This is a genomic window from Rathayibacter sp. AY1E6 (genome assembly GCF_002931115.1).
In the GTDB taxonomy this organism is placed as follows: Bacteria; Actinomycetota; Actinomycetes; order Actinomycetales; family Microbacteriaceae; genus Rathayibacter.
Genome location: NZ_PSVK01000005.1, coordinates 1 through 54,801 on the forward strand (window position 1 = coordinate 1; position 54,801 = coordinate 54,801).

A 54,801-nucleotide genomic window follows, 5' to 3' on the forward strand; every position below is an offset into this window, starting at 1 on the left:
ACGTGACCGTCCAGGACGTCCACATCCCCGAGGACGACACCCAGGAGTCCGACCCGCGCGTCGTCTGACCCGTTCCCCCGCACCGACGCCCCGGTGCCGTTCGGCCCGGGGCGTCGGTGCGGGGGAACGGGTCAGACGACGCGCGGGTCGGACTCCTGGGTGTCGTCCTCGGGGATGTGGACGTCCTGGACGGTCACGTTGATCTCGGCGACCTCCATGCCGGCGATGTGCTGGATGGCGTCGGCGACGGCGGAGCGCACGTCCTCGGCGACCTTCTGCAGCGGCGCGGGGTACTCGGCGACGATGGTGATGTCGGCGGCGACCTGGCGCTCGCCGACCTCGACCTTGACGCCCTGGCCGCGGTCGTCGTTGCCGATCGCACTGCGGATGGCGCCGATCGCTCGGGCCGCTCCTCCGCCGAGGGCGTGGACGCCCGGGACCTCGCGCGCGGCGATGCCGGCGACCTTGGCGATGACGCCGTCCTCGATCACGGTGCGTCCGGATCCGGTGCTGGTCTGACGGGTGGTGGTCGCGGTGGTCTCGGCCATGGTCTCCTCTTTCGCTCGGGGCCCGATCGCTCGATCAGGCGGGGTATGCAGGTAGGACGCTCCGTCGACGCCGAACGTCACGGTCGGATCCGGCCCGCCCAGGCAACTGCCAGAGAGGAGGGCCGGGCCGGGCCGGTCCTCTCAGGAACGCGGTCGACGCCCGTCGATTCGCCCTCGGCCCGGTGCTGTGGTGGCATGGAGCCGTGACCGACGCGACCGCCCCGCAGGCGCCCCTCCCCGATCGGACGGCCGAGCGCACGCGCCCGCGCGCCCTGCTCGTCCTGGCCCTGATCGGCGCGGTCGGCGGGACCCTGTCGGGCGCGTTCGGCGTCGGCGGCGGGATCGTGATGGTGCCGATGCTGATCGCGTGGGCCGGGATGGACCAGCGCCGCGCCTCCGCCACCTCGCTGCTCGCGATCGCTCCGACCTCGGTCGCCGGAGCGTTCGGCTACGCCCTCGCCGGCCAGGTCGCCTGGGTCCCGGCGGCGGTGATCGCGGCTGCGGCGATGCTCGGGGCGGTGGCCGGATCCTGGCTGCTCGCGCGGCTGCCTCTGGGGGTGCTGCGCTGGATGTTCGTGGCGCTGCTCGTGGCCGCGGCGGTGCGGATGGCCGTGTTCGGCTCGAACGACACCGGCGACGTCGCCGAGGGCTGGGGCGTGTGGCCCGGATTCGCGGGGCTCGGCATCGGGATGGGCGTCGCCTCCGGCCTCTTCGGCATCGGCGGCGGAGCGATCGCCGTGCCGGTCCTGGTCGGCGCCTTCGGGCTCGCGGACCTCCTGGCCAAGGGCACCTCGCTCGCCGCGATGATCCCCACGGCGGTCACCGGCTCGATCGCGAACGCCCGGCGCGGCCTGCTCGACGTGCGCGCGGGCCTCGTGGTCGGGCTCACCGCCACGGCGTTCTCCTTCGCCGGAGTGGCGCTCTCCTTCCTCCTGCCGGCGCGCGTGTCCGGGATCCTCTTCGCGGTCCTCCTCCTGCTCGCGGCGGTGCAGCTCGCCCTTCGCGGGCGGCGCCGCTGAGCCCTGCACGACGCGGACCCCCGCCGTCAACGCCCTGTCCGATCCGTCGCAGACGCTCGTAGCGTCGTCGCGATCGGGCGCGGGCCCGGAGGGGCGGGAGCACGATGGAGCAGCAGCAGCAGCGGGATCAGCAGCACCGGCAGCAGCGGCGAGGGGGCGGCGCGAGCCTGCACCGGGACGTCGCACCCGGGGTGCACCGGCTCGAGCACGCCTGGACGAACCTCTACCTGATCGAGGAGGCGGGCCGGCTGACCGTCGTCGACGCCGGACTCCCGAGGACGTGGCCGCACCTGGTCCGCGCGCTGGAGGTGCTCGGCCGCTCGCTCGGCGACATCGACGCCCTCGTGCTGACCCACGCGCACTTCGACCACCTCGGCGTCGCCCGCAGCCTCGTCCGGCGGGGCGTCCCCGTGCACCTGCACGCGGCCGACCAGCCGCTCGCCGCGCAGCCCTACTCCTACCGCCGCCAGCGCACGCCGTTCGTGTACCCGCTGCTGCACCCCTCCGCGATCCCGGTGCTCGGAGCGATGGCCCGTGCGGGCGCGCTCGCGGTGCCGCCCGTGCACGGGACCCTGCCGCTGACCGCCGGAGCGGTGCTCGACGTGCCCGGATCGCCCCGCGTGCTCGCGACTCCGGGGCACACCGACGGGCACGTCTCGCTGCACCTGCCCGAGCGCGACGCGGTGATCGGCGGAGACGCGCTGGTCACGCTCGACCCCTACTCCGCGCGCACCGGCCCGCACCTGGTCGCGCGCGCCGCCACCGCCGACACGGCGCAGTCCCTCGACTCGCTGCGGGTCCTCGCCGGGACCGGGGCGCGGACACTCCTGCCCGGCCACGGCGCGCCCTGGCGCCTGGGCGTCGCGGCGGCGGCCGAGCTCGCGGCGCGGACGCCGATCGCCTAGGGCAGGCTCCGCAGGCCGCTCGGACGCCGGTGGCCTGCCTCCCCGGCCGACCCGGTCCCGCAGCCGTGACACCATCGGAGGTGATGTCGATCCCCGGTCCCGCATGAGCGCGGTCAGCTACCAGGCCGCGTCGATCCCCCTCCGCCTGGCCAGCGCCGGCATGGTCGTCGCCCTCCCCGTCCTCGCCGTCGAGCGTCTCGGCGACGTCGCGCTCGGCGGCGCCCTGACCGGAGCGGCGCTCTTCCCCGCCGTGATCGCCGCGCCGCTGGTCGGCACGGTGCTCGACCGGGTCCGCCGCCCCCGCCGGCTCCTGGTCGGCGCCGCGCTCACGACCGCCGTCGCCTTCGCGGTCGCCGCCTTCCTCGGCGAGGTGCCGACGCCGCTCATCGTGGTGCTGCTGCTCCTCGCGGGGCTCGCGACGCCCGTCTACATGGGCGGCATGTCGAGCTTCGTCACGAGCGCCATCCCGGAGCCGCGCCGCGCCTACGCGCAGGACTCGCTCTCGTACACGGTCGCCTCGATCAGCGGGCCGGCGATCGTGGGCCTCGCGGTCGGAGTCGGGGGAGCGCGGACCGCGATGCTCGCCATGGCGGTCCTCGCCCTCATCGGCGTCGTCGGATCGCTCGGCCTGGCGATGGAGGCGCGTCCGGCGCCGACCGTCGGCGTGCTGCGGACGATCGTCGCGGGCGTCACCCACCTCGTAAGGCACCGTCCGATCGCGGTGGTCACCTCGGCGGGCACCCTCAGCCAGGTCGCGGGCGGAGCGGCGGGAGTCGCGGCGATCAGCCTCTCGGTGGAGCGGCTGGGCAGCACCGACGCCGCCGCGTGGATCCTGACCGCCTTCGCCGTGGGCGGCCTGCTCGGCGCCCTCGCCGTGGCGGCCCGCCGCTGGACCCGCCGTCCGCCGGCGTGGACCATGGGCGCCGCCTACATCGCGACCGGCGCCGTCCTCCTGGTCGCCGTCCCCGACCTGGGCGTCGTCGTGGCGATCGCCGCCTTCGCGGTCGCGGGCGTCTTCACGGCACCCTCGAACGCGGCGATGCTGCTGCTGCGCGACCAGGAGAGCCCGGCCGCCGTCCGCTCGCAGGTGTTCACGATCGGCGCGGGGCTGCGCTCCGCCGCCGCGGCCGTCGGCGCCGTGCTGGCGGGAGCGGCGTCCGGCCTCGGAGCCTCCTGGCTCGTCGCGGGGATCGCCGTGGTCTGGATCGGCTCCGGCCTGCTGCTGCGCCTGTTCCCCGCGCGCGACCGCGACTGACCCCGGCCGCGCGCGGAGCGCTCGGCGGGACCGGCACCGCCGCGCGCGGAGATCGCGATCAGGCCGCGACGCCCGCCAGCGTGCCCGTGCTCGGCCCGTTCGGGTCGGTGATCATGCAGTTGATCGTCCGGTCGCCCGTGCCCCAGCTCTCGGCGGTCGGGTAGTAGTAGCTGAAGTCGTACGCCGAGTCCTGGTAGCCGATCCCGGTGAACGACTCGAACGCCGTGACGCAGTCGGTCTCGGCCTGCTCCGTCGCGACCGACTCGCCCGGGTACTCGTCGGCGTCGGCCATCGTCAGGTTCTGGAACACCTCGTAGACGTGCGGGTCGGTGCAGGGCACGGTCGGCACGTCGGTGACCTCGGTCGCCTCCTCGCTGAGCTCGCCGTTCAGGCAGTCGCCCACGCGCAGCTGGAAGACGTCGGTCGTCCCGCCCTCGGTGATCTCCCCGGTCTCGTCGTCGCGGGTCTCGCCTCCCATCAAGCCGTTCAGGCCCGAGCAGCCGGTCAGGCCGAGGGCGAGGGCCGCGCCGGCGGCCAGGACGAGGGCGGTTCTGCGGCGGTTCATGGCGACTCCCGGGATCTGCGGCAAGAAGGTGTTCCTGTGACGGCTCCCAGGCTAGGGGTGCAGGGCATCCGTCCCGAGGGGGATGCACCCGATCCGGATCTCCACTTTCCGGAGTAGCGGACGCTCAGCCCCGTCCGGTCGAATGGGGTCATGGCTCAGAAGACGGTCGCAGACCAGCTCATCGCTCAGCTCATCGACGCCGGCGTCTCCCGCATCTACGGGATCGTCGGCGACTCGCTGAATCCGATCGTCGACGCGGTGCGCCGCAGCGGCGGCTCCGAGAAGGGAGGCATCGACTGGATCCACGTGCGCAACGAGGAGGCGGCCGCCTTCGCCGCCGGCGCGGAGGCGCAGCTCACCGGGCGCCTCGCCGTCTGCGCCGGCAGCTGCGGCCCCGGCAACCTGCACCTGATCAACGGCCTCTACGACGCGCACCGCTCCTCCGCCCCGGTGCTCGCCATCGCGAGCCACATCCCGAGCAACGAGATCGGCTCGTCCTACTTCCAGGAGACGCACCCGGACAGGCTCTTCGTCGAGTGCTCGAACTACCGCGAGCTGATCTCGACCGCCGCCCAGGCTCCGCGGGTCGTCAACGCCGCGATGCGCAGCGCGGTGGCGCTCCGCGGAGTCGCCGTGGTCACCCTCCCCGGCGACATCGCCGAGCTGGAAGCGGTGGACGGCTTCCCCGCGTTCGTGCTGCCGTCGACGCCCGTCCTGGTCCCCGCCGACGCCGACGTCCGCGCCCTCGCGGCCGCGATCGACCAGGCGCGGACCGTCGCGATCTTCGCGGGCGCCGGAGTGCAGAACGCGCACGACGAGGTCGTCGCCTTCGCCGAGCTGGTGGGCGCGCCCGTCGGGCACAGCCTGCGCGGCAAGGAGTGGATCCAGTACGACAACCCCTACGACGTCGGCATGACGGGCCTCCTCGGCTACGGAGCGGCGCACGCCGGCATGCACGACGCCGACCTGCTCCTCCTCCTCGGCACCGACTTCCCCTACGAGCAGTTCCTCCCCGACGCCTCGAAGGTCGTGATCGCTCAGGTCGACAGCGACGCCTCGAAGCTCGGGCGCCGCGTCAGCGTCGCGCACCCCGTCCACGGCGACGTGGCGGCGACCCTCACCGCGCTGACCCCGCTCGTGCAGCGGAAGGACCACCGCTTCCTCGACAAGACGCTGAAGAAGCACGAGAAGCTGGTCACCGGAGTCGTCGGGAAGTACACCGAGGTCGGCACGCGCAGCCCGATCCACCCCGAGCTCGTCGCGTCCACGCTCGACGGCCTGCTCTCCGAGGACGCGATCGTCACCGCCGACACCGGCATGGGCAACGTCTGGCAGGCCCGCTACATCACCCCCAACGGGAAGCGGCGCCTGCTCGGCTCGTACATGCACGGCTCGATGGCGAACGCGCTGCCGCAGGCGGTCGGCGCGCAGCTCTCGCACCCGGGGCGCCAGGTCGTCTCGCTGAGCGGCGACGGCGGGCTCTCGATGCTGATGGGCGAGCTGGTCACGGTCGCCGCCTACCGGCTGCCCGTGACGATCGTCGTGTTCAACAACTCCACGCTCGGGCTGGTGAAGGTCGAGATGCTGGTCGACGGCTTCCCGGACTTCGCCGTCGACGTGCCGATGGTCGACTACGCGAAGGTGGCGGAGGCGATCGGCATCCGCGGGATCCGCGTCGAGGACCCGCGCGACGTGGAGGAGGCCCTCCGCTCGGCGCTCGCCGACGGCGGCCCGGTCCTCGTCGACGTGGTGACGGATCCGCTCGCCCTCTCGCTCCCGCCCACGATCACGGGCGCGCAGGTGAAGGGCTTCGCGCTGGCGGTCTCGAAGATCGTGATGAACGGAGGAGCGGGCGAGGCCGTCGCGCTGGCCCGCACCAACATCAAGCACGCCCTCCGATGATCGACGCCCGGGCGCTCGCGAGCGGCACCTGGTTCGTCCGGGGCTCCTCGCTGCCGCTCTGGCGCTCGCGGTCGGGGGTGGCGATCACGTACGCGCCGCTCCCGACCGGCGGGATCGGCGACGTCGTCAGCTGGCGCGGCCGCACGCGCTCGCACTACGTGGTCGGGATCGACACCCCCGACCCGCACGATCCGTCCGGCTTCCGCTGGCGCGGCGTCGAGCCGCTGACCCTCCTCGCCCGCAGCCGCTGGTCGTTCGTCGCCGCCGACGACGAGGCGGGCTGGGCGCTCACCCGCTTCGCCCGGACGCCGTTCACGCCCGCCGGCGTCGACGTGTACGTCCGCGAGCCGCACCCGGCCCGCGGCGTCCTCGCGGCGGCGCTCGCCGCGTGCGCCGCCGACCCGCGCACGTCCGCGCTGCGCCCGCGCCTCTTCGAGGTCGCGCCCTGACTCCTCAGCGCGCGCCCTCCCGTGAGGCGTCACGAACGGTCGTCACCCTGCCCGGATGACGGCCGTTCGCGACCCTTCGGCGGTCGTCGATGCGGAGCCCGGTCGGCGAGTGCTCGTCGCAGGCGCTCGACGGAGCGCTCGGGGTGGGGGACGAACTCGGCGCCGACGATGCGGACGACGCGGACCCCGATCGAGGCGAGGTCGTCGTAGCGGCCGAGGTCGCGCGCGAAGCGCCGGTTGCTGGTGCGATGATCGTCGCCCTCGTACTCCCACGCGACCCGCTCCGCGGGGTACCAGCCGTCCGGCCGCCCGACGAAGACCCCGTCGGAGTCGAGCAGCGGCTCCTGCAGCACCGGCTCCGGGAGCCCCGCCCGCATGGACGCGAGCCGGAACCGCGACTCCTGCCGCGACTCCGCCCCGTCGCGCACCAGAGCGAGCGCGGCGCGGAGCCGCACCGAGCCCCGACCGCGGAAGGCCGACACGCGCTCCCGCAGGTCGGGCAGCGGCACCCAGGGCCGTTGATCCGCCGGATCGCCGACGACCGGCGTGCGCACCAGCGCGTCGCCCACCGCAACGAGGTCGTCCGGCTCGAGGAGCGCGGAGAGATGGCAGAAGAGCGAGGCCGGATCGGTGAGGGGCAGTCCGCGGCGCAGGACGCGGCGGACGTCGGGATCGGCGAGGGCGTGGCCGACGACGTTCCGGTGCCGGGGAGCGCGTCCCGGCCGGCGGACGCTGACGTGCACCGGCTCGTCCGCAGCGGCGGGCGGGAGGTCGAGCGGCCAGAGCCGCGCCGCCGTCACGTGGCTCAGGAGCGCCTCCGGACCGACCAGCGCGAGGAGCGCCTGCGCGCGCAGGCGCAGGTCGGGGTCGGGGTCGGCGGTGCGGACCCCGTGGAAGGGCCGGTGGAGGTCGGAGCTGCGGAGCCGCCCCCGGCTCAGTCCGCTCGCGCGAGCGTCAGCGACGGTGAAGGCGCGGCCGCGGAGTCCGATCGGAAGCGGCGAGGGATCGTGCATCCGGCCACTATCCCGCCTCCCGATCCTCGTGAACCGGTTCTCCACAGGTCGGATCCTGCGCCCTTCCCACTCGACCGCGTCCAGGCGTCACGAACGGCCGTCACCCTGCCCGGATGACGACCGTTCGCGACGCCTCGGCGGGCCCCTGAAGCCCGCCGGGCGCGTCACTCGCCGAGCGTGATCGCCTGCGCCTCGACGAGCTCGGGCTCGGGCTCGTGGGCGTCGGCGCGGGCCAGGGTGCGGCGTCCCAGCAGCACGATCAGCGCGGCGACGGCGACCGCCCCGGCCGCGGCGTACATCGGGAAGGCCGGCGAGATCGCGGCGGCCAGGGCGGAGGCGGCGGGCGGGGCGATCGCGCCGCCGAGGAAGCGGACGCCGGAGTAGGCGGACGAGGCGACGGAGCGGGGCAGGTCGGTCGCCTCCATCACGCACTCGGTGAGCACCGTGTTGACGACTCCGAGCAGCAGGCCGCCGACGATGATGCAGACGATCAGGCCGACGCGCGACGAGATCACGAGGCCGCCGGCGATCAGGTCGAGCGCGAGCAGCAGCAGCACCGAGCGCAGCACGACGGTGCGCGGGAGGCGCCGGGTGAGCAGCGGAGCGACGAACACGGAGGTGATCGCCACGCCCAGGCCCCAGCCGAAGAACGTGAAGCCGAGGCCCATCTCGTCCAGCCCGAGCGGGTAGGGCGTGTAGGCGAGCAGCACGAAGAAGCCGATGTTGTAGAACAGGGCGGCGCCCGCCAGCGTTCGGATGGCCGGGACCTTGAGGGCCGCGAAGGGCGCCGAGAGCGGAGTCGGAGCGGGCTTCGGGCCGTCCTCGCGCAGGAGCGTCGCGATGGCGATGAAGCCGACGGCCATCAGCACGGCGGTCCCGAAGAACGGGCCGCGCCACGAGACGCTGCCGAGGAGCCCGCCGAGCAGCGGGCCGATGGCGATGCCGATGCCCAGCGCGGCCTCGTAGAGCACGATCGCCGCGGAGGAGCCTCCGCTCGCCGCGCCGACGATGGTCGACAGTGCGGTCGAGATGAACAGCGCGTTGCCGAAGCCCCAGCCCGCGCGGAAGCCGATGACGCCCTCGACGCTGCCCGCCGTGCCGGCGAGCGCGGCGAACACCACGATCAGCACCAGGCCGATCATGAGGGTCTTCTTGGCGCCGATGCGGCTGGAGAGCCAGCTGGTGAAGAACATCACGACGCCGGTGATGACGAGGTAGCTCGTGAAGAGCAGCGAGGTCTCGGTCGGAGTCGCCTGCAGGCTCTCGGCGATGGCCGGGAGGATCGGGTCGACCAGGCCGATCCCCATGAAGGCGATCACCGCGGCGAAGGCGACGGCCCAGACGGCCAGCGGCTGCTTCAGGATCGAGCCCTGGGCGGGCGAGTGGGGGGAGGTGGTCACGGCGTGGAGCCTTTCTCGGGGGAGGAGGGGACGGGGGTGCCGGCGATGCGGGCGACGCGGGCCTCGACGAGGGTCGCGGCGCGCTCGAGGGCGAGGCGGTCGTCCTCGTCGAGGTCCTCGAACAGCGGGGCCAGGGCGGCCTCGAGGCGGAGCCTGTGCTCGGCGAGGGCGTCGAAGCCGGCGGGAGTGCCCTCGATCAGCCAGGCGCGGCCGTCGCCGGCGTCGTGGACGCGGCGGATCCAGCCGGCCTCGTCGAGCCGGGCGATGATCCCGGTCATCGTCGGCTGGGTGACGCGGGCCCGCTCGGCGAGCTCGCCGAGGCGGGAGGGGGAGGCGGTGCGCAGCTCGGCGAGCGTCGACCAGACGGCTCCGGACTGCGCGCCGAGCCCGGTCGCGCCGCTCGCCCGCCCCGCGAACCGCGTGAGGGCGGTGGCGGCGGAGGCGAGACGCACGGGGGCACTGGGATCGGGCACGAGAAACAATATAGCACGCCTATGTAGTTCGGTGGAGGGCGCTTCGAGTCCACCCTCCATCGGGCGCACTCACTGATGTTCTCCTCCGCTTCTGTGACAGGATCATCCGTATTCGCGCGTCCACTCCCGCGATCACCGACGGAAAGAGAAGTCATGTCCCCCAGCGAGCACGACGTCGTCGTGATCGGAGCCGGTGCCACCGGACTCACCGCGGCGCTCCGGCTGCAGCAGCACGGCCTCGACGTCGTCGTCGTCGAGGCGCGCGAGCGCGTGGGCGGGCGGCTCGAGACCCGCGTGGTCGACGGGCAGCTCCTCGAGCTCGGCGGCCAGTGGGTCTCGCCGGACCAGACGGCGCTCCTCGAGACCCTCGACGAGCTCGGCCTCGGCACCTACTCCCGCTACCGCGAGGGCGAGAGCGTCTACATCGGCGCCGACGGCTCCGCTCGCCGCTTCACCGGCGACATCTTCCCGGGGAGCGAGCGCACCGAGTCCGAGATCTCCCGCCTGATCGAGGTGCTCGACCGCCTCGTGGCCGAGACCGATCCGGCGGCGCCGTGGACGCATCCGCTCGCCCGCGACTACGACCGCGTCACCTTCGCCGCCTGGCTGGAGCAGCAGAGCGACGACGAGGAGGCGCGGGCCAACATCGCCCTCTTCCTCGCCGACGCCATGCTCACCAAGCCGGCGCACGCCTTCTCCCTCCTCCAGGCGCTCCTCATGGCCGCGAGCGCGGGGAGCTTCAGCAACCTGGTCGACGCCGACTTCATCCTCGACAAGCGCGTGATCGGCGGCCTCCAGCAGGTCCCGGAGCGGCTCGCCGAGCGCCTCGGCGCCGAGCGCGTCCTGCTCGGGCACCCGGTCCGCTCCGTCCGCTACGGCGACGACGGGGTCGAGGTGCGCGCCGACGGCGTCGTCCTCCGCGCCCGCCGCGCGATCGTCGCCGTGCCGCCGAACCTCGTCGGCCGCATCTCGTTCGACCCGCCGCTCCCGCGACTTCGGCAGCAGGCCCTGCAGCACCAGTCGCTCGGCCTCGTGATCAAGGTGCACGCCACGTACGCCACGCCCTTCTGGCGCGCCGACGGCCTCTCCGGCACCGCGTTCAGCCCGCACTCGCTCGTCCACGAGGCCTACGACAACTCGAACCACGGGGAGGAGCGCGGCACCCTGGTCGGCTTCGTCTCGGACGAGAAGGCCGACCGCGTGCTCGCGCTCGACGAGGCGGAGCGGAAGGCCGCGATCCTCGACTCGCTCGCCGCCTACTTCGGCCCGGCCGCACTCGATCCGGTCGTCTACTACGAGAGCGACTGGGCGTCCGAGGAGTGGACGCAGGGCGCGTACGCCGCGAGCTTCGACCTGGGCGGGCTGACCCGGTACGGCGCGCTGCAGCTGGAGCCGGTGGGTCCGCTCCGCTTCGGCACGAGCGACCTCGCCGCCGAGGGCTACCAGCACGTCGACGGCGCCATCCGCGTCGGCAGGCGCCTGGCACAGGAGATCATCGACGAGGACGGCGCGACCGCACCGGCCCCCCACCGCGAAGGAGCACAGCCCGCATGAGCACCCACTACGCCGTGATCGACCCGGCCACGGGGGAGACCCTCCGCGAGTACCCGACCCTCGGCGACGCCGAGCTGACCGCGGCGATCGGCTCGGCGCAGGACGCGTACTCCTCGTGGTCGCGGACCGTGCCCGTCGCGACCCGCGCGGCGCTGATCGCCCGCGTGGCAGAGCTGCACGTCGAGCGCGCCGACGAGCTCGCGGCGATCATCGTCCGCGAGATGGGCAAGCCGCTCGACCAGGCGCAGGGCGAGGTCGGCTTCGCCGCCGACATCTACCGCTACTACGCCGAGAACGGCGAGGCCTTCCTCGCCGACGAGCCGATCGAGCTCGCCGAGGGCACCGGCTCCGCGCTGATCCGCCGCGCCGGGCTGGGCGTGCTCCTGGGCATCATGCCGTGGAACTTCCCCTACTACCAGGTGGCCCGCTTCGCCGGCCCGAACGTGGTCGCGGGCAACACGATCCTGCTCAAGCACGCGCCGCAGTGCCCGGAGTCGGCCGCCGCCATCGCCGACATGTTCCGCACCGCGGCCGAGGAGCTGGGCGCGCCCGCCGGCGTCTACGTGAACCTCTACGCCACGAACGAGCAGGCCGCGACCGTCATCGCCGACCCCCGGGTCCAGGGCGTCTCCGTCACCGGTTCCGAGCGGGCCGGCGCGGCCGTCGCGGAGCTCGCGGGCCGACACCTGAAGAAGGTCGTGCTCGAGCTCGGCGGCTCCGACCCGTTCGTGCTCCTGTCGACCGACGACCTCGACAAGGCGGTCGAGGACGCGGTCGCCGCGCGCCTGGACAACAACGGCCAGTCCTGCAACGCCGCGAAGCGCTTCATCGTGATCGACGAGCTGTACGACGCGTTCGCCGAGAAGTTCACGGAGGCGTTCACCCGCGCCCAGCCGGCCGATCCGTTCGCGGAGGGCACCCTCCTCGGCCCGCTCTCCTCCTCCGCCGCGACGGAGCGCCTCGAGGCGCAGCTGGCGGCCGCGCGCGAGCAGGGGGCCACCGTCCGCGCCAGCGGCGAGGTGACCGGCAACTTCTTCCCGCCCGCCGTGCTCGAGGGCGTCACGCCCGAGATGGACGCCTACCGCGAGGAGTTCTTCGGCCCCGTCGCCGCGCTCTACCGCGTCCGCGACGAGGACGAGGCGATCGCCCTCGCGAACGACACCCCCTACGGCCTCGGCTCCTACCTCTACACGACCGACCAGGAGCAGGCGCTGCGCCTGGCGGACCGGATCGACGCGGGCATGGTCTGGATCAACCTCGTCCTCGGCGACGCGGCCGAGCTGCCCTTCGGCGGTGTGAAGCGCTCGGGCACCGGCCGCGAGATGGGCCGCCCCGCCCTCGAGGAGTTCGTGAACAAGAAGCTCATCCGCATCGCGTGAGACGGGTGCGGGCCGGGCCCCGGAGTCGATCCGGAGCCCGGCCCGCAGCCGCTCGGCGTGCGCCCGCTCACTTCTTCGTCAGCGACGACTCCTTGTGCGCGGCCTTCGCGTCGGTCTTGTCGCTCTGCACGATCCAGTAGGGCTCGTCGTCCGAGGCGTTGAACTTCTGCCCCTCGAACTGGAACTCCTTCGTCTTCTTCTCGACCAGCTCGCCGTGGGTCTCGCCCTGCGAGGTGTTCCAGCTGATCTTGTCGCCCTTCTTCACGAGGCGGCTCCTCTCTCTCGGTCGCGCCGGAGCGCGGTGGTCCCGTCGCGCGGAAGCGCGATGGTGGTGGTGACGTCGACGATCGCCGGAGCGGCGGGCGCCGACGAGAAGCCGAACCGCACGGGCGGCGAGAGCGGGCGCAACGGGCCGAGGTCCTCCTCCGCCAGCACCGCGTGGACGCCCTCGACGCGGCGGATCGCCCGCACGCCGTAGTACTCGCGGCGTCCGTGCCCGGCCGACCCGGCCGTGCTGACCCCGCGGACGAGCAGGGAGGCGATCGGCGAGATCGCGGTCAGCCATGCCGGGTGCTCGGCGAGCGGTCGCGGAACGATCCGCAGCAGCCGGCCGAGCGGAGTGAGACCGCCGAGCTCCAGTCGCACCGCGAGCGGTCCGGCCGCGACGGACAGGCCGCCCGCGATCCTCCGCCACGACACCGGCGCGATCCGCACCTCGTCGAACGCGTACGTCGACCCGATGAAGTCCGCGACCTCGCGGGTCGGTGCGATCAGGAGGCGGTGGCCGTCGCCGTCCTCGACCATCGCGTCGGCGAACGGGCCGAAGGGGGTGTCCTCCCAGAGGCCCAGCACGATCCTCGTGCCCGAGGACGTGCCGAACCCCGCGATGCGCCCGCCGAAGCGGAGGAGCCGCGGGGTCCGGCCGGTCATCAGGAGGCCGAGCGCAGCAGCGTGAACGAGCCGTCGCGGACGATCAGCGTGGTGACCTCGCCCTCGACGACCTGCTCCGGGTCGCTCGAGGCGGCCAGCGTCCATTCGGCGCCGGGCGCCTCGGGAACGGTGAACTCGACGCCGTTCTCCGCCGCGTTCAGCAGCAGGGCGAAGCTCGCGCTGCCCTCGTGCTCGAACACGAAGGTGATCGAGCGGGCGTCGGGGTTGTCCCAGTCCTCGTCGGCGAAGCCCTGCGCGTCGGAGCGGAGGATGTCGACCGTGTCGGGGCCGCCGTCGCCGGGGGCGCGGCGGAACCACTTCGGGCGCAGCGCCGGCTCCGCGGCGCGGAGGGCGATCAGCTCGCGGGTGAAGGCGAGCAGCTCGCGGTCCGCGTTCTCCCAGTCGAACCACGAGATCTCGTCGTCCTGGCAGTAGGCGTTGTTGTTGCCGCCCTGCGTGCGGGCGATCTCGTCGCCGCCCAGGATCATCGGCACGCCGGCCGAGAGCAGCAGCGTCGCGAGGAAGTTGCGGCGCATGCGGTCGCGGCGCTCGTTGACCGCCTCGTTCTCGGTCGGGCCCTCGGCGCCGTTGTTGGAGGAGCGGTTGTCGCTCTCGCCGTCGTTGTTGTCCTCGCCGTTGGCCGCGTTGTGCTTGCGCGAGTAGGCGGTGAGGTCGGCGAGGGTGAAGCCGTCGTGCGCGGTGACGAAGTTGATGCTGGAGACCGGCGAGCGGCGGTCGGCCTCGTACACGTCGGGGGAGCCGAGGACGCGCTGCGCGGTCGTGCCGAGCACCGAGTCGGCGCCGTTCCAGAAGTCGCGCACGTCGTCGCGGAACTTCCCGTTCCACTCCGACCAGTCCGCGGGGAAGCCGCCGACCTGGTAGCCGGCGGTGTCCCACGGCTCGGCGATCATCTTGACGGGCGCGAGCACCGGGTCCTGCGCGATCAGGTCGAGGAAGGCGCTGTGCACCTCGGCCTCGCCGGTCTGGCGGGTGAGGGTGGTGGCGAGGTCGAAGCGGAAGCCGTCGATGTGCATCTCGGTCACCCAGTAGCGCAGCGAGTCCATGATCAGGCCGAGCGCGGCCGGGTGCGCGACGTTGAGGCTGTTGCCGGTGCCGGTGGTGTCGAAGTAGTTCGCGCGGTCCTCCTCCACCAGTCGGTAGTAGGAGCCGTTGTCGATGCCCTTGAACGAGAGGGTGGGGCCCTTGTCGTTGCCCTCGGCGGTGTGGTTGTAGACCACGTCGAGGATGACCTCGAGGCCGGCCTCGTGGAACGCCTTGACCATGGCCTTGAACTCGTCGACCTGCGAGCCGTCGTCGCCGGCGTGCGAGTACTCGTTGTGCGGCGCGAAGAAGCCGAGGGAGTTGTAGCCCCAGTAGTTGCGCAGGCCCTTCTCCTCGAGGTGCGAGTCCTGCACGAACTGGTGCACGGGGAGCAGCTCGACCGAGGTCACGCCCAGGTCGGTGAAGTGCTTGATCGCGGCGGGGTGAGCGAGGCCGCGGTAGGTGCCGCGGATGTCCTCGGGCACGTCGGGGTGCAGCTTCGTGAAGCCCTTCACGTGCACCTCGTAGACGACGGTCTCCTCGAGCGGGATGCGCGGCGCGGTGTCGCCGCTCCAGTCGAAGGAGTCGGGATCGGTGACGACGCAGCGGGGGACCGCGTGCGCGGAGTCGGCGTCGTTGCGGGTGTCGGCGTCCTCGTAGAACTGGCCGAAGACGTCCTCGGACCAGGTGTACGAGCCCTCGATCGCGGTGGCGTGCGGGTCGAGGAGGAGCTTGGCGGCGTTGTAGCGGAGGCCGTTGGCGGGGTCCCAGGGGCCGTCGACGCGCAGTCCGTAGCGGGTGCCGATGCCCATCTCGGGGACGAGGCCGTGGAAGACGTGGCCGGTCCGCTCGGTGAGGGCGACGCGGGTCTCTGCTCCGGACTCGTCGAAGAGGCAGACCTCGACGCTGTCCGCGGTCTCGGAGTAGACGGCGACGTCGGCGCCGGCGTCGCCGCGGAGGGAGACGCCGAGGGGATACGGGAAGGAACGGGGGGATGCGGGCATGCGTCCATCCTGACCGGGCGGCTCCGGGAGCTTCGCGCCCTTGTCGCCGCGCCCGCCTCCCGCTAATCTTCCAGGCCCTCCCTTCGACACGGCGCCCTCCGCGGGCATATAGTCAGCTGGCTTACTAAATCGTCGGAAGAGAGCGTCGTGCGCAACCGCAAGTGGATCGGGCTGGTCGTCATCAGCCTCGGAGTGGCGACGATCATCGTCGACTCGACCATCGTCAACGTCGCCATCCCGTCGATCGTCGCCGATCTCGGGATCACCTCGACCCAGGTGCAGTGGGTGCAGGAGTCGTACACGCTCGTGTTCGCCGCGCTCCTGCTCGTCTTCGGCACCCTCGCGGACCGCTGGGGCCGGCGCCGCATGCTGATCGTCGGCGTCTCGCTCTTCGCGCTCTCCTCCGTCGCGGCGGCCCTCGCTCCGACCGGCGACCTGCTGATCCTCTCCCGGGTCGTTCAAGGCGTCGGAGGAGCGATGGTGCTGCCGACGACCCTCTCGCTGATCAACGCCACCTTCCGCGGGCGCGAGCGCGCCATCGCCTTCGCCGTCTGGGGCTCGACCATCGGCGGCATGACCGCGGTCGGCCCGCTGCTCGGCGGCTGGCTCACCACCGACTTCTCCTGGCGCTGGTCGTTCGGCATCAACATCCCGCTCGGCGTGATCATCGTGGTCGGAGCGCTGCTGTTCGTCGACGAGTCGCGGCAGCCCGACGGGCGGAGGGTCGACCTCGTCGGCGCCGCGCTCTCGATCATCGCCTCCGCCTCCCTGGTGTTCGCCCTCATCGAGGGGCGCACCCTCGGCTGGTGGGGCGTCGACGAGCGCCTGAGCGTCGGCGGCTGGAGCTGGCCGCTTGGTCTCTCGCCGGTCCCGATCGCGTTCGCCGTCGCGGTGCTCGCCGGGGTCGCCTTCGTCCTCTGGGCGCGGGCCCGCGAGCGCGCCGGGCGCTCGGCGATGCTCGCGATCGGGCTCTTCCGCCTCGCCTCGTTCCGCAACGGCAACCTCGCCGCGATGATCGTCTCGCTCGGCGAGTTCGGGATCATCCTGGCGCTGCCGATCTGGCTCCAGAGCGTCCTCGGCTACACGGCCGTGCAGACCGGCCTGGTGCTCCTCGCGCTCGCGCTCGGCTCCTTCGTCGCCTCGGGCTTCGCCGGCGCCTTCGGCAACAGGGTCGCGCCGGTGCTGATCGTGCGGGTGGGTCTCGCGGCCGAGATCGTCGGCGTCGCGGGCATCGGCCTGGTCGTCTCCGACTCCACCCCGTGGTGGGCCCTCGTCCCGTTCCTCGCCGTCTACGGCTTCGGCGTCGGCCTCGCGACGGCGCAGCTGACCGGGGTCGTGCTCCGGGACGTGCCCGTCGAGCTCAGCGGGCAGGGCTCGGGCACGCAGTCGACCGCGCGGCAGATCGGCTCCGCGCTGGGCATCGCCGTGCTCGGGACGATCCTCTACACCTCGACCGCGGGGGTCCTCACGACCTCGCTCGAGCAGCAGGGCCTCCCCGCGGAGCAGGTCGCGAGCACCGTCGACGCGGTGGTCGACTCCTCCGGCGCCGCGATCGCCGGGCTGGCCGCCTCACCGGACACCGCCGACGCGGCCCGGGCGGCGGGCGAGGCGTTCTCGGACGGCACCCGCTACGCGGCCTTCGCCGCCGCCGGGTTCCTCGCCGTCGGCTTCCTGGCCACGCTCTCGCTCGGCCGCCCGGCAGAGGAGGAGGAGCCGGAGGTCAGCTCAGCGGAGCCGAGTCGTCGGCGGTGAAGACGATCTTGCCGATCGTGCGGTCGGCGCCGGTCGCTCGGCGCGACAGCACGTCGACGACGTCGCCCAGCGGATGCACGGCGCCCGGCCGGGGCCGCAGCTCGCCGGAGGCGGCGAGCGAGACCGCGCGTCCGATCCGCTCCGCCGTCGCCACCACGATCATGTTGCGCACCCGCGGGCGGTCGCGGCGGACGAGGCCCGTCGCCTGCGAGACCAGCGCCGGACCGCTCGGCACCAGCGTCGCGATGCGCCCGCCCTCGGCCAGGAGGATCGCCGCGTCGTCGACCGGCAGGTGGCCGGAGACGTCGACGACCACGTCGAAGCGGCCGCCCAGCACCCCGAGGTCGAGCGCGCGGTAGTCGTGCGGCTCGGCGCCGAGCGAGCGGAGCAGGTCGGCGGAGGCGGCCGAGCCGGTGGCCGCGACCGTGCAGCCCGCCCGCACCAGCAGCTGGATCGTCGGATCGCCGATGGCTCCCGAGCCGCCGCTGACGAGGACGCGCTCGCCGGCGCGCACGTGCAGTGCGTCCACCAGGCCCACCGCGGTGCCGCCCGACATCGCGAGCGTGACGGCCTCGACGAAGCCGAGGGAGTCGGGCATCGGGACGAGCGAGCGGCTGCGCGCGATGGACGCGTCGGCGAAGGCGTCGCCGTCGCGGGTCATCCCCACCACGCGGTCGCCGATCGCGACCGAGTGCGACCCCGGGCCGAGCGCCTCGACGGTGCCGGCGATGTCGAGCCCGAACCCGTAGGGACGGGAGCGGCCGACGGCCATGATCCGCGCGGAGCCGGACAGGATCTTCTCGTCGGTCGCGTTGATGCTCGCCGCGCGTGTGCGCACCAGGACCTCGCCGCGACCCGGCATCGGCACCGGCGCCTCCCGCCACGAGAGCAGATCGGGCCCGCCGAACCTGTCGTACCCGAGTCGTCGCATGTCGCTCCCGTCGTCCGTGCCAGCCCCCCGAGCCTAGGGCGTGGCCGCTGAGCGGAGGCGTTGCGGGAGCCCGGCGGAACCCCCTCCGGTGCCCGCGGGCCCGGTGCTACCGTGGCGGCCATGAGCGCAGACGACAGCCCCGAGTTCGCAGGCTTCGAGGCCACCCCCTCCACCGATGCGGAGAAGGCCGACGACGTCCGTCCCGCCGACGCCGAGGTCGAGGAGAACACGACGGCCGACGAGAGCCGCGACCCGGACCACGGCTACGACCCGATGAGCGAGAGCGGCTCCGAGAACGCCCCCGAGGACGAGGTCGGCCCCCGCGAGGACGAGGAGGGCCTGCTTCCCCCCGGCAGCACCGCCGAGGGAGCCGGCACCGCGCTCGGCGCCGACGCGGTCGAGGGCGGCGAGCCCCTGGGCGAGAACGCGAGCGCCGGCACCCCCGGCCAGCTCGCCGACGAGCGCTGGCGCACCAACGGCATCAACCCGCTGGGTTGAGCCGTCTTCCGCGGCGGCCGGCTACCGCCGCGGTAACGACCACCGCCGGAGGCGAACCGACGAAACGCGTTCCAGCGTTTCGGCGTAGCCGGACGCGACACGCTCCACCTGCCCGGCCTTTCCTGGGAGCCGACCGCGCCGCGGCGGGCGGGGACCGCCGCGGGAGTGAACACCGCCGTGAGGCGAACCGTCGAAACGCGTTCCAGCGTTTCGGCGTAGCCGGACGCGACCCGCTCCACCTGCCCGGCCACTCCTGGGAGCCGACCGCGCCGCGGCGGGCGGGGACCGCCGCGCAACAAACACAGCTGGCGTTCCGGTTGCTCGGAGGAGGAGCAGGGGTGGGCGCCGTAGCGTTCCGGGAGCGCGGCACGCCGGTCGCGCGGACGGGGAGTCCCATGTCGTTGTTCCTGAACCGCACTCGTGAGGTCCGATGGACCGAGGACGAGAGGCGGGCGCTGGCCGAGGCGGTGGCGGAGGACCGGGCCGACGCCTGGCGCGGAGTGGGTGCGCTCGATCGCACCGTCGTCGTCTCGACCGAGGATCCCGGCGTCCGCGGCGGCGCGCGCTGGCCCACCGATCACCGTGCGTTCCTGCGCGTCGACCGCGGCGCCTCCGTGGTGCTCGCTACCGACGGGCTGAGCGATCCCTTCGACCGGCTCGCGCATCCCGGCACCGGTCTCGGCCTCGAGCTGTGCCTCGAGACGTCCGCCGTCCGCGGCGTCCCCACCGCCGAGCTCTGGAACCACTGGCACTTCCGCCTGCTGTACGAGGCCGCCCGACGGGCCGCCCTCCAGGGGGTGTGCTGCCGCAGCTCCCTCGACACGGCGAGGCTCGCGAACGTCGCGGCGCCGCCCGCCTGGACCGATGAGCAGGGCACCGTCGGTGTCCTCCTGGGCCTGCACAGCCCCGGCCTGCCCGAGCGGCTCGACCTGGCGACCGGTCACGCCGACCTGGTCACCCTCACGCCGCTGCGGCCGCAGGAGCACGCCCGGGCGTCGGTCGACGCAGGCGCCCGTGCCGAGATCGCCGAGCGCCTCCGGGCCCTGCCGCACGAGGAGCTCGTGCACACGGCCCGGCCGCTCGTGGTCTGAGGAGCGTCGCGGGTCAGGAGCCCTCGGCCGGCTCCGGCACCACGGTCATCTCGCCGGTGTTGTTCGCGCTCGCGATGAACTGCTCGATCCACAGGCGGTTCAGCGACGGCCGCTTGCTGCCGTGGAACCGGAAGTGCAGCGGAGTCGTCGGGTGCACCCAGACGGAGCTGCGGCCGTAGCCGGACGACTCCGGCTCGCTCCAGGAGAGGCTGAACGACTCGTTCCGCCGCATCTTGGTGAACATCGCGACCTTGAGGTGCGCGAGGAGCCGGTCCTCGAAGTCGATCTCGAGTGATTGCGGTCCGTAGATCAGTCGTCCCATTGTCTCCGCCGTGAAGTCGTGCCGACGCGCCGGAGTCCCGGACGGCGTCGCGGGCTCCGTGAGCTCGGGAGCCGCCACGGAGAGGATACCGATCCTGCGACCCGGAGGGGTGACACGGCTCTCGCCTCCGCCGGCCGAGGGCGGGATCACCCCGTCAACGACGGACGCCCCGCCGACCGGATCCGGGGATCCTGGTCGACGGGGCGTCGGAAGTCGGAGATTACTCGCCGACGCCGCGGATGTTCGCGGCCTGCGGGCCCTTGCGGCCCTGCTCGACGTCGTACTCGACGTGCTGGTTCTCGACGAGCTCGCGGTAGCCCTGCTTCGCGATGGCGGAGAAGTGCGCGAACACGTCGGCGCCTCCGTCGTCGGGAGCGATGAAGCCGAAGCCCTTTTCGGAGTTGAACCACTTAACGGTGCCAGTAGGCATTTCTTTTCCTTATGTGTTAATGACGCCGACCGAGGCCGGCGTCGTCAGAGTCCGCACGAGTGTGCGGTACCCGCTCGACTCGGCCTCCGCGGGTGAAACACGCGTCTGCCGGAGTCGTCCGGGTCGTCTAGGGGCTGAGCTCGCGCCTCCGGGGGAGGGCGGCTCTGCGGGGGAGAACGTCCCGCGGACCGGGCGAGCCGGTGGAGCGGGGGTCGAACGAGGAACGGCGCGGCTTCCGCGGCGTCCTGTGAAGGGCGGTACCCGCGTGCGAGGCGGGCGTTCGAACCGGACGACCGAGGACGATGCTCTCGGTCGGTGCGGTCTCTATCAGGGGCTGAGTCTCTTCGTCGTCGTGCAACTTCTCAGCCGTGGAATTCGGGCGATCGCCCAGGAGATGTCTCGACTCTACGGGATCACGGCCCCCGAGCGCGACCGCCCGCGTCATACGGCGCGCCGATCCGCGTGCGCGAGGCGGCCGGAACCGCTGTCCGGGCGGGTCGCGTTGTGCCACGATACGACTCGGATCGCGCCGTTCCCCGCCGCCGTTCCCCGCCACAGCCTCCCCGCCACCGTCGCCCCGGAACGAGCCCGGAGCCCGTCCTCCCGAGGTCACCGTGCCCCTGCCTCCCCGGCCCGCCGACGCCGCGGTGCTGCTGCGCGAGCAGCGCGAGGTCGGCGTGCTCTGCGCCCGGCGGGCGGGCGGGGTGCTGACCGCCGCCTCCGCGCTGCACCTGCTCGCCCTGACGCCCGCGCAGCTGACCACGGTGCTGCCGAGCCTGGCGCTGCTGGTCGTCTCGGCGCTCGTGCAGCTCGCGCCCGGCCGATCGGTCGCGACCGGAACGAGGGCCGTGATCCTGGGATCCGCGCTGGACGTCGCGGCACTCGCCGCCTTCCTCTCGCCGGGCGTCGACGCCTCCCTCCGCGCCGTTCTGGGCGGGATCACGATGCTCGCCTCGATGGCGCTGCCGTGCGCGCTGCTCGCCGTCGGCTCCTGGCGGGGCATGCCGTGGGCCGCGGTCCTCGCGCTGCTCCCGGTCCTCGCCCTCGGCGCGGCGGCGACGGGCGCGTCCGGGCGCGCTCCCTTCGTCCTGATCTCGGTCGTCGTCTGCTGGGCGCTGCTGCTGACCGCCGCGCGGTGGCTCGCGGGCAGCGTCGCGCGTGCGCACGTCGGCACCGCCCGCCTCCGGACCGCCCACGACGCCGAGCGCCGCTCGAGCGAGAGCGAGTCCCGGCACCGCGCCGACGCGCGGCTGATGCACGACACGATCCTGGCGACGCTGACGCTGGTGGCGCACCGGGGGGAGGGCGTGCCCGCTCCCGTGCTGCGCGACCGGGCCGCCGCCGACCTGGCCCTCCTGCGCGGTGTGGAGACGGTGGAGGAGCCGGACCCGGACGGGGCGGCCGGGGTGCCGGAGGCGCTCCTCGCGCTCGGTCGGCGGTCGGCGGCGGTGGGCGTGGAGGTGCGCTGGCACGGCGGAGCGCAGCCGCGGATCCGACCGGAGGTGCTCGACGCCGTGGTGCGCGCGACCGGGGAGTGCCTCGAGAACGTGCGGCGCCACTCCGGAGCGGCCCTGGCCCACGTGAGCGTGGCGGAGGAGGCGGGCTCGCTCCGCGTCGTCGTCTCGGACGAGGGGCGCGGTTTCGACCCGGCCGCGGTGGCGGCCGGACGCCTGGGCCTCGCGGAGTCGGTCGTCGGCCGGATCGAGGCGGTGGGCGGCGAGGTCCGGGTCTTCTCGGCGCCCGGGTCCGGCGCGACCGTGCTGCTGAGCGTGCCGCTGTGAGCGGGTCGCGGCAGGAGGAGGGGACGCTCCTGGAGCTGGTCCGGGCGGCGGACAGGAGCCCGGGCGCGCTGTGGAGCATCCGCGAGCGCCTCACCCGGCCGAACCGCCTGAGCGGGAGCTACCTCGGGCTGGGCTTCCTCACGATGGCGGTGCTGCTAGACATCCGCGGAGTGATCTCGTACCTCTGGTCCCTCGACGCGCGGTCCGCGACCTGGCTGAGCGGACTCTCCTGGCTGCTGGTCGTCGCCGCGAGCGCGGTGGGGGTCTCGATCGCCCTCCGCCGCCACGGCGAGCTGCCGCGCCGGGCCTTCGCGGGCGTCCTCGCCGTGGACGTGGCCGCGCTGCTGCTCGAGTTCGCCGACCACGCCCTGCCGACACCGGCTCCGATGTACTACCCGTCGGTCTGCGTGGGAGTGGGCGCGGGCGTGATCGCGCTGATCACCTTCCAGCCGCTCTCGCGCTCGTTCCTCGCTCTGGCGGTCCTGGTCGGGCTCACGGCGCTCGGCCTCGTCGGCCAGGCGCTCCTCGGCGACGGAGGCGCCGCCCTCGCGGTGAGCAACGTCCTCCTCGCCGTCGCGCCCGCGGCCGTGTGCGTCGTCGTGCTCACCTCGCTCGACCAGTACGTGCGGCGCACGCTCGACCGCAGCCTGGCCGACGGCACCGTCCACACCGCGGACGACGAGTTCTCGCAGGTGGACGCCCGCATCGAGGAGCTCCTCGAGCGGGTCCGGACGCCGGTGCCGCTGGACGAGGAGCTGGGCGAGCGGGCGCGGGTGCTCGGAGACGAGCTCCGCGAGGCGCTCGCCCGCAGCCACGACCGCACCTGGCTGAGGATCGCGGTGGAGGAGTCGGCGCTGCTGTCCTCCGCTGTCGCGCTCGACGATCCGAGCGGGGCCGCGGCGCTGCTGGCCCCGCTCGACCGCTCGCGGCTGCTCTCGGTGCTCTGGCTGCTCACCGCCCCCGCGGGGAGGATTCCGCTCGCCGTCCGCCTGGAGCCGGGCCAGGGCGGCGGGGTGGAGCTCGCCCTGGTCGCCGCGGGCATCCGCACCCGCGACCTCGACCGCTCGGTCTGGGGCATCCTCAGCGAGCTCGGCGAGTACCGCACGACGACCGACCACGGCGCGACGAGGATCCTCGTCGCCCACCGGCCCCGGAGGAGGACGACGACATGAGCGACGAGCCCGCGATCACGCTGGCCATCCTCGACGACCACCCGATCCTGCTGGCGGCGCTGGCGGAGTGGATCCGCCGCTCGGGCACGGACATCCGCGTGGCGGCGACGGTCGGCACCTGGACGGACCTGCTCGCGCATCCGGCCTTCCCGACCGACGTGGTGCTGCTCGACATCGACCTCGGCGACGAGCTCGACCTCGCCATGAAGATCCGGATCATCGCGGCCGCCGGCGCCGCCACGATCATCATCAGCACGCACTCCGAGCCGGGCACGATCAGCCGGGCGCTCGAGGCCGGGGCGCACGGCTACGTGGTCAAGAACGAGCGGACCGAGACGATCCTCGCGGCGATCCGCGCGGCGGCGCGCGACGAGCGCTTCCTGACGGCGCAGACGCGGGAGCTGCTCGGGGCCGACCGCCCGGGCACCCTGACGCACCGCGAGCGGGAGATCGTCCGCCTCTTCGTCGACGGGATGCCGCTGAAGCAGGTCGCCACGCTCCTCGGCATCACCCAGGACGCCGCGCGGAGCTCGCTGCGCAGCGCCCGGGGCAAGTACCGGGCGGAGGGGCTGGCCGTCGGCACGAAGATCTCGCTCCGCCGGCAGGCGCTGCGCGACGGGATCGTCGAGCGCTAGGCGCGCGCTCGACGATCCCGGGGGCCTAGACCGTCTCGGCGCGCTTCTGCCGCGCGGGCTCGGCGGGGTCGGAGGGCCCGTTCCAGATCGAGACGATGCCCCAGACGACGGCCGCGATCGGCACGGCCAGCACGGCGCCGACGATGCCGGCGAGGACGGTGCCCACGGTCAGGGCGATCAGGACGATCAGCGGGTGCAGCTTCAGCGAGCGCGCCATCACGACCGGCTGGAGGAAGTTGCCCTCGAGCTGGTTGACCCCGATGACGACCAGGATCACGATCAGCGCGGCGACCGGGCCGTTGGCGACCAGGGCGACGAGAGCGGCGAGGATGCCGGCGGCCGTGGCTCCGACGATCGGGATGAACGCGGTGAGGAAGACGATGACGGCCAGCGGGATCGCCAGCGGCACCTGGATGATCGCCAGTGCGACTCCGATGCCGATCGCGTCGACCGCCGCGACGGTCGCCGTTCCGCGGACGTATCCGCCCAGCACGTCGACCGTCTTGTGCCCGACGCGCTTGGCGCGCTCGTAGCCCGAGCCGGTGAAGGGGCGCAGGAGGAACTCCCAGATCTTCGGGCCGTCCTTCATGAAGAAGAAGAGCACCACGATCATCAGCACGAGGCCGGTGATGAAATTCGCCGCTGCGGAGACGCCCGCGAGCGCGCCGTTGCCGAACGAGCTGGAGGTGAGGAAGTCGACGACCGACTGGCGGGCGGACTCGATCTGCTCGTCGGTGATCTGGAAAGGCAGGTGCTGCACGTAGTCCTGCAGCGAGGTGATGCCGTCGGAGGCGCTGCTGACCAGCTCGTCCCACTGGTTGCGGACCGCGACCGTGATCAGCCAGCCGACCGCGCCGAGGATCGCGAGCAGCCCGATCAGCGCCAGCCAGGTCGCGAGGATCGACGGCACGCCCTTGCGCCGCATCCACGCCAGGACCGGGTGGATCGCGGCGGCGAGGATGAGCGCGATCATCACGGGGATGAGCACCAGCGTGAGCTGCGTCATCGCGAAGACGAGCACCGAGGCCAGCAGGAGGACGATGACCACCTGGAGGCAGCGGGTGGCGAACCGGCCGAGGCCGTCGCTCCAGACCCGCCGCTGCGGATCGGGTGCGCTCGGCTGCGGCGCGGCGGCGCTGGTCGAGGAGTCGTTGCGGTCGAAGAAGCCCATGGAGGGACGGTATCGGCTCGGGCCGACCTGCCGTCCCTCCTTGACACCCCGGCCGCGCCGCGGCGATCCGGGGGTCAGAGACCGGCGGGCTTCTCCGGCGTGCGCAGCCAGGTGTCGAAGAAGTCCGCCAGGTCGGAGCCGGAGACGTTCTCGGCCAGGGCCTGGAAGTCGGCGGTCGTCGCGTTCGAGTAGCGGTTCTCGGAGGCCCAGCGCTTCAGCAGCACGCCGAACGTGTCCGCGCCGATCCGGTCGCGGAGGGCGACGAGGGTCAGGCCGCCGCGGGCGTAGACGGGCGCGTCGAAGAGGCCCGCGGCTCCGGGGTCGGCGACGGCGGTCGACCAGAACGGGTCGTCGGCGGGAGCGGCGGCGACCCGGGCGGCGGACTCGGTGACGCTCGCGCCGCCGGTGTGCTCCTCCCAGAGCCACTCGGCGTAGGTCGCGAAGCCCTCGTTCAGCCAGATGTCGGACCAGGTCTCCGGCGTGACGCTGTCGCCGTACCACTGGTGCGCGGTCTCGTGCGCGACGGTCGACTCGTCCGCGCCGCCGGAGTAGAACGAGCGGCCCTGGGTCTCGAGGGCGTAGCCGATCCGCTCGTCGTCGACCACGGCTCCGGCCGAGCGGAACGGGTACGGGCCGAAGACGGAGGAGAAGTAGTCGATGATCGCGCCCTGCTTCGCGAGGGCCGCCTCGGTGCGGGCGCGGGAGTCGCCGGTGATGTCCCGGTCGATCGCGTCGATGGTCGTCACGCCGCCCTGGGTGGAGCGGACCAGGTCGTAGTCGCCGATGTTCACCATGGCGAGGTAGCTCGCCATCGGGCTGGTCTCGACCCAGCGGGAGGTCGTCCACCCCTTCGACGTGGTGGGGGAGCCGACCGGCAGGCCGTTCGCGACGACCGTCCGGCCCTCCGGGACCGTGATGCTGAAGGTGTAGCGCGCCTTGTCGGCGGGCGAGTCGTTGACGGGGTACCAGGTCGAGGCGCCGTCCGGCTCGCTGGCGACCAGGGCGCCGTCGTCCGTCGACCACCAGCCGAAGGGGGCCCCGGTGCCGTCGACGGGGTTCCCGGTGGTCCCGGCGTAGTCGATGCTCACCAGCGCGGGCAGGCCCTTCCGGAGGGTCCGGGCGGGCGTGACGGTCAGCTCGTCCCCCGACTGCGAGAACCGGGCGACCCCGGCGTTGACGGTGACCTTCGAGACGGTGAGGCCGGTCAGGTCGAAGGAGAGCGAGCGCAGGTCCTTCTGGGGCGCGAGGGTGACCACGGCCCTGCCGCCGAGGGCCCGGGTCGCCGGATCGTACTTCAGGACGAGGCTGTAGGTGAGGGCGTCGAAGCCGCTGCTGCCGAGGCCGGGGAAGTAGGGATCGCCGGCGCTGGTGCCCCCGTCGACGGCGCCCGCGCGGGCGGCGGGGGAGGCGATGGCGGCGGGTGCGAGGAGGAGGGAGGAGGCCACGAGCGCGCTGAGCGCGGCTGACGCACGGAATGTCATGTCCGCACGCTAGCGGGCGGGCGTTTCGTGCGCGTGTCGGCACCGTGCCGAGGAGAAGCCCCGTCGATCGACGGACGGGCGATCACGTTCCTGCCGGGGCGAGTCAGCTGCGGAATCCGTCGCGGTCACGGAGCATCGCACGGTGGAATTACCCATTCGAGCCGCCGGAGCCCCGCGGATCGTTGCGGCGGCGACGGATTCCGCACTACAGTCGCCGTGTTCATGCAGGTGCATGGGGTGCGGTACCCGAAGCCGCACTGCACCGCCCTGCTCGGAGCAGACGCCTCCGCCGGGAGGGATGACGATCCTCTCTCCCGGCGGGAGGCGGACCGGGCGGATCCGCCCGGCCGCCGCCGGCGCTACGCCGGGACGCGCACCGTCAGCCCGCCGGGCTCGATCCAGGTGCGGAACGCCGAGGTCGAGCCGAACGGATCGCCGTCGAGCTCGATCTCCTGCGCGTGCTCGAGGCGGACCGTGAGGTCGCGGCCCTTCACGTACCGCAGGGCCGACACCTCCTTGGTCAGGCCCATCAGCTTCTTGCCGACGATGCCGCTGCGGCGGAGCACGCCGTTCTCCCACACCACCTTGAAGATGATCTGCACCCAGCCGAAGAAGCCCTCGGGGCGCAGCAGGACGATGTCGAACTCGCCGTCGTCGACGGCCGCGTCCGGCAGTAGGAGGATGTTCGCCGGCAGGGCGCCGCAGTTGCCCACGATGATCGTGTGCGCGCGCACCTTGCGGGTCTTCGAGCCGTCGAGGCGGTAGCGGAACTCGAGCTGGTTCTTGTCGAGCAGGGCCTTCCGCAGCGCGTCCACGTAGGCGAGCCAGCCGGCCCGCTTCTTGAGGTCGTCGTCGGTGTTGGCGAGCATCTTCGCGTCGATCCCGAGGCCCGCCATCACGACGTAGGCGTGGCGGTCGCGGCCCGTGGAGGTCTCGATGTCGATCATCCCGACGTCGATCGCCCGGTCCTGTCCGGAGAACGCGACGGTCAGGGAGTTGTCGATGTCGTCGAGCGTGAGGTTCAGGTTGCGCGCGAGCAGGTTGCCGGTGCCGGAGGGCAGCAGCGCGAGCGAGGCGTCGGAGCCTCGGAGGGCCTCCGCCACGACGCGGACCGTCCCGTCGCCGCCGGCCGCGATCACGACGTCGGCGCCCGCGGCGAGGGCCTCCTTCGTCTGACCGGCCCCGGGGTCCTCGACGGAGGTCTCGTACCAGAGCGTCTCCTCCCAGCCGGCGGCCTCCTCGGCGCGCTTCACAGCGGCCTTCACCGACTCCAGGTCGACCTTGACGGGGTTGTAGACGAGCGCGGCACGGCGGCGCTCAGGCATCGTCGCGGCTCTCGTCGAGCTCGTCGCCGTTCTCGTCGACACGGCCCGGTCGCACGGCGGCGTCCTCGCGGATGTCGATGCGGGTGTCGCCGGCCTCGGTGGTGGAGACCTCGATGCGCGGGGCCGCGTCGGCCTCCGTCGCCTTCGGGGCGCTGGTCAGCTGGTCGTGGCGGTCGTCCGCGCTCTGGTCGGTCATGCCTGGACGGTAGCAGCGGGCGATCCGCGCACGCGCGGGCTTGCGTCAGCGGCTGCGTGCCGCCTGAAGACCCCAGAGCACGAGCGGGATCTGGAGCGGGAGGCGCAGCAGCGTGATCACCCGGGTCCGAGGCCGACGGGCGTCCCGCGCCATCTGCACGTTGCCGGGGAGGACGGCGGCCATCAGGGCGGCGGAGGCGAGACCGCCGGCCGCGCGGGTCCGCGGGTGCAGCGTCGCGGCCGCGCAGACCAGCTCCGCCGCTCCCGAGACGAGGACCCATCCGCGCGCCGAGCCGGGCATCCCTCGCGGGACGACCGCGTCGAAGGTCCGCGGGTGCACCAGGTGCACGACTCCCGAGACCGCCATCGCCGACACGAGCACGAGCGGGCCCGCGCCCAGGCGGCTCATCGGCCCTCCGCCCCGCGCTCGAGCGGAGCGACGTGGTCGAGGATCCGGCGCCACTCGCGCACCAGCGCCAGCCGGCCGGCCCCGTCGACCGTCACGGTGCGCGCCCGCGCGAGGCGGCCGCGGTACCAGCGGCCGTCCTCGGCGCTCGCCACCGGGTCCGCGTCGCCGTGGACCAGGAGCGTCTCGGCGGTCACCCGGTCGAGGTCGTCGGCCCAGGAGCCGTCGCGGAGCGCCGCGAGGTCGGTCGCGGCGCCGCTCGAGCCCTGCCGCCAGCCCTCGGCGAGCATCCGCTCCAGCCGGTTGCGCAGTCCGCCGTGGGTGGCGAGCACCGGGTCGTCGGAGTCGATCCCGAGCGCGTCCAGGCCCGGCTGCGTCTGCGGGAGGGCGGCGGCGATCGCGTCGGCGTCCTCTCCGCGGAGGGTCTCGCGCCGCTCCCACGCGCTGGTGGGGTGCACGATCACGCCGGCCTGCAGGGGCGCGGGGGTGCCGACCAGCGCGAGGCGGTCCACGAGGTCGGGGTGCCGGGCCGCGAGCGAGAGCGCGAACGCGCCGCCGGAGCCCCAGCCGACCACGCCGACGCTGCCGAAGCGGGCGCCCTCGACCATGCGGGCGGTGCGCTCGGAGCGGCGCAGGTACTCGGCGAGGTCGTCCGCGCGGTCCTCGACGCGGCCGTGAGCGGCGTCGACCGGGTCCGAGGCGCCGTAGCCGGGGCGGTCGAGGATCAGCAGGTGCAGACCCCACGGACCGGTGACGGTCGGGTCGGGGTCGAAGCCGCCCGCTCCGGGAGTGGGGTGGCAGAACACCACCAGCCGGTCGGCGACGGGATCGCCCGCCGCCGAGACGCCCATCCCGCGGCCGGACCGCAGCTCGAAACGGTGGTTCGCCATGTCGCCTCCCGGGTGCGCCGAGGGTCGGCGCGTCGCCCCCAGTCAAGCGGAGACGGCGGCCCGCGCGCTGGGCCTTGTGCCGGAGCGGGAGCAGTCGGACGCGTCCGGAGCGGGCGTGCTCGATGCGGGTGGTGCGACCGTCGTCAACCCCGGTGACGCGCCCTCCGCCGTCCGGTGGACTGGACGGTCCCTCGAGGAAGGACCACCCGTGATCCGCACAGCACTGCCCGCGACCGTCGACGACGTGGAGCTCGACCCGGTCGGCGACGACGGCTGGCGGGTCCGCGCCCGCACTGAGGACCCGCGGGAGCCGGAGGCCGTGCTCGGCTTCATCACGCCGGTCGACGGCGGCTTCGAGGCGCACCGCCTCGGGCTGCCGCAGGAGGACGTGACCTGCCCGTCGCTCGAGGACGCGCTCTCGAGGTACGTCGCCGAGGAGCCCCTGCCCGCGTGGATCCGCACCGCCCGGACGGAACCGCGCACCGGCTTCCTCGGCGAGCGGGAGGTCGTGGTCGGCACCCCCGAGGCCGAGGGGGCGGGCCTCCTGGTCGTGCACGTCGACGGCGAGCTCGCCGGGCACGTCGTCGCGACCACCCCGATCGCCTTCGTCGCCGAGCGCGGCGACCTCCCGCCCCTCGTCGTCGAGTCGATGGACGGGCTCCTCGCGCTCGTCTCGGGACTGCGCCGGTAACCCCTGACCCCCGCGGAGGTCGACCCCCGTGGCAGGCGGTCGGCCGCCGCCTAGCGTGCTGGGAGCGGGCCGGCACCGCCGCCGCCCCGCACCACGGACGACGAAGGGAATCACCATGACCGACTTCACCGACCGCACCGCGATCATCACCGGCGGCGCCGGAGGCATCGGCCTCGCGACCGCCCGCGCGCTCCTGGACGCCGGAGCCCGCGTCGTGCTGGTCGACATCGACCAGTCGGCGCTCGACGAGGCGGCCGCGGGCCTCGAGGCGGAGGGGCGCGTCCTCACCGTCCGCGCCGACGTCTCCGACCCCGACGACGTCGACCGCTACGTGAGCGCGACCGTCGACGCCTTCGGCGGGATCGACGTCTTCTTCAACAACGCCGGCATCGAGGGGAGGGTGGCGTCGATCGTCGACACGGCCCCCGAGGACTTCGACCGCGTCATCGGCATCAACCTGCGCGGTGCCTTCCTCGGGCTCCGCTCCGTGCTGCCGCGGATGATCGAGCAGGGGCGGGGCAGCGTGATCAACACCTCCTCCGTCGCCGGGCTCGACGGCGCCCCGGGCCTCAGCCCCTACGTCGCCTCGAAGCACGGGGTCGCCGGGCTCACCAAGAGCGCGGCCCTCGAGGTCGCGGGCACCGGCGTCCGGGTCAACTCGATCCACCCGTCGCCCGTGAACACGCGGATGATGCGCTCGATCGAGGCGGGCGGCGGCGACGCTGAGAAGCAGCGTGCCGCCTACGAGGCCGGGATCCCGCTCGGACGCTACGCCGAGGCCTCGGACATCGCCGCGCTGGTGCTCTTCCTCGCCTCGGACGAGAGCTCGTTCATCACGGGCGCCCAGTACCGGATCGACGGCGGGATGGGCGCCGGGCAGTAGCGGCGCGGGCCGGGCCGCGGGCGGGAGCCGTCGTCGCCGACGCACCGTCCGTTCACCCGATGTCCACGTGACGCCGCGGAGGAGGGGAGCGAGGATGGGGGCGTGTCCCGTCGCCTCCTCCTCCCCGTCGCCGGCGTCCTCGCCGCGGCCCTCGCCGCCGGCGGGCTGACGCTCCTCGTCTGGACGATCGACGAGACGCCGTTCGCACGGCCCGACGCCGGCTTCGACCGTCTGACGAGCGAGGTCGCCGCGGTGCCCGGAGTCTCCCTCGACGGCGCCGAGCGCTGGGTCGAGGCGCCGGCGTTCGGCCCGCCGACCTCGTGGGTCGGGGTCGCGGTCGAGGAGCCGGCGCTCGCCGACGCCCTCGCGACGGCCTGTGCGACCGAGTACGGGGATCCGGTGCTGTGGTCGTTCCGGGCGACGTCCGCAGGCGGGAACACCCTCTCCTTCGCGGGCGCGGAGGAGCCGACCGCCGCGTGCCCCGCTCCCGCTGTCGACGCGTCGGCCCTGCTCGAGCGGATCGACGGCCTCGGCCGCGGCCTGGAGCTGCACGCGTCGCTCCGCGAGGGGGCCTTCGCCCTCGACTCCTTCGAGGACGTCTCCGGCGGGCTGCCCGCGCTGCTCCCGATCGTCCGGGCGGCGGAGGACCTGCGGGACGCTGCGGGCGCGGAGCGGGGCGCCCCGGTCGAGATCTCCGGTCCCTGGGCCGCGATCACCGTCGGTCCCGGCGAGCAGGAGCGGACCGCCGCGCTGCTCACGACCCTCGTCGAGGAGCACGGCGTCACCGCCTACTGGGCGACCGAGGACGGCCTGCGGATCGTCGCGCCCGACGGCGGGCACGCCGCGATCGAGGCCGCCGTGCGCGACTCCGGGCTGCCGGTGGCCGACCGGTCCCTGCGCTTCGAGGCCGACGAGTCCTGACGCCGGGCGGCCGTGAACGGGTGCGGCCTGGCTCAGACCTCGGTGGCGGGTGCTCGACGGGCTCCCCGGCTCACGACGGGAGGCACCTCCAAGACGGGGACTGCACGCTTCATGAACCGGTCGAAGTCCGGAACAGTGAACGCGGCGTACCCGTGCTCGGGAGTGAACAGGAGCCACATCCCGATCAGCTCCACGCGGACCGATCCGAGCTGAGTGGACGCGCGCTCCAGAAGCGCCGCGACGTCGCCCGCTTTCTGGGGCTCTGGTCCGAGCTCCGCCATGGCTCGCATGTACGCGGTCTGAAGTGGACTCGCCCGATCGAGTCGCACGCGGAAGAAGGAGCTGTTCAGCTTCGCCTCCTAGGCCTCCCTCGCCAGTTCGACGTCCTCCCGGTGGATGCGATCGTTCTCAGCCACCGTCCAGACCTGGTAGCCCCGTTCCTGGATGAAAGAGGGGTATCCGGTCGTGATCTCGACTACGAGTTCAACAGCGTCGTCGTCGTAGACCGCGCCCTCGGCCGCTGCCGGCTCTCGGAGAGCCGCTACCGCTTCGTCGTGATCGAGCGAGTCGATCCGCGGAAAGGTGAAGAGCCGCTCGGCGTACGATCTCGCATCGCCCACCAGCTCGGCGATCTGCGGAAGACCGGCACCGACGAACGTGACGGGGAGGCTCCGCTGCACGGTCTTGTGGATGGCTTGGATGAGCGCTTCGAGCTGCGGTGAGTCGAGGAACTGGACCTCGTCGATGAGCAGGACGATCCCCTCGCCCTGCTCGGCCGCCGCTTCACCCACGGCGACGAGGACGTCCGTCAGGTCCAGTCCGAGATCCCGATGATCGGCCACTCCCTCTGCCGGCGGTACATCCCATCCGATGGACCACTCGCCGTCCGCTCCGACAGACACCGCGAAGGCGCTCAAGACCGCGGCGGCGTGCCTCCCGCGGTCGGTCCATCTCGCGCGGGGGGACAGGCGGAGGAGTGCCGCCTTGAGCTGGGATGCCAGCACCTGGCGGAACCGGCCCTCGTCGTGCTTGACCGCCTCGAACTCGATCACTTCCCCGTTCTCCTCCTGGGCGATCGTCCGGAAGCCGTAGAGAAGGACCGTCTTTCCGACGCCCCGCAGCCCCGTGATGATCATCGACTGGTTCGTGCGGCCCCGTCGCAGGCGCGTCAGCAGGGTGCGGAACGCCTGGGTCTGCTCGTCTCTGCCGATGAGGATCTCCGGTCGCGCTCCCGCGTTCGGCGTGTAGGGATTGTCGACGGCATCCATACGGGCCGGTTCAGGAGTCTTACTGTGCTTTATCCAGATCGAGTGAAGCGCAGTAAAGCCATCGAACGGCGCCCGTCACGCGCGCCAGGCCGCCAGCTCCTCCGCAGCCGCCAGGACGCGGTGGGTCGGCGAGAGGTCGAGGACGCGCGCGCCTGAGCGCCTGCGAGGCCCGGATCCCGCCTCCTGGACCCGCGACCCAGGGAACGCTGGCAGGATGTACGGGACGGTCGGTGCGCGAGAGCGCGCCGCACGGACGGCACCGCCCGCTGAGAGCGGCCCGCCCGGCCCCGTCCCGCACACCTCCACCCGCTCCCGACAGCGCTCACAGCGCCGGAGCGACACATCACCGCGGCCCGACCGGGCGCGCGGTCGGACCCTGCGCCGCGCGCCCGCGTCCAGCCACTCCCTCCTGGAAGAACCGCATGAGAAACGCCAGAACCGCCAAGCCCGCCCGCCACCACCTCGAGCTCCCCAAGCCCAAGCCCCTCGAGAAGGGCGCCATGCGGATCACCCCGCTCGGCGGCCTCGGCGAGATCGGCCGCAACATGACCGTCTTCGAGCACAAGGGCAAGCTGCTCATCGTCGACTGCGGCGTCCTCTTCCCCGAGGAGAACCAGCCCGGCATCGACGTGATCCTCCCCGACTTCGCCGCGATCCGCTCGCGCCTGAAGGACATCGAGGCCATCGTCCTCACCCACGGCCACGAGGACCACATCGGCGGCGTGCCGTACCTCCTCAAGGAGCGCGGCGACATCCCGATCATCGCCTCGACCTTCACCCTCGCGCTGATCAGCGCGAAGCTGCAGGAGCACCGCATCACGCCGCGCACGCGCCCGGTGAAGGAGGGCGACCGGATCGACGCCGGCGTCTTCGACCTCGAGTTCCTCGCCGTGAACCACTCCATCCCGGACGGGCTCGCCGTCGCGATCCGCACCGAGGCCGGCCTCGTGCTGCACACGGGCGACTTCAAGATGGACCAGTTCCCACTCGACGGGCGCACCACCGACCTCCCCGGCTTCGCGCGCCTCGGCGACGAGGGAGTCGACCTGTTCCTGGTCGACTCCACGAACGCCGACGTCCCCGGCTTCGCGATCTCGGAGGGCGACCTCGCCCCCGCGATCGACCAGGTGTTCCGCACCGCGCCGCGCCGCATCGTCGTGTCCAGCTTCGCGAGCCACGTGCACCGCATCCAGCAGGTCCTCGACGCCGCGCAGCGCCACGGCCGCAAGGTCGCCTTCGTCGGCCGCTCGATGGTCCGCAACATGGGCATCGCCGCCGACCTGGGCTACCTCAAGATCCCGGCCGGCCTCGTCGTCGACATGAAGGTGCTCGAGAAGCTCCCCGCGACCGAGATCGTGATGATCTGCACCGGTTCGCAGGGCGAGCCGATGGCGGCGCTCTCGCGCATGGCCAACAAGGACCACATCATCGACATCGGCCCCGGCGACACCGTGCTGCTGGCCAGCTCGCTGATCCCCGGCAACGAGAACGCGATCTACCGGATCATCAACGCCTTCACCCGCTGGGGCGCCACCGTCGTGCACAAGGGCAACGCCAAGGTGCACGTCTCGGGTCACGCCAGCGCGGGCGAGCTCGCCTACTGCTACAACATCCTCCGCCCCACCGCGGTGCTCCCCGTGCACGGCGAGTGGCGCCACCTCACCGCGAACGCGGCGATCGCGACCCGCACCGGGATCGACGAGAAGGACGTCTTCGTCATCGAGGACGGCGTCTCGATCGACCTGGTGAAGGGCCGCTCGCGCATCAGCGGGCGCATCCCGGCCGACCAGATCCTGGTCGACGGCACCACGATGGGCGTCGCCACCGAGGACGCGATGAACGACCGCATCGTCCTCGCCGAGGAGGGGGCCATCACGGTCCTCGCCATCGCCGACCTCGACCGCGGCACGCTCGGCGAGCCGGTCGAGTTCTTCACCCGCGGCTTCGTCGAGGAGCCGGGCTGGAAGGCCAATGCGAGCAAGGCGATCGACGACGCCGTCCTGCAGGCCGCGGGCAAGCCGGTCGAGCTCGAGGCCATGGAGGCGCTGATCACGCGCACCCTCGGCCGCTGGCTGACCCGCCGCCACCGCCGGAACCCGGTCATCACCACCATCGTCGTCGAGGAGTAGGCGCCTTCCACGCCGGCCTCCGCCTCCGCTACCCCCTGCCCCGCGAGGCGCGGGCGGAGCAGAGTGGGAGGGTCGGCAGGTCGCCGACGCGAAGGGAGAGCGCCATGAGCACCGACCGCACCACGGGTGAGGACACCGAGAAGACCGAGGACCTCCCCGACGGCACCGGGACGGACACCTCCTCCGGTGGCGGCGACACCGACACCGTCTCCGGCGGCGAGCCGGACGAGCCCGCCGAGTAGGGCCGTGAACGACGAAGGGCGGGACCGCGAGGTCCCGCCCTTCGTCGTTCCGCCGATCAGATCAGCGGGCCGTCGCTCTCGCTCGAGCGGCGGGTGACCTGCTCGCCGCTGGCCGGGTCGACGGCCGAGCGCGTGGTCGAGACGGCCTGGCGGCGGCGCGTCAGCAGGACCAGCCCGAGGATCAGGCCGACCGCTCCGGCCGCCATGAGGATGTAGCCGACCAGCTTCAGGTCGATCCCGGACACCTGCACGTCCACCGCGAAGGCGAGGACCGCGCCGACGACGAGGAGGAAGATCCCTGCTCCGATGCTCATTGCGTGCTCCTTCTGACTGCCGCCGGAGCGCGCGCGGGAAGCGCGCAGGGGCACCGGCGATCGCCCCACGGTAGACCTCGGGTCCGGCGGCCCCCAGGCCTTCCGGCGGGAGCCTCCGGGGGTGTAGGGCGGTGCCGGGTCAGCGGTCGGAGACGCGGAGCATCACGCGGGTGCGGTCGGCGCGGGTGACCAAGCCCTCGATCAGGAGGAACACGCGGTACTTGAGCCGGTACTTCGCCAGGAACACGCGGCCCAGGCGCTCGACCTCGCCGGGGTCGGCGTCGATCTCCGCGGCGGCCTCGGTCGGCACCGCGTAGTCGGAGACGCGGCCGCGGCGGTCGCAGGGGACGAGGGTCACCCGCGCGTCGTTGCGGAGGCGCTTCACCTTGCCGCTGCGGCGGGGAGTGGTGACGATCAGCTCGTGGCCGTCGCGGGCGATCCAGACCGGGGTCGAGACGGCGTCCCCGGACTTCCGGAACGTGGTGAGCGAGACGAAGCGCTCGTCGGCGAGGGCGGTGAGGTCCTGGGAGAGGGGCATGTCCGAAGTAGAGCGGCCGGGAGCGGTCACCGCAAGCCTCCGTGGCACCTCGATCCGCCCCCGTAGGGTGGAGTGATGACCGACGCGACGCCTCTGATCGGCCCGACCGAGGCGCCCGATCTGCACGTGATGACCTACAACATCCGCCGGCGGATGCCGCGCCTCACCTCCCGCGCCGTCGACCAGTGGGACCGGCGCCGCCCGCTCGTCCAGCGGGTGCTGGAGCAGGAGCGCCCCTCGATCCTCGCCGTGCAGGAGGCACTGCCGGACCAGTCGGCCGCCGTGCACGAGGCGCTGGGCTCCTCCTTCGAGGCGATGGGCTTCGGCCGGGACGCGGACCGCGGCGGCGAGCGCGTGATGCTCTTCGTCGACCGCAGCCGCTACGCCGTCCGGCACTGGACCCAGATCGCCCTCTCGGACACCCCGGACGTCGCCGGCTCGCGCAGCTGGGGCAACCGCATCCCGCGCACCGCCGTGATCGCGGAGCTGACCGATCACGCGACCAGCCGCGAGCTCACCGTGATCTCGACCCACTTCGACCACATCTCGCGGCGCTCGCGCCAGCGCTCCGCCGAGCTGATCGCCCGCCGCGTCCTCGAGCTCGGACGCCCCGCGATCGTGATGGGCGACACCAACACCGACGTCGACACCGTCCCCTACCGGACGATCCTCGAGGAGGGCCGCCTCGCGGACGCGTGGGAGACGGCGGAGAAGCACCTCACCCACTCGTGGAGCACCTTCTCGAACTACCGCGCGCCGGCGCCGGGCAAGCGGATCGACTGGCTGCTCGTCAGCGAGGGCGCCTTCGAGGTCGTCTCCGCGGGGATCAACGCCGTCCGCTACGGGGGAGCGGCGCCCTCCGACCACGAGCCGGTCCAGGCCGTGCTGCGCTTCACGAAGCCGTGAGCGGCTCCGCCCTCGTCGAGACCTTCCTCGAGCCCCCGCGCACCCGCGGGGAGTGGACGGCCGACGGCATCCGCGCGATCGGGGCGGCGAGCATCGTGGCGGCCGCGATCGGCTGGGACCTGGTGGACGTGGCGGTGCTCGCGCTCGCGGCGATCGGGCTGGTGCTGCCGCGCTTCCTCGGCATCCGTCCGGCGCTCGACGCCCTCTTCGGGCTCGCGCTGCTCGTGGCGTCCTGGAGCAGCGTCCTCGGCCTCTACGAGGCCTGGCCGCAGTGGGACCTGGTCGTGCACTGCGTGCTCAACGGGCTGATCGCCGCGGTGGCCTACATCGTCGCCGCGCGGGCCGGAGTCGTGCCGGCCGTCGCGGGCGATCGCGGGCCGCTGCTCCCGGCGGTCGTGCTCTGCGCCTGCTTCGGGACGACGGCGGGCGTCCTGTGGGAGTGGGGCGAGTGGGCGGGGCACCGCTTCATCGACTCCTCGATCTTCGTCGGCTACGAGGACACGCTCGGGGATCTCGCCGCAGGTGCGCTGGGCTCGATCCTCGCCGGCGCGCTGATGCGCTTCTGGTCCGCGAAGTCCCGGGTGGTCGGACCGGGCGCCTCGCGCGGCGTCGGAGGTGCGGCGTAGCCTGTCCCGCATGTGCGGCCGCTTCGCGATGGACTCCGAGACCGATGAGCTGATCCGCGAGTTCGTCGCCGCGGGCGGGCGCGCCGAGGACTGGGCGCCCGACTACAGCGTCGCTCCCACCGACGTCGCGCCGATCGTGCGCGAGCGGCTCCACGACGGCGAGCGGGAGCGCGAGCTGGAGCTCGCGTCCTGGGGCTTCACCCCGTCCTGGTCGAAGGGCAGGGGGCCCTCGCCGATCAACGCGCGCCTCGAGTCGGTCGCGACGAACGGCCTGTTCCGCGGGGCGTTCGCCAAGCAGCGCGCGATCGTGCCGATGCGCGGGTACTACGAGTGGGAGACCCGCGCCGACGGCAAGCAGCCCTGGTTCCTGCAGGGCGAGGAGCCGATCCTCGCCGCGGCCGGCCTCTACACGGCCCGCAAGGAGGGCGACGACTGGCGCGTCTCCTTCACGATCATCACCCGCGAGGCGCGCGACGCCTCCGGCGAGGTGCACGACCGGATGCCCGTGTTCCTCACGCCCGACGTGCGCGACGCCTGGCTCGACCCGGCTCCGCTCGCCTCCGCCGAGGAGATGCTCGCCACCCTCGACCGGGCGTCCGTCGCGATGGCGTCGACCGTCACGGCCCACCCGGTCGACCGCCGCGTGAACAACTCCCGCACTGTCGACCGCCGCGACCCGGGCCTGCTGACGCCGGTCGCCTGACGCCGATCGCCTGACGCCGATCGCCTGACGCCGATCGCCTGACGCCGGTCGCCTGACGCCGCTCGCCTGACAGGCGCGGGACGATCCGCGCGGTCCGCGGAACCTCCGGGCGAGGGCGGACGACCGGTGGTGGGCGGACCGGAGAGCACGGGAGGGGCGGAGCCGCGGCCCCGCCCCTCCCGGGCGTCCTACTTCGTGCCCGCGTGACCCGGGAACGGCTTGCCGTTCAGCGAGACCTCGTCGGGGTCGACCTCGACGTCGCCCACGTCGTCCGGGCCGCCCGTGCCGGGCACGGCCTTCACCTCGGCCGAGCCGGAGACTTCGGTGCGGCTCTCCGCCGGATCCGAGTCCTGCTTGGCCTCGGTCTCGCGCTCGCTGCCGGGCGACTCCGAGATGTCCTTCTCGATGGTCTCGCTCTCGGAGGAGGTGGCGGGCGCCGCCCCGTCCGGCTTGCCGATGGTCGAGCCCTGGTCGTCCTGCTCCGTGCGGTCCTGGTCCATGTCGTCGCCTTTCGTCGGGACCTCCGACGCTACGTCGGGGCGCGCGCGGGGGCACCCGCTTGACAGCCCGGCCGGGGGAGGGCGGCGTGCAGGGTCGACGTACTACCCTGGGTCGACGGTCGCACCGGGGGGCGCGGCACACCCGCCGCCGACCGCGAGGAGGACCCGTGGCATCCCACCGGACAGGCGACACCCGCATCGTCGGGACGACGGTCGACGGCCGGTACACGATCGAGGAGCTCATCGGCCGCGGCGGCATGGCCACGGTCTACCGGGCGCGAGACGGCGTCCTCGGCCGCTCCGTCGCGCTGAAGATGTTCGCCCCCGGCATCGACGACGCGCAGGACCTGCAGCGCAAGGCGTCCGAGATCCGGCTGCTCGCGGCGCTCAACCACCCCGCCCTCGTCACCCTCTACGACGCGCACGACGGCGGCGACGACACCAACGGCCAGGCCTACATGGTGATGGAGCTCGCCGAGGGCCCGAGCCTGTCCGAGCGGCTCGCCGAGGGCCCGGTCGCGCCGAACGACGTCGCCTCGATGGCGGGCGACCTCGGCGAGGCCCTGCACACGGTCCACGCGGCCGGAGTCGTGCACCGCGACGTGAAGCCGTCGAACGTGCTGCTCGTCCCGAGCCCGCTGACCAGCCGCGAGTTCCGCCCGAAGCTGGCCGACTTCGGCATCGCCTCCCTCATCGACGCGACGCGGATCACCGCGCCCGGCACCCTCATCGGCACCGCCGCCTACCTCAGCCCCGAGCAGGCGCACGGCGACCCGGTCACCTCGGCGAGCGACATCTACTCCCTCGGCCTGGTGCTTCTGGAGTCGCTGACCGGCCGCCGCCCGTTCACGGGCTCGGCGATCGAGGTCACGCTCGCCCGCCTGCTCCGCGACCCCGAGGTCTCGGAGTCGCTCGGCAGCGGCTGGACCTCGCTCCTGACCTCGATGACGCGGCGCGAGCCCGGCGAGCGTCCCGCCGCGCTCCAGGTGGCGGAGTCGGCACGCCGCCTGATCGATCCGCGGCGCGACTCCCCGCCGGCGGCCATCGTCGTCCCCGACGTCCCCGCCACCCGGGTGATGTCGACGGAGCCGCTCGCCGAGACCGAGCCGATCACGCGGACGGAGGCGCTCGACCCGACCCGCCGGCTCGCGGCCGACGCCTACCCGGCCACGGAGGCGATCGCTCCGACGCAGCGCTTCACCGCGACCGAGCGGATCGCTCCGGCACCGCGGATCGCTCCGGCACCGCAGACCGCTCCGGCGCCGCGCACGGCTCCGCTCCGCCCCGCGGCCGCCCCTCCGCAGCGCCGCGGCCCGAGCCCGTGGCTGATCGTGCTGGTGCTCGCGCTGGTCGCGGTCGCCGTCGGGCTCGCGATCATCCTGATCGACGGTCCCCAGTCGCCTCTGCCGCAGGTGGACGGCGAGCTGGGCGACCACCTCCGTCAGCTGCGCGAGAGCATCCGCTCGTGAGGGGCCTCAGACTGCGCGCCGCCGGCGCCGTGCTCGCCTCGGTCCTGCTGCTGAGCGGATGCTCCTCCGCGCCGCAGGGCATCGACGAGGGCACCGCCCAGACCCTCGACGACGCGGTGGTGGCCGTCGCCGAGAAGGCCTCGGCCGACGACTACCAGGGCGCTCTCACCGAGCTCGCCTCGCTGCAGTCGGCGCTCGACGCCGCGCTCGCCGAGGACTCCGTCAGCTCCGACCGCGCAGCGACGGTGCAGGCGCAGGTCGACGTCGTCCGCGCCGACCTCGAGGCCCTGATCGCGGGAGCCCCGGAGCCGGCGCCGGCCGAGACGACCGCCCCGGCTCCCGAGGAGACGACCCCGGTCGAGGAGGAGCCGGAGGACACGCCCGCTCCGGTCGAGACCGAGGACGACCCCGCCCCCTCGCCCGAGGAGTCGGAGCCGGAGGAGACGCCGACCGAGCCGGAGGAGCCCGCGGAGGAGACCCCGGCCGCTCCCGGCGACGACGCTCCGGGGAGCAGCGGCGACGCTCCGGGGAACAGCGGTGGCGCACCCGGCAACAGCGGGAACGCTCCCGGCAACGGCAACGGCAACGGCAACGCGGGCGGCAACGGCCCGGGCGCTCGCGGTGCGGCGACCGGCGTCGGCGCCCCCGCGGGCAGCGGTGCCGCACCCGGGGCCGCGAAGGGCCCCGGCGGCCGCTAGAGCGCTATTCCTGGGTCGAGAGCACGGCGAACGCGGCGTCGAGCTCGACGTCCACGTCCGTGCCGTCCTCGCGGGTGACCTCCACCTCGAAGGCGTGGTCGGCGTCGTCGCTGCGCTCGGCCTCGGTGACGGTCCCGGAGCCGACGGCGCCCAGCGCCGCCTCGCTCGCGCGGGCGAGGTCGTCGCCGGTGAGGTCGTCCGGGTCAACGGCGGCCGTGGTCGGGTCGCCGGCAGGCACGCCGTCGTCGCCGGAGCCGGCCTGGAGGGCGCGGTCGTCGGGGTCCACGGACACGACGGCGAAGGAGTCGTCGAGGCGCACCTCGTACTCGAGGCCGGCGCGGTCGGTCAGGTCCAGCTCGTAGCCGGTGGCGCCGTCGTCGTCGCGCTCGGCCGAGGTGACGGTCCCGCCGCCGATCTCGGCGAGCGCGGCCTCGCTCGCGCGGTCCAGGTCGCTGCCGGTGAGGGAGTCGGACCCCTCGAAGCCGTCGGTCGCCGCGTAGGCGATGCCCGTCCCGGCTCCGATCAGCACGACCGCTCCGGCGATCCCGGCGATGATCTTCGTCTTCTTCTGCACGATGGCTCCGTCCCGGCGCCGCTCGTCGACGCCTCCAGCACTCTCGCGGTCGGGCGCTGAAGCAGGCCTGAAGCGCCCGCTCAGCGGACGAGCGGCACCCGCACCTCGACCCGGGCGCCGCCCAGCGCCGAGTCGCCGACGACGACCCGTCCGCCGTGGGCCCGCGCGATCCCGGCGACGATCGCCAGGCCGAGGCCCGACCCTCCGGCGTCGCGCGCCCGGCCCTCGTCGAGGCGGACGAAGCGCTCGAGCACCCGCTCGCGCTCCGCCGCCGGGATCCCCGGCCCGTCGTCGTCCACCGCGAGCACCGCCTCCGCTCCGTCGATCCGGGTCGAGAGCGCCAGCTGCGAGGAGCGGTGCCGCACCGCGTTGTCGACCAGGTTCCGCAGCGCCCGCGAGAGCAGGGCCTCGTCGGCCACCGCCTGCACGGGCGAGATCCCGCTCGCGTCGACCCGGGCTCCGGAGTCGCGCAGGCGCCGCACCTCGCCGAGGGCGAGATCGTCGAGGTCCACGGGAGCCGCCGCCACGGCCAGGCGCGCCTCGTCCGCCCGGGCGAGCAGCAGCAGGCCCTCGATCAGCCCGCCGAGCCGCACCGACTCCTCCGCGACCGTCCTCGCCAGCCGGGCGGAGTCGAGCCGGTCCGGGTGCGCGAGCGCCACCTCCGCGGTCTGACGCAGCGCCGCGACGGGGGAGCGCAGCTCGTGCGAGGCGTCCGAGACGAAGCGCCGCTGCCGCTCCTGCCCGCTCTGCAGCCGATCGAGCATCCGGTTGAGGGTGTGCGCCAGCCGGTCGACCTCGTCGCCGGAGCCGGGAGCGGCGATCCGGCGGTCCAGGGCGGAGGAGGTGACCGCCTCGGCCTCCGCGCGCATCCGCTCCACGGGGCGCAGCGCCCGGCCGACGACGACGGCGCACACCACCGCCACCAGCGCGATCAGCAGCGGGACGGCGACCGCGAGCAGCCCGATCGTCGTGGACACCGCCTCCTCGCGGCCCTCGTCGGGCACGCCGACCACGACGAGGGAGTCGTCGTCGAGCTCGCGGGCGGCGACCAACACCGCCCCCTCGTCGTCCACGTCGACCGTGACCGGGTCGTCGCTCTCGGCCAGCGCGAGCGGAGGGAGGTCCTCCGCGTCCTCGCCCGCGGCGGTCACCCGCCCGTCGACCACGAGCTGGACCAGTCCCTCCGAGCCGCGGACGGCCTCCGGGCCGCCCTGCTCGACCAGCGCCGCGACCCGCTCCGCCTCGGCGTCGGCGGCGGAGGCGGCGCTCGAGGCGAGCACGGAGGAGAGGACCAGGACGAAGAGCACGCTCCCGAGGAGCGCGGCGGCGGCCACCACGGCGGTCGCGGCCGCGGTGATGCGGGTCCGCAGGCTCCGGCGGCTCACCCGGCCACCAGCGTGTAGCCCGCCCCGCGCCGGGTGCGGAGTGTGTCGCGGCCGAAGGGCCGGTCGATCTTGTTGCGCAGGGTGCGGACGTAGACCTCGACGATGTTCGGGTCGCCGTCGTAGTCGAAGTCCCAGACGGCTCCGAGGACGTCGCGTTTGGAGACGACCTCGCCCGCCCGCGAGACGAAGTACTCGAGGACGCTGAACTCCCGCGCGGTCAGCGGCACGGCGACTCCGCCCCGCTCGACGCTCCGGGACGCCGGATCCAGCACGAGATCGCCGACGACGCGCACCGTGGGCCGCTCGGCGGCTCCGCGGCGGATGAGGGCGCGCAGCCGCGCGACGAGCACCGGGAACGAGAACGGCTTGGTGAGGTAGTCGTCGGCGCCGGTGTCGAGGGCCTCGACCTGGTCGAGGTCGCCGTCCTTCGCGGTGAGCATCAGGATCGGGGTCCAGTCCTCGGCGGCGCGCAGCCGCTCGCAGACGAGGAAGCCGCTGACGTCCGGGAGCATCAGGTCGAGGACGATGGCGGCGTAGTCGGCCTCCTGCGCGTACCAGAGGGCGTCGGTGCCGGTGGTGGCGGTGTCCACGGCGAAGCCCTCGGCCTCCAGGCCCGTCTCGAGGGCGCGGAGCAGGTTGATCTCGTCGTCGACGACCAGGATGCGGATGGCGGCCTCCCCGGGCTCGGCGCGCGGGGCCCCGCGCGAGCCCAGGCTAGCCGCGGCTCCGCTGAAGCCCGCCTGAAGGGCCGGCGGACCACCGCGTCCCGCCGAGGCGCCGGCTCCCCGCCGGGACACCGGCCGGAGCGCGGTGTCCCGGCGGGACGCGCGGCGCCCGGGCGCGGGTCACTCGTCGCGGTCGGTGTACTCGCCCTCGCCCTCGGCGGAGGTGCCCGCGGCGCTGGTGTCGACGTAGCTGCCCTTGTCGGCGGTGCTCTGCTCGTTGACCGAGGTGTCGACGTAGCTGCCCTCGGCCTCGCCGGCGGTGTGCGAGACGCCCTCCGTCGAGGTGTACTCGCCGCCTTCGGTGTCCTCGGTGCTCGTGCCCTCGGCGACGTGACGGCCGTGGCCGGCGGTGTGCTCGTCGTGACCCTCGTGGTGGTCGTGGTGGTCGTGGTGCTCGTGACCCTCGTGGTGCTCGTTGTCGTGGTCGTGGTGGGCCATGGCGGCCTCCTCGCTTCGTCGCGTCGGTGCGCGGTCGGATCGGCCGCGCTCGCTCCGAGACTTCTGCATCGGGGGCGGGGGTGCAAGACGTGGCGGCTGCACATCCGTGCCGCGCAACTCCTACCGGCGCCGGATCCGTCCGCCTAGCCTCCGAGGATGAGCAGACCCCCTCGCACCCGCTGGAGCGTCATCGGCCAGCTCGGCCCTGCCTTCGACGACGGCGGTCCGATGCTGCTGGTCGAGGCCCGATCGGCGTTCGGGCGCCGCCCGATGCACCGCGCCAAGGCGCAGCTGCTGCTGTCGGCGCTCCGCCACCGCGCCCGCGAGCTCGGGGACCGCGCCGAGTACGTCCGCTCCGAGACCTTCGGCGAGGCCCTCGCCGGGCGCGACGACCTCGAGGTGATCGACCCGCCCACCCGCGGCGGCCGCCGCCTCGCCCGCAGGCTCGGCATGAGCGTCCTGCCCAGCCGCGGCTTCATCACGGCCGAGGAGGACTTCCGCGAGTGGGCGCTCTCCCGCTCGGGCAAGCGCCTGCTGCTGGAGGACTTCTACCGGTGGAGCCGCGAGCGCACCGGCGTGCTGATGCGCGGCGACCAGCCCGAGGGCGGCCGCTGGAACTACGACCACGACAACCGCCAGCCTCCGCCCAAGGGCGCCTCCCGGCTCGGCCTGCCCGACCCGTGGTGGCCGGAGGAGGACGACATCGACGAGGAGGTGCGCGCCGACCTCGCGGGCTGGGAGGCCGAGGGGGCGATCCGCCTGGTCGGCGCCGACGGTCCGCGCCGCTTCGCCGCGACGCCCGCCGAGGCAGAGGCGGCGCTCGCCGACTTCGTGTCGTCGCGGCTGGGCGACTTCGGGACCTACGAGGACGCGATGCTCTCGGGCGACTGGACGATGGCGCACTCGCTGCTCAGCGCCCCGATGAACCTCGGCGTGCTCGATCCGCGGACGGTCGTCGAGGCGGCCGAGGCGGAGTACGCCGCCGGGGGCGCGCCGATCGCGGCGACGGAGGGGTTCATCCGCCAGATCCTCGGCTGGCGCGACTACGTCTGGAACCTGTTCTGGCACCTCGGGCCGGAGTACCGGAACCGCAGCCGCGCGCTCGGCGCCTCCACGCCGCTGCCCGCCGAGCTGCTCGCGCTCGACCCGAGCGGCATCGAGGCGAACTGCCTGCACGAGACTCTCGACGACGTGCACCGGCACGGCTGGGCGCACCACATCCAGCGCCTGATGGTGCTCGGCAACTGGGGACTGCAGCGGGGGTGGGATCCGGCGGAGCTCAACGACTGGTTCGTGGACGTCTTCGTCGACGGCACGGAGTGGGTGATGCCGGCGAACGTGATCGGGATGTCCCAGCACGCCGACGGCGGCGTCGTCGCGACGAAGCCGTACGCCTCGGGCGGCGCCTACATCAACCGGATGTCCGACTACTGCGGCGGCTGCCGCTTCGACCCGAAGGTGCGCCTGGGCGAGAACGCCTGCCCGGTGACCGCCGGGTACTGGGCCTTCCTCGACCGGGCCGAGCCGGTCCTCCGCGGCAACCACCGGATGGCCCAGCCCCTCGCGGGCCTGCGCCGCCTCGCGGACCGCGAAGCGGTGGTCGACCAGGAGCGCCTGCGCGAGACGTACTGACGCGGGGTCGGCGGCACGCCCGCCGCTACTCCGCGCGCACGAAGCGCGACACGGTGACCGCGACCGTCACCGCGGTCGTCCCCTCCACCGCCGCGAGCCGAGCGTCCAGCGCCTCGGGATCCACGTGGTGGGCACTCGGCCCCATCAGCACCTCGGCGCGCAGCTCGTCGACGCTCATCAGCACCGTCGTGTCGAGCTCGATGCGCTCCTCGAGCGCGAACCCCGCCAGCTGCTCGTCGAGCCGCTCCGCCTTGCCGGCGTCGATGCCCAGCATCCCGAACCGCTCGCGGATCTCGTGCAGGTGCCTCTCGCGCGGAGTGACGACGACGGCGACGCCGCCCGGACGGAGCACCCGTCGCATCTCCGGGGCGTTCCGCGGCGCGAAGACGGTGAGCAGCGCGTCGGCGGAGGCGTCGGCCAGCGGGAGGGGCTGCCAGAGGTCCGCGGTCGCGATCGCCGCCCGAGGGTGCGCGCGGGCGGCGCGGCGGGCGGCTGGGGCCGAGAGGTCCAGGCCCAGCCCGTCCGCCGCCGGATGCGCCTCGAGCACGGCCGCGAGGTACGCCCCGGTGCCGCAGCCGAGGTCGACCACGAGCCGCGCATCGGCGGGGACGGCCGCGGCGACCGCGTCCTGGATCACGCGGTAGTGGCCGGAGCCGAGCAGGTCGGCGCGGGCCTGCACCATCGCCGTGGTGTCGCCCGAGGTCGCGTGCCTCCCGCGCAGGAGCGAGGCGTAGCCCTGGCGCGCGAGGTCGGAGCTGTGCCCGAGGGGGCAGCGGAGCGAGGAGGGGCGGGGCAGCGCGTCGGGGGCGAGCGCGCCGCCGCAGACCGGGCAGGCGAGGGCGGGCAGCACCGTCGATCCGGGTCGGGCGGCCGGATCGAACGCGCTCACTCCGCTCCGGGCGCGCGCGCCCGCATGGCGGTGACCGCCGCGTTCAGCGTCGCGATGGTCGGCACCGCGAACAGCGCCCCGGCGAGCCCGGCCACCTCGAGCCCGGTCGCGACTCCGAGCACCACGGCGAGCGGATGCACCTTCACGGCGGTCCCGAGGATGAGCGGCTGCAGCACGTGCCCCTCGAGCAGGTGCACCAGGATCACGACGCCGACCATCACCAGCGCGGCGACGGGCCCGCTGAACAGCAGCGCGACCAGCGCGGCGAGCGCACCGGTCACGATCGCGCCGAGGATCGGGACGAACGAGCCGAGGAACACCACGATCGCGATCGGCACGACGAGCGGCAGCTGCAGCGCGAGCGCGCCGATGCCGATGCCGACGGCGTTGATCCCGGCGACGCCGAGCTGCGCGATCACGAACTGGCTGAGGGTCCGCCAGCCGGCGGCGCCGCCGCGCTCCATCGCGGGGCGCGCGCGGCGGGGGAGGAGGCGGAGGAACCAGTGCCAGATCCGGCGGCCGTCGAGGAGCAGGAAGATCAGCGAGAACAGGGTGAGGAGGGTTCCGGCGAAGACCTCGGCCAGCTGGGAGCCGACGGCGAGGGCCCCGGACGCGATCGTCGACGCCTGCGCGTCGGCCCAGTCGACCGCGCGCTGCGCCCAGTCCGAGAGCTGGACGTCCGAGAACGACAGCGGCGGGCTCCGCAGCCACGCCTCGACGCCGTCGACCGCGTCGAGAGCGCGCTGCCCCACTCCGCTGAAGCCGGAGCGCGACTGCACGATCACCAGCCCGACGAGGCCGGTCAGCAGGAGGAGCATCAGGACGATCGAGACCAGGACCGCGAGCGGGCGGGGGAGCCGCAGGCGCTCGAGCCGGTTCCGCAGCGGGGTGAGGAGCGCGGTGAGCAGCAGCGCGATCAGCACCGGCACGACGATCACGGGCAGCAGCGAGACGAGGCGCACGAGGAGGTAGAGGAGCCCGGCGACGGCGAGGAAGCGCCACGACCAGGCGGCGGCGATCCGCATCCCGGTCGAGACGTCGCCCGAGGCGTCGTCCGGCGAGTCCGAGGGGGCCGGAGCCGTGACCGCAGCCGGGGGAGCGGCGGCCGCAGGCGGACTCGCCGCCGTGCCGTGCCGCTCGTCGCGCGCTCGCCGTCCCCGCATGACCCCTCCGATCCTCTCGCAGTGTACGGCGGAGCGGCCGTCCGGGACCGGGAGGGAGCCCGGGGGCGCCCCGCCTGGAGGGATCCGGGCGCCGGATGTGCCGGCAGCGGCTCGTCCGGAGGGCGGAACGCGCCGGATCGCGCCGTCTCCGCCCCGTTCCCCGTCTCGGCCGCGGGAGGCCGGTCCGCGCCGGTAGCGTTGTGCGGGTCGATGCCGAGCGAGGAGGGCGACGGATGCTGGAGGCGGTTCTCGCGATCGCCGCGTGGTGCGCGGGCGCGGTGCTCGTCGTCAGCGGCGCCCTGAAGCTCGGCCGCACGGAGCGGTTCCGGGCGAGCCTCGAGGCGCTCGGGGTCCCCCTCCTCCTCCGGCGCCGCGGCTGGTTCGCGGCCGCCTTCCCCGTCGTCGAGATCGCGCTGGGCGCCGCGGTGGTGCTGGCGCCCGCTCCGGCGCACCGTGCCGCCCTCGTGCCGGTGGCGCTCCTCGACGCCGTGTTCCTCGTCGTCGCCGTCCGCGCGGTCCGCGCGACGGAGGACGTCGACTGCGAGTGCTTCGGCGGGCTGGGCTCGGCACGGATGACCGGACGCACCGTCGCGAGGAACGCGGTGCTGCTCGCGCTCGCGGTCGCCGGGGCCCTCGGCGGGCTCGCTCCGGCCGCGCTGCTCGGCGGCGGCGGTGCCTCGGCGGCGGCGTCCGGGCTCGCCGCCGCTCTCGCCGCGGTCTCGCTCGTGCTGGTGCGCGACCGCCGTGCGGCGTCGACGGCCGCTCGCGTCCGGGCGGCCGCCCGCCTGTCCGCAGCCGACAGGGAGTCCGCGCCGGGGCGCGCGCCCGAGGGCGACCTCTCGGCCGCCGACCTCGCGTTCGTCACAGTGGCCGGCGAGCTCCTGACGCTCGAGGAGCTGTCCCGCCCGGCGACGCACCTCGTCTTCTTCTCGCCCTCGTGCGCCGCCTGCCACGCGCTCGTCGAGCGCTTCCGCTGGTGGCCCCACGGCCTGCGCCCGGGCGAGGAGCTGCTGCCCGTCCTCCTCGGCAGCCGCGAGGACTTCGCGGTGCACGCCGTCTACGGGCCGCTCGTCGACCACGCCCTCTACGATCCGGAGGGCCGCGTCGCCGCCGCCCTCGGCCGAGCGGGGACGCCGGGCCACGTGCTGCTCACGCCCGAGCGTCCGCTCGGCGACGGCTGGACCTCGGGAGCCGCGTCGATCGAGGCACGCGTGCTCCGGCCCGGATTCCTCGCCGAGCTGCAGGCGGCCGGCCCGGACCCGGCTCCGGCGGCCGGCGGCGCGGTACCGGCGGGGTGACGACGGCCGGCGGGCGGAGCGGTGCCGCCGGGCTGTCGACGACCGACCGACGGCGGCCGGGCTCAGCGGCGCTCGAACTCGCCGGACATCGAGCCGTGCACGGGGTGGGCGGGATCGTCACCCACGGCGCGGGCGGGATCGTCGATCTCCACGGCGCGGGACGGGGGCTCCTCGTCGCTCGCGTCGAGGCCGAAGCCGTCCTCGAGCAGCTCCTGGGCGATGCGGCTCGACAGGCCGCTCCTCTCGCCCGGTCCGGGGTCGCTCTCCGGGTCGACGGGGGCGGCGAACGCCTGCTCGAGTCCGGACGCCGGCATCCCGGCGTCGTCGATCGAGTCGGCTCGCCCGTCGAAGGGTCCTCGTGCAGGTCTCGGCATGCGCCCGAGCGTAGAGGACGGGCCCCCGGAGGTCGACGCTCCGTCGCGCACTGCCGGGCCGCCCGCGCGCCGGGTCAGTCGTGCAGCGACCAGGAGTGGGGAGCGACCTGGACGCCGCCGACGGTCGCCGTCTCGTCGCCGATGTTCAGCGCGAGCCGCGCGGTGCGTCCCTCCGGGCCCTCCGCCACGAGCATCACGGCGGTGTTGGAGAGGTCGACCGTGCGGGTGCTCGCGCCGACCAGCCACGGGTTCCGTCGGCGGAACGCGACGACCTCCTGGTGGGCCCGGTAGGCCTCCCCGCCCGGCCACTCGGCGGGATCGGCCGGGAACTCCGGGCGGATCGCGTCGTCGCCGCCGATCCGCTCCTCCTTGACGCCGCGCAGGCCCCGCTCGTCGCCGGAGTAGATGCTCGGCACGCCGGCGACGAAGCCGAGGATCGCCGTGGCGTGGCCGTGGTGGCGCTCGTCGCTGACGGCGCTGGCGATCCGGGTCACGTCGTGGTTGCCGACGAAGGTCAGGGGCGGGAACTCGCGGACGAAGTCGTCGTGGCGCTTCAGGGACCAGGCCAGCTCGAAGAGGTTCGCCTCCTCGAGGGAGTTGCGGACGGCCTTCCAGAGCTCGTACTGCGTGACCGAGTCGAGCCCCGACTCCCGCACGTAGCCGGTGTAGTCGCCGTGGATGACCTCGCCGACGAACCACGCGTCGGGGAAGCGCTGCCGCACCGGGTCGATCGCCGCGCGCCAGGCCGCCGGCGCGACCGCGTACGCCGCGTCGAGCCGCCAGCCGTCGATGCCCCGCTCGAGCCAGTGCGCGAGCACGGAGGACACGTGCTCCGCGACCTCGGGGTTCCCGTTGTCGAGCTCGACCAGAGCGTCGTGCCCCTCGAACACGTCGACGCGGAGGCCGTCGACCTCCTGCGACCGCTCGCTGCGGGAGAAGCGCGCCGCCTCGGGGGAGCCCTCGCCGGCCGCGACCGCGGCACGCCACCAGGGGTGCTCCCGTCCCACGTGGTTGAAGACCCCGTCGAGCAGCACCCGGATCCCGCGCTCGCGGCACGCGGCGATCAGCGCGTCGAGGTCTGCCTCGTCGCCGAGGCGGGGATCGACCCGGAAGTGGTCGACCGTGTCGTAGCCGTGGGTGGAGGAGGCGAAGACCGGCCCCAGCAGCAGCCCGTTGCAGCCCAGCGCCAGCAGGTCGTCGAGCCAGGGGAGCAGGGCGCGGAGGCGGTGCTGCGGCTCGTCGTCCGGACCCGGACCCTCCGAGGCGCTCGCCTCGGCGCCCGTGAAGCCGAGCGGGTAGACGTGCCACCAGATCGCCGTCGAGATCCAACCGTCCGTCTGAGCCATCGTGGCCGTCCTCCCGGCCCGCTCGGGCGCGGGCCGCCGTCACTGTAGCGAGGCGGGCTGGACCGGAGCCGCGCCCGCTCACGGGCCGGGCCGCAGGGCGGTGATCCAAGCCAGCACGGCCAGGCCCGCCCGCACGGAGGCGGGTGCCGTGACGGAGCAGACGAGCAGTGCGAGAGCCGCGCAGGCGAGCCCGGCCACCGCGCTCCTCCGCTCGCCCGCCCACCGCAGCGCCCGCACGGACGCGATCACCGCGGCGACCGCCACGGCGACGGCGGGGAGGGCCCAGAGCGGATGCACGGAGGACGCGAGCGCGAGCAGGCCCAGCGCGAGCGCGGCGAGACCGGGCTCGTACGGCCTGCGGGCGGGAGGGTGCCGCCGGGGAGGGCGGAGGAGGGCAGCGTCGGCCGGAGCGGGTGGAGGGAGGAGTGCCGTCGTCGTCATGAGCCGATCCTCGTCAGGCCGCGGGCCGCGCGGAGAGGCGATCGGCGGACCGGTGGACGAGAGGCGCCGAGCGCCTCCTGTGGAGGGACCGACCGGCGCGATCGGCGTCGTTCCGGGCGTCTCGAGGCCGGAATCGCCGGAGATCCGGGGCGGGGCTGGTAGGTTACCGACGGTCCGACCGGTTGAGGACGTCCGTCCCCGGCCGAGGACGATCCATCGAAACCAGCTGTTCCGACAGCGAGAACGTCCTGGGAGGACACTCCATGGCTGACAAGTCGCTCAACCGCACCGAGCTCGTCGCGAAGATCGCCGCCGACTCCGGCCAGAGCCAGGCCGCCGTCAACGGCGTCCTCGACTCGCTCTTCACCACCCTCGCCGACTCCGTGTCGAACGACGTGAAGGTCACCATCCCCGGCTGGATCGCCGTCGAGCGCACCTCCCGCGCCGCACGCACCGGCCGCAACCCGCAGACCGGCGAGACCATCCAGATCGCCGCCGGCCACTCGGTCAAGGTCTCAGCGGGCACCAAGCTCAAGGCCGCCGCGAAGTAGTCGCGCCCTCCGACACGGCCCCGGCACTGCGCCGGGGCCGTCGTCGTCCGCGGACGCGGCCGCCGATCGTCCGCGGACGCGGCTGCCGATCAGCCGCGGAACGTAGGCTGGACCGGTGAATCGAACCGTCCGGATCGTCGGCCCTGCGCTCGTGCTCATCGCCGCAGCGCTCGTCGCCCTCCTCGCGGCCCTGGCCTTCGGCGGGGGAGCCGCGGCTCCGCTGCTGAACGATCCCGGCCCCGTGGTCCGCTACGGCCTCCCGATCGCCAAGCTGGCCGTCAATCTCGGCGCCGCGGGCATGATCGGCTCGCTCGTGCTGACGCTGTTCGCGCTGAGCCCCCGCGCCGCCGCCGCCCGCGACGCCCGATCCTCGTCCCGCGCCTCGACCGCTCACGCCTCCTCGCGCGCCGGCCAGTCCTCGCGCGGCGGCCAGTCCTCCTCCCGCGCCGGATCGACGCGCACCGCGGTCGCCCCCGCGCGCCCTGCGCCCGGCGAGGCCGCGCCCGAGCCGCGCACCGAGTTCTCGATCGCCCTCGACGTCGCCGCCGCCAGCGCCGCCTTCTTCGCGGCGGCCAGCGCGGTGACCGGGTTCCTCACCTTCCTCAACGTCACGCAGACGCCCCTGAGCCTCGACCGCGACTTCGGCACCAAGCTCAGCTACTTCATCGGCAGCATCGAGGTCGGCCAGGCCTGGCTCATCACGACGCTGCTCGCGGCCGTCGTCACCGTCCTCTGCTTCGCCGTCCGCAACCAGACCGCGCTCGTCTTCGTCACGGGCCTGGCCCTGCTCACGCTGCTGCCGATGGCGCAGCAGGGGCACGCGGCCGGAGCGAGCGGGCACGACGCCGCCGTCACGGCGCTGGGCCTGCACCTCGTCTTCGCGGCGATCTGGCTGGGCGGCCTCATCACCGTAATCGCCCTGCGGCCCCTGCTCGGCGGCTCCCGCCTGCTGCCCGTGATCGAGCGCTACTCCAGCCTCGCGCTCGTGAGCTTCGTCGTGGTCGCGGCGTCCGGCTACGTCAGCGCCGAGCTCCGGCTCGCCACCCTCGACAACCTGCTCACCGGCTACGGGATCCTCGTGCTGGTCAAGGTCGCGGCGCTGGTCGCGCTGGGCCTGTTCGGCGTGCTGCAGCGCCGCTACCTCATCGAGCGGATGCGGAAGGCCGGCGGTGTCGGCGGCCGCAGCTTCTGGTGGCTCGTCGGCGCCGAGATCTCCTTCATGGGGATCGCCTCCGGAGTCGCTGCGGCGCTCGCGCGCACCGCGACCCCGGTCGACCAGATCGCCGCCAGCCAGCTCACGGATCCGACCCCGGCCCAGCTGCTGACGGGCGAGCCCCTGCCGCCGCCCGCGAGCGCGATGAACTTCCTCACGCTCTGGAACATCGACCTGGTCTGGCTCCTGGTCTGCTCCTTCGCCATCGCGTTCTACGTCGCCGGAGTGGTGCGCCTGCGCCGCCGCGGCGACCGCTGGCCCCTGCACCGCACGATCCTCTGGATCGCGGGCATGCTCCTCCTGGCCTACATCACGAACGGCGGGGTGAACGCGTACGAGAAGTACCTGTTCAGCGCCCACATGCTCTCGCACATGGTCCTCACCATGGCGGTGCCGCTGCTGCTCGTCCCGGCGGCACCGGTCACGCTCATCGCCCGCGCCGCCGCCCGCCGCACCGACGGCTCCCGCGGTGCCCGCGAGTGGGTGCTGCTCGCCGTGCACTCGCGCTTCGCCACCGCGATCTCGCACCCGATCGTCGCCGCGCTGCTGTTCGTCGGGTCGCTCTGGGGCTTCTACTACTCCCCGCTGTTCCGCTGGGCCACCACGGACCACATCGGCCACGAGTGGATGATCGTCCACTTCCTGATCACCGGGTACCTCTTCGTCAGCGTCCTGATCGGAGTGGACCCGAGCGTGCACCGCGTGCCCTTCGCGATGCGCCTCCTGCTGCTGCTGGGCACCATGGCGTTCCACGCCTTCTTCGGCCTCGCGCTGATGACGGGGGAGGGGCTGCTCCTCGCCGACTGGTACGGAGCGATGGGCTGGGGCACCTCCGCGCTCGCCGATCAGCAGGCGGCCGGCGGCATCGCGTGGAGCATCGGCGAGATCCCCACCCTCGCGCTCGCGATCGTCGTCGCGATGATGTGGAGCCGCTCCGACGCCCGCGAGACCAAGCGCCGCGACCGCCAGGCCGACCGCACCGGAGAGGCCGAGCTCACGGCCTACAACGACCGCCTGGCCGCCCTCCAGAAGCGCGGCTGATCCGCGCCCGGGCCCCGGGGGTCCCTGCGGCCCGCGGGTACAGTGGAGCGGTGACTCAGCCGACCCTCTCCGACGAGCAGCAGCGGGTCTTCGACCTCATCGAGAACACGCGCGAGCACCTGTTCGTCACGGGTCGCGCGGGCACGGGCAAGTCCACCCTGCTCAACCACCTGAGCTGGAACACCGACAAGCAGATCGTCATCTGCGCCCCCACCGGCGTCGCGGCGCTGAACGTCGGCGGCCAGACCATCCACTCGCTCTTCCGACTGCCGATCGGCGTCATCGCCGACTCCGACCTCGACCAGCCGCCCGAGCTGCGCAAGCTC

Annotated in this window: 58 protein-coding genes (1 of these 58 only partly in view); 28 read left to right on the top strand and 30 right to left on the bottom strand. The window is 73.7% G+C overall.

Translation table 11 applies throughout. The features are described from left to right. Positions 1–131 precede the first annotated feature (131 nt). Positions 132–548 (bottom strand): Asp23/Gls24 family envelope stress response protein, encoded by a 417-nt coding sequence (locus C5C46_RS06380; RefSeq protein WP_104225148.1) that lies wholly within the window; start codon positions 546–548, stop codon positions 132–134. Positions 549–751: 203 nt separating this feature from the next. Here C5C46_RS06380 and C5C46_RS06385 point away from each other — a divergent pair, with 203 nt between their 5' ends. From C5C46_RS06385 to C5C46_RS06395, 3 genes are all read left to right on the top strand, one after another. Next, a complete protein-coding gene (locus C5C46_RS06385; protein WP_146078942.1) occupies positions 752–1,567 on the top strand; it encodes a sulfite exporter TauE/SafE family protein in 816 nt (271 codons plus the stop codon). Positions 1,568–1,671: 104 nt separating this feature from the next. After that, positions 1,672–2,472 carry an MBL fold metallo-hydrolase gene (locus C5C46_RS06390; protein ID WP_104226086.1) on the top strand — a complete coding sequence of 267 codons (801 nt, stop codon included), beginning with the start codon at positions 1,672–1,674 and terminating at the stop codon, positions 2,470–2,472. Between the two features lie 103 nt (positions 2,473–2,575). Then, complete coding sequence (locus C5C46_RS06395) at positions 2,576–3,727, top strand: MFS transporter (protein ID WP_104226087.1); 1,152 nt, start codon at positions 2,576–2,578, stop codon at positions 3,725–3,727. Positions 3,728–3,785: 58 nt separating this feature from the next. Here the strand turns inward: C5C46_RS06395 and C5C46_RS06400 are convergent, their stop codons facing one another. Beyond that, positions 3,786–4,292, bottom strand: coding sequence for a septum formation family protein (locus C5C46_RS06400; protein WP_104226088.1), 507 nt, complete (start codon positions 4,290–4,292; stop codon positions 3,786–3,788). Positions 4,293–4,442: 150 nt separating this feature from the next. Here C5C46_RS06400 and C5C46_RS06405 point away from each other — a divergent pair, with 150 nt between their 5' ends. After that, positions 4,443–6,194 (top strand): pyruvate dehydrogenase, encoded by a 1,752-nt coding sequence (locus C5C46_RS06405; RefSeq protein ID WP_104226089.1) that lies wholly within the window; start codon positions 4,443–4,445, stop codon positions 6,192–6,194. After that, positions 6,191–6,643: a hypothetical protein gene (locus C5C46_RS06410; protein ID WP_104226090.1), complete on the top strand. Its 453-nt coding sequence runs from the start codon at positions 6,191–6,193 to the stop codon at positions 6,641–6,643. The genes C5C46_RS06405 and C5C46_RS06410 overlap by 4 nt, the downstream gene beginning before the upstream one ends. A gap of 29 nt (positions 6,644–6,672) precedes the next feature. Here C5C46_RS06410 and C5C46_RS06415 read toward each other — a convergent pair whose 3' ends face one another. The 3 genes from C5C46_RS06415 to C5C46_RS06425 form a co-directional block, all read right to left on the bottom strand. Then, complete coding sequence (locus tag C5C46_RS06415) at positions 6,673–7,656, bottom strand: hypothetical protein (RefSeq protein WP_104226091.1); 984 nt, start codon at positions 7,654–7,656, stop codon at positions 6,673–6,675. Between the two features lie 164 nt (positions 7,657–7,820). Beyond that, entirely contained in the window at positions 7,821–9,056 is a 1,236-nt protein-coding gene (locus C5C46_RS06420; protein ID WP_104226092.1) for an MFS transporter, read from the bottom strand. Further along, entirely contained in the window at positions 9,053–9,529 is a 477-nt protein-coding gene (locus tag C5C46_RS06425; RefSeq protein ID WP_181068404.1) for a MarR family winged helix-turn-helix transcriptional regulator, read from the bottom strand. Before C5C46_RS06425 ends, C5C46_RS06420 begins: the two co-directional genes overlap by 4 nt. A gap of 153 nt (positions 9,530–9,682) precedes the next feature. Between C5C46_RS06425 and C5C46_RS06430 the strand changes: the two genes are divergently transcribed. Next, on the top strand, positions 9,683–11,083 hold the full coding sequence (locus C5C46_RS06430) for an NAD(P)/FAD-dependent oxidoreductase (RefSeq protein WP_104226094.1): 1,401 nt from the start codon (positions 9,683–9,685) through the stop codon (positions 11,081–11,083). After that, positions 11,080–12,462 carry an NAD-dependent succinate-semialdehyde dehydrogenase gene (locus tag C5C46_RS06435; protein ID WP_104226095.1) on the top strand — a complete coding sequence of 461 codons (1,383 nt, stop codon included), beginning with the start codon at positions 11,080–11,082 and terminating at the stop codon, positions 12,460–12,462. Before C5C46_RS06430 ends, C5C46_RS06435 begins: the two co-directional genes overlap by 4 nt. A gap of 67 nt (positions 12,463–12,529) precedes the next feature. Here the strand turns inward: C5C46_RS06435 and C5C46_RS06440 are convergent, their stop codons facing one another. From C5C46_RS06440 to glgX, 3 genes are read right to left on the bottom strand one after another with little or no spacing between them, the layout of a single operon-like run. Beyond that, positions 12,530–12,727 carry a DUF2945 domain-containing protein gene (locus C5C46_RS06440; RefSeq protein ID WP_056866275.1) on the bottom strand — a complete coding sequence of 66 codons (198 nt, stop codon included), beginning with the start codon at positions 12,725–12,727 and terminating at the stop codon, positions 12,530–12,532. Next, entirely contained in the window at positions 12,724–13,392 is a 669-nt protein-coding gene (locus C5C46_RS06445; RefSeq protein WP_104226096.1) for a hypothetical protein, read from the bottom strand. Before C5C46_RS06445 ends, C5C46_RS06440 begins: the two co-directional genes overlap by 4 nt. Continuing rightward, positions 13,392–15,437, bottom strand: coding sequence for a glycogen debranching protein GlgX (gene glgX, locus C5C46_RS06450; protein ID WP_104226097.1), 2,046 nt, complete (start codon positions 15,435–15,437; stop codon positions 13,392–13,394). The genes C5C46_RS06445 and glgX overlap by 1 nt, the downstream gene beginning before the upstream one ends. Positions 15,438–15,584: 147 nt before the next feature. Here glgX and C5C46_RS06455 point away from each other — a divergent pair, with 147 nt between their 5' ends. Beyond that, on the top strand, positions 15,585–17,189 hold the full coding sequence (locus C5C46_RS06455; protein ID WP_104226098.1) for a DHA2 family efflux MFS transporter permease subunit: 1,605 nt from the start codon (positions 15,585–15,587) through the stop codon (positions 17,187–17,189). On the opposite strand, the gene C5C46_RS06460 is transcribed toward C5C46_RS06455, so the two are convergent. Continuing rightward, complete coding sequence (locus C5C46_RS06460; RefSeq protein WP_104226099.1) at positions 17,158–18,120, bottom strand: NADP-dependent oxidoreductase; 963 nt, start codon at positions 18,118–18,120, stop codon at positions 17,158–17,160. The genes C5C46_RS06455 and C5C46_RS06460 overlap by 32 nt on opposite strands. A gap of 120 nt (positions 18,121–18,240) precedes the next feature. Here C5C46_RS06460 and C5C46_RS06465 point away from each other — a divergent pair, with 120 nt between their 5' ends. Then, the gene (locus C5C46_RS06465; protein ID WP_104314845.1) at positions 18,241–18,618 is read left to right on the top strand and encodes a hypothetical protein; all 378 of its coding nucleotides are present in this window, start codon (positions 18,241–18,243) and stop codon (positions 18,616–18,618) included. A gap of 395 nt (positions 18,619–19,013) precedes the next feature. Beyond that, positions 19,014–19,709 (top strand): hypothetical protein, encoded by a 696-nt coding sequence (locus tag C5C46_RS06470; RefSeq protein WP_104226100.1) that lies wholly within the window; start codon positions 19,014–19,016, stop codon positions 19,707–19,709. Positions 19,710–19,722: 13 nt separating this feature from the next. Here the strand turns inward: C5C46_RS06470 and C5C46_RS06475 are convergent, their stop codons facing one another. Together C5C46_RS06475 and C5C46_RS06480 are read right to left on the bottom strand one after the other, a co-directional pair. Next, positions 19,723–20,109: a hypothetical protein gene (locus C5C46_RS06475; RefSeq protein ID WP_258059373.1), complete on the bottom strand. Its 387-nt coding sequence runs from the start codon at positions 20,107–20,109 to the stop codon at positions 19,723–19,725. Between the two features lie 142 nt (positions 20,110–20,251). Further along, complete coding sequence (locus C5C46_RS06480; protein WP_055786246.1) at positions 20,252–20,461, bottom strand: cold-shock protein; 210 nt, start codon at positions 20,459–20,461, stop codon at positions 20,252–20,254. Between the two features lie 614 nt (positions 20,462–21,075). Between C5C46_RS06480 and C5C46_RS06485 the strand changes: the two genes are divergently transcribed. The 3 genes from C5C46_RS06485 to C5C46_RS06495 are packed head-to-tail and all read left to right on the top strand — an operon-like array spanning position 21,076 to position 24,049. Next, entirely contained in the window at positions 21,076–22,242 is a 1,167-nt protein-coding gene (locus tag C5C46_RS06485; RefSeq protein WP_104226102.1) for a sensor histidine kinase, read from the top strand. Next, complete coding sequence (locus C5C46_RS06490) at positions 22,239–23,414, top strand: hypothetical protein (RefSeq protein WP_104226103.1); 1,176 nt, start codon at positions 22,239–22,241, stop codon at positions 23,412–23,414. Before C5C46_RS06485 ends, C5C46_RS06490 begins: the two co-directional genes overlap by 4 nt. Next, positions 23,411–24,049 carry a response regulator gene (locus tag C5C46_RS06495; protein ID WP_104226104.1) on the top strand — a complete coding sequence of 213 codons (639 nt, stop codon included), beginning with the start codon at positions 23,411–23,413 and terminating at the stop codon, positions 24,047–24,049. Before C5C46_RS06490 ends, C5C46_RS06495 begins: the two co-directional genes overlap by 4 nt. 25 nt (positions 24,050–24,074) lie before the next feature. Here C5C46_RS06495 and C5C46_RS06500 read toward each other — a convergent pair whose 3' ends face one another. From C5C46_RS06500 to C5C46_RS06525, 6 genes are all read right to left on the bottom strand, one after another. Continuing rightward, entirely contained in the window at positions 24,075–25,220 is a 1,146-nt protein-coding gene (locus tag C5C46_RS06500; protein WP_104226105.1) for an AI-2E family transporter, read from the bottom strand. A gap of 74 nt (positions 25,221–25,294) precedes the next feature. Further along, positions 25,295–26,701 (bottom strand): M1 family metallopeptidase, encoded by a 1,407-nt coding sequence (locus C5C46_RS06505; RefSeq protein WP_104226106.1) that lies wholly within the window; start codon positions 26,699–26,701, stop codon positions 25,295–25,297. A gap of 359 nt (positions 26,702–27,060) precedes the next feature. Next, positions 27,061–28,026: a diacylglycerol kinase family protein gene (locus C5C46_RS06510; RefSeq protein WP_104226107.1), complete on the bottom strand. Its 966-nt coding sequence runs from the start codon at positions 28,024–28,026 to the stop codon at positions 27,061–27,063. Next, positions 28,019–28,222 carry a multidrug transporter gene (locus C5C46_RS06515; RefSeq protein ID WP_104222930.1) on the bottom strand — a complete coding sequence of 68 codons (204 nt, stop codon included), beginning with the start codon at positions 28,220–28,222 and terminating at the stop codon, positions 28,019–28,021. Before C5C46_RS06515 ends, C5C46_RS06510 begins: the two co-directional genes overlap by 8 nt. A gap of 45 nt (positions 28,223–28,267) precedes the next feature. Continuing rightward, complete coding sequence (locus C5C46_RS06520; RefSeq protein WP_104222929.1) at positions 28,268–28,630, bottom strand: hypothetical protein; 363 nt, start codon at positions 28,628–28,630, stop codon at positions 28,268–28,270. After that, on the bottom strand, positions 28,627–29,517 hold the full coding sequence (locus C5C46_RS06525; RefSeq protein WP_104226108.1) for an alpha/beta fold hydrolase: 891 nt from the start codon (positions 29,515–29,517) through the stop codon (positions 28,627–28,629). Before C5C46_RS06525 ends, C5C46_RS06520 begins: the two co-directional genes overlap by 4 nt. Positions 29,518–29,725: 208 nt before the next feature. On the opposite strand from C5C46_RS06525, the gene C5C46_RS06530 reads away from it, so the two are divergent. From C5C46_RS06530 to C5C46_RS06540, 3 genes are all read left to right on the top strand, one after another. Next, on the top strand, positions 29,726–30,208 hold the full coding sequence (locus C5C46_RS06530; protein WP_104226109.1) for a hypothetical protein: 483 nt from the start codon (positions 29,726–29,728) through the stop codon (positions 30,206–30,208). A gap of 115 nt (positions 30,209–30,323) precedes the next feature. Then, positions 30,324–31,091, top strand: coding sequence for an SDR family NAD(P)-dependent oxidoreductase (locus C5C46_RS06535; protein WP_104226110.1), 768 nt, complete (start codon positions 30,324–30,326; stop codon positions 31,089–31,091). 102 nt (positions 31,092–31,193) lie between these two features. Then, a complete protein-coding gene (locus C5C46_RS06540; RefSeq protein WP_104226111.1) occupies positions 31,194–32,012 on the top strand; it encodes a hypothetical protein in 819 nt (272 codons plus the stop codon). Between the two features lie 359 nt (positions 32,013–32,371). Here C5C46_RS06540 and C5C46_RS06545 read toward each other — a convergent pair whose 3' ends face one another. Beyond that, entirely contained in the window at positions 32,372–33,280 is a 909-nt protein-coding gene (locus C5C46_RS06545) for an ATP-binding protein (protein WP_258059375.1), read from the bottom strand. Between the two features lie 422 nt (positions 33,281–33,702). Here C5C46_RS06545 and C5C46_RS06550 point away from each other — a divergent pair, with 422 nt between their 5' ends. Both C5C46_RS06550 and C5C46_RS16820 read left to right on the top strand, forming a co-directional pair. Beyond that, the gene (locus tag C5C46_RS06550; protein ID WP_104222925.1) at positions 33,703–35,409 is read left to right on the top strand and encodes a ribonuclease J; all 1,707 of its coding nucleotides are present in this window, start codon (positions 33,703–33,705) and stop codon (positions 35,407–35,409) included. 104 nt (positions 35,410–35,513) lie between these two features. Then, the gene (locus C5C46_RS16820; RefSeq protein ID WP_159940924.1) at positions 35,514–35,651 is read left to right on the top strand and encodes a hypothetical protein; all 138 of its coding nucleotides are present in this window, start codon (positions 35,514–35,516) and stop codon (positions 35,649–35,651) included. Positions 35,652–35,707: 56 nt separating this feature from the next. On the opposite strand, the gene C5C46_RS06555 is transcribed toward C5C46_RS16820, so the two are convergent. Further along, on the bottom strand, positions 35,708–35,965 hold the full coding sequence (locus C5C46_RS06555; RefSeq protein ID WP_104222924.1) for a DUF6458 family protein: 258 nt from the start codon (positions 35,963–35,965) through the stop codon (positions 35,708–35,710). 139 nt (positions 35,966–36,104) lie between these two features. Continuing rightward, positions 36,105–36,503, bottom strand: a complete 399-nt coding sequence (locus tag C5C46_RS06560; RefSeq protein ID WP_104226112.1) for a PPOX class F420-dependent oxidoreductase — start codon at positions 36,501–36,503, stop codon at positions 36,105–36,107. 75 nt (positions 36,504–36,578) lie between these two features. Here C5C46_RS06560 and C5C46_RS06565 point away from each other — a divergent pair, with 75 nt between their 5' ends. The 3 genes from C5C46_RS06565 to C5C46_RS06575 are packed head-to-tail and all read left to right on the top strand — an operon-like array spanning position 36,579 to position 38,738. Continuing rightward, complete coding sequence (locus C5C46_RS06565; protein WP_104226113.1) at positions 36,579–37,409, top strand: endonuclease/exonuclease/phosphatase family protein; 831 nt, start codon at positions 36,579–36,581, stop codon at positions 37,407–37,409. Next, positions 37,406–38,035, top strand: a complete 630-nt coding sequence (locus C5C46_RS06570) for a hypothetical protein (protein WP_104226114.1) — start codon at positions 37,406–37,408, stop codon at positions 38,033–38,035. Before C5C46_RS06565 ends, C5C46_RS06570 begins: the two co-directional genes overlap by 4 nt. A gap of 10 nt (positions 38,036–38,045) precedes the next feature. After that, entirely contained in the window at positions 38,046–38,738 is a 693-nt protein-coding gene (locus C5C46_RS06575; RefSeq protein WP_104226115.1) for an SOS response-associated peptidase, read from the top strand. A gap of 188 nt (positions 38,739–38,926) precedes the next feature. Here the strand turns inward: C5C46_RS06575 and C5C46_RS06580 are convergent, their stop codons facing one another. Further along, positions 38,927–39,238 (bottom strand): hypothetical protein, encoded by a 312-nt coding sequence (locus C5C46_RS06580; RefSeq protein ID WP_104222919.1) that lies wholly within the window; start codon positions 39,236–39,238, stop codon positions 38,927–38,929. A 167-nt stretch (positions 39,239–39,405) separates the two neighbouring features. Between C5C46_RS06580 and C5C46_RS06585 the strand changes: the two genes are divergently transcribed. After that, entirely contained in the window at positions 39,406–40,707 is a 1,302-nt protein-coding gene (locus tag C5C46_RS06585) for a serine/threonine-protein kinase (RefSeq protein ID WP_104226116.1), read from the top strand. Continuing rightward, complete coding sequence (locus tag C5C46_RS06590) at positions 40,704–41,405, top strand: hypothetical protein (protein ID WP_104226117.1); 702 nt, start codon at positions 40,704–40,706, stop codon at positions 41,403–41,405. The genes C5C46_RS06585 and C5C46_RS06590 overlap by 4 nt, the downstream gene beginning before the upstream one ends. A 4-nt stretch (positions 41,406–41,409) precedes the next feature. Here the strand turns inward: C5C46_RS06590 and C5C46_RS06595 are convergent, their stop codons facing one another. The 4 genes from C5C46_RS06595 to C5C46_RS16825 all read right to left on the bottom strand — a co-directional run bounded on the left by C5C46_RS06595 (position 41,410) and on the right by C5C46_RS16825 (position 44,527). After that, a complete protein-coding gene (locus tag C5C46_RS06595) occupies positions 41,410–41,979 on the bottom strand; it encodes a PepSY domain-containing protein (protein WP_104226118.1) in 570 nt (189 codons plus the stop codon). An 80-nt stretch (positions 41,980–42,059) separates the two neighbouring features. Beyond that, positions 42,060–43,364, bottom strand: coding sequence for a cell wall metabolism sensor histidine kinase WalK (locus C5C46_RS06600; protein WP_258059376.1), 1,305 nt, complete (start codon positions 43,362–43,364; stop codon positions 42,060–42,062). Beyond that, positions 43,361–44,032, bottom strand: coding sequence for a response regulator transcription factor (locus C5C46_RS06605; protein ID WP_104226217.1), 672 nt, complete (start codon positions 44,030–44,032; stop codon positions 43,361–43,363). The genes C5C46_RS06600 and C5C46_RS06605 overlap by 4 nt, the downstream gene beginning before the upstream one ends. A 177-nt stretch (positions 44,033–44,209) precedes the next feature. Further along, the gene (locus tag C5C46_RS16825) at positions 44,210–44,527 is read right to left on the bottom strand and encodes a hypothetical protein (protein WP_181074911.1); all 318 of its coding nucleotides are present in this window, start codon (positions 44,525–44,527) and stop codon (positions 44,210–44,212) included. Between the two features lie 156 nt (positions 44,528–44,683). On the opposite strand from C5C46_RS16825, the gene C5C46_RS06615 reads away from it, so the two are divergent. Then, positions 44,684–46,159, top strand: a complete 1,476-nt coding sequence (locus tag C5C46_RS06615; protein WP_104226119.1) for a cryptochrome/photolyase family protein — start codon at positions 44,684–44,686, stop codon at positions 46,157–46,159. Between the two features lie 25 nt (positions 46,160–46,184). Here the strand turns inward: C5C46_RS06615 and C5C46_RS06620 are convergent, their stop codons facing one another. Both C5C46_RS06620 and C5C46_RS06625 read right to left on the bottom strand, forming a co-directional pair. Continuing rightward, the gene (locus C5C46_RS06620) at positions 46,185–47,048 is read right to left on the bottom strand and encodes a methyltransferase domain-containing protein (protein WP_104226120.1); all 864 of its coding nucleotides are present in this window, start codon (positions 47,046–47,048) and stop codon (positions 46,185–46,187) included. Then, entirely contained in the window at positions 47,045–48,211 is a 1,167-nt protein-coding gene (locus tag C5C46_RS06625; RefSeq protein WP_104226121.1) for an AI-2E family transporter, read from the bottom strand. The genes C5C46_RS06620 and C5C46_RS06625 overlap by 4 nt, the downstream gene beginning before the upstream one ends. 233 nt (positions 48,212–48,444) lie before the next feature. Between C5C46_RS06625 and C5C46_RS17210 the strand changes: the two genes are divergently transcribed. After that, the gene (locus C5C46_RS17210; RefSeq protein WP_104226122.1) at positions 48,445–49,509 is read left to right on the top strand and encodes a MauE/DoxX family redox-associated membrane protein; all 1,065 of its coding nucleotides are present in this window, start codon (positions 48,445–48,447) and stop codon (positions 49,507–49,509) included. Between the two features lie 62 nt (positions 49,510–49,571). Here the strand turns inward: C5C46_RS17210 and C5C46_RS17215 are convergent, their stop codons facing one another. The 3 genes from C5C46_RS17215 to C5C46_RS06645 all read right to left on the bottom strand — a co-directional run bounded on the left by C5C46_RS17215 (position 49,572) and on the right by C5C46_RS06645 (position 51,670). After that, on the bottom strand, positions 49,572–49,883 hold the full coding sequence (locus tag C5C46_RS17215; protein WP_146076888.1) for a hypothetical protein: 312 nt from the start codon (positions 49,881–49,883) through the stop codon (positions 49,572–49,574). Positions 49,884–49,957: 74 nt separating this feature from the next. After that, entirely contained in the window at positions 49,958–51,229 is a 1,272-nt protein-coding gene (locus C5C46_RS06640) for an alpha-amylase family glycosyl hydrolase (protein WP_104226123.1), read from the bottom strand. A gap of 78 nt (positions 51,230–51,307) precedes the next feature. Continuing rightward, positions 51,308–51,670, bottom strand: coding sequence for a hypothetical protein (locus C5C46_RS06645; protein ID WP_104226124.1), 363 nt, complete (start codon positions 51,668–51,670; stop codon positions 51,308–51,310). A 263-nt stretch (positions 51,671–51,933) separates the two neighbouring features. Between C5C46_RS06645 and C5C46_RS06650 the strand changes: the two genes are divergently transcribed. The 3 genes from C5C46_RS06650 to C5C46_RS06660 all read left to right on the top strand — a co-directional run. Beyond that, a complete protein-coding gene (locus C5C46_RS06650) occupies positions 51,934–52,221 on the top strand; it encodes an HU family DNA-binding protein (protein WP_056037903.1) in 288 nt (95 codons plus the stop codon). A 115-nt stretch (positions 52,222–52,336) separates the two neighbouring features. After that, positions 52,337–54,475 carry a bifunctional copper resistance protein CopD/cytochrome c oxidase assembly protein gene (locus C5C46_RS06655; RefSeq protein WP_258059377.1) on the top strand — a complete coding sequence of 713 codons (2,139 nt, stop codon included), beginning with the start codon at positions 52,337–52,339 and terminating at the stop codon, positions 54,473–54,475. Positions 54,476–54,525: 50 nt separating this feature from the next. Beyond that, on the top strand, positions 54,526–54,801 hold the 5' end (the start) of the coding sequence (locus tag C5C46_RS06660) for an ATP-dependent RecD-like DNA helicase (RefSeq protein WP_104222908.1). Its footprint extends 1,026 nt past the window's final position; the window shows 276 of its 1,302 coding nt (coding positions 1–276); the start codon lies at positions 54,526–54,528; its stop codon lies off the right edge, out of view.

Coding starts and splice junctions, on each gene's coding strand:
- C5C46_RS06435 (WP_104226095.1), top strand. CDS start 11,080: ATGAGCACCCACTACGCCGTGATCGACCCGGCCACGGGGGAGACCCTC.
- C5C46_RS06480 (WP_055786246.1), bottom strand. CDS start 20,461: ATGCCTACTGGCACCGTTAAGTGGTTCAACTCCGAAAAGGGCTTCGGC.
- C5C46_RS06625 (WP_104226121.1), bottom strand. CDS start 48,211: ATGCGGGGACGGCGAGCGCGCGACGAGCGGCACGGCACGGCGGCGAGT.
- C5C46_RS06525 (WP_104226108.1), bottom strand. CDS start 29,517: ATGGCGAACCACCGTTTCGAGCTGCGGTCCGGCCGCGGGATGGGCGTC.
- C5C46_RS06430 (WP_104226094.1), top strand. CDS start 9,683: ATGTCCCCCAGCGAGCACGACGTCGTCGTGATCGGAGCCGGTGCCACC.
- C5C46_RS06470 (WP_104226100.1), top strand. CDS start 19,014: ATGTCGTTGTTCCTGAACCGCACTCGTGAGGTCCGATGGACCGAGGAC.
- C5C46_RS06400 (WP_104226088.1), bottom strand. CDS start 4,292: ATGAACCGCCGCAGAACCGCCCTCGTCCTGGCCGCCGGCGCGGCCCTC.
- C5C46_RS06650 (WP_056037903.1), top strand. CDS start 51,934: ATGGCTGACAAGTCGCTCAACCGCACCGAGCTCGTCGCGAAGATCGCC.
- C5C46_RS06550 (WP_104222925.1), top strand. CDS start 33,703: ATGAGAAACGCCAGAACCGCCAAGCCCGCCCGCCACCACCTCGAGCTC.
- C5C46_RS06495 (WP_104226104.1), top strand. CDS start 23,411: ATGAGCGACGAGCCCGCGATCACGCTGGCCATCCTCGACGACCACCCG.
- C5C46_RS06520 (WP_104222929.1), bottom strand. CDS start 28,630: ATGAGCCGCCTGGGCGCGGGCCCGCTCGTGCTCGTGTCGGCGATGGCG.
- C5C46_RS06615 (WP_104226119.1), top strand. CDS start 44,684: ATGAGCAGACCCCCTCGCACCCGCTGGAGCGTCATCGGCCAGCTCGGC.
- C5C46_RS06380 (WP_104225148.1), bottom strand. CDS start 548: ATGGCCGAGACCACCGCGACCACCACCCGTCAGACCAGCACCGGATCC.
- C5C46_RS06565 (WP_104226113.1), top strand. CDS start 36,579: ATGACCGACGCGACGCCTCTGATCGGCCCGACCGAGGCGCCCGATCTG.
- C5C46_RS06410 (WP_104226090.1), top strand. CDS start 6,191: ATGATCGACGCCCGGGCGCTCGCGAGCGGCACCTGGTTCGTCCGGGGC.
- C5C46_RS06445 (WP_104226096.1), bottom strand. CDS start 13,392: ATGACCGGCCGGACCCCGCGGCTCCTCCGCTTCGGCGGGCGCATCGCG.
- C5C46_RS06580 (WP_104222919.1), bottom strand. CDS start 39,238: ATGGACCAGGACCGCACGGAGCAGGACGACCAGGGCTCGACCATCGGC.
- C5C46_RS06390 (WP_104226086.1), top strand. CDS start 1,672: ATGGAGCAGCAGCAGCAGCGGGATCAGCAGCACCGGCAGCAGCGGCGA.
- C5C46_RS06395 (WP_104226087.1), top strand. CDS start 2,576: ATGAGCGCGGTCAGCTACCAGGCCGCGTCGATCCCCCTCCGCCTGGCC.
- C5C46_RS06515 (WP_104222930.1), bottom strand. CDS start 28,222: ATGACCGACCAGAGCGCGGACGACCGCCACGACCAGCTGACCAGCGCC.
- C5C46_RS06535 (WP_104226110.1), top strand. CDS start 30,324: ATGACCGACTTCACCGACCGCACCGCGATCATCACCGGCGGCGCCGGA.
- C5C46_RS17210 (WP_104226122.1), top strand. CDS start 48,445: ATGCTGGAGGCGGTTCTCGCGATCGCCGCGTGGTGCGCGGGCGCGGTG.
- C5C46_RS06555 (WP_104222924.1), bottom strand. CDS start 35,965: ATGAGCATCGGAGCAGGGATCTTCCTCCTCGTCGTCGGCGCGGTCCTC.
- C5C46_RS06460 (WP_104226099.1), bottom strand. CDS start 18,120: ATGCGACGACTCGGGTACGACAGGTTCGGCGGGCCCGATCTGCTCTCG.
- C5C46_RS06500 (WP_104226105.1), bottom strand. CDS start 25,220: ATGGGCTTCTTCGACCGCAACGACTCCTCGACCAGCGCCGCCGCGCCG.
- C5C46_RS17215 (WP_146076888.1), bottom strand. CDS start 49,883: ATGCCGAGACCTGCACGAGGACCCTTCGACGGGCGAGCCGACTCGATC.
- C5C46_RS06415 (WP_104226091.1), bottom strand. CDS start 7,656: ATGCACGATCCCTCGCCGCTTCCGATCGGACTCCGCGGCCGCGCCTTC.
- C5C46_RS16820 (WP_159940924.1), top strand. CDS start 35,514: ATGAGCACCGACCGCACCACGGGTGAGGACACCGAGAAGACCGAGGAC.
- C5C46_RS06505 (WP_104226106.1), bottom strand. CDS start 26,701: ATGACATTCCGTGCGTCAGCCGCGCTCAGCGCGCTCGTGGCCTCCTCC.
- C5C46_RS06510 (WP_104226107.1), bottom strand. CDS start 28,026: ATGCCTGAGCGCCGCCGTGCCGCGCTCGTCTACAACCCCGTCAAGGTC.
- C5C46_RS06645 (WP_104226124.1), bottom strand. CDS start 51,670: ATGACGACGACGGCACTCCTCCCTCCACCCGCTCCGGCCGACGCTGCC.
- C5C46_RS06465 (WP_104314845.1), top strand. CDS start 18,241: ATGAGCGCAGACGACAGCCCCGAGTTCGCAGGCTTCGAGGCCACCCCC.
- C5C46_RS06575 (WP_104226115.1), top strand. CDS start 38,046: ATGTGCGGCCGCTTCGCGATGGACTCCGAGACCGATGAGCTGATCCGC.
- C5C46_RS06640 (WP_104226123.1), bottom strand. CDS start 51,229: ATGGCTCAGACGGACGGTTGGATCTCGACGGCGATCTGGTGGCACGTC.
- C5C46_RS06560 (WP_104226112.1), bottom strand. CDS start 36,503: ATGCCCCTCTCCCAGGACCTCACCGCCCTCGCCGACGAGCGCTTCGTC.
- C5C46_RS06545 (WP_258059375.1), bottom strand. CDS start 33,280: ATGGATGCCGTCGACAATCCCTACACGCCGAACGCGGGAGCGCGACCG.
- glgX (WP_104226097.1), bottom strand. CDS start 15,437: ATGCCCGCATCCCCCCGTTCCTTCCCGTATCCCCTCGGCGTCTCCCTC.
- C5C46_RS06405 (WP_104226089.1), top strand. CDS start 4,443: ATGGCTCAGAAGACGGTCGCAGACCAGCTCATCGCTCAGCTCATCGAC.
- C5C46_RS16825 (WP_181074911.1), bottom strand. CDS start 44,527: ATGGCCCACCACGACCACGACAACGAGCACCACGAGGGTCACGAGCAC.